Annotated in this window: 43 protein-coding genes (2 of these 43 cut by a window edge); 20 read left to right on the top strand and 23 right to left on the bottom strand. The window is 57.8% G+C overall.

Translation table 11 applies throughout. The features are described 5' to 3' along the window. A protein-coding gene (gene prfB / locus ACZYUB_RS06915) for a peptide chain release factor 2 (RefSeq protein WP_463946639.1) occupies positions 1-841 on the bottom strand; the annotation gives its coding sequence in 2 pieces (ribosomal slippage) (positions 1-765 and positions 767-841; 1098 coding nt in all) (it extends 258 nt beyond the left edge of the window). A gap of 424 nt (positions 842-1265) precedes the next feature. Here prfB and ACZYUB_RS06920 point away from each other — a divergent pair. The 3 genes from ACZYUB_RS06920 to ACZYUB_RS06930 all read left to right on the top strand — a co-directional run bounded on the left by ACZYUB_RS06920 (position 1266) and on the right by ACZYUB_RS06930 (position 6181). Next, entirely contained in the window at positions 1266-3131 is a 1866-nt protein-coding gene (locus tag ACZYUB_RS06920; protein ID WP_463946641.1) for a methyl-accepting chemotaxis protein, read from the top strand. Between the two features lie 190 nt (positions 3132-3321). Beyond that, positions 3322-5187, top strand: coding sequence for a methyl-accepting chemotaxis protein (locus ACZYUB_RS06925; RefSeq protein ID WP_463946642.1), 1866 nt, complete (start codon positions 3322-3324; stop codon positions 5185-5187). Positions 5188-5326: 139 nt separating this feature from the next. Then, positions 5327-6181 carry a substrate-binding periplasmic protein gene (locus tag ACZYUB_RS06930; RefSeq protein WP_463946643.1) on the top strand — a complete coding sequence of 285 codons (855 nt, stop codon included), beginning with the start codon at positions 5327-5329 and terminating at the stop codon, positions 6179-6181. On the opposite strand, the gene recJ is transcribed toward ACZYUB_RS06930, so the two are convergent. Next, on the bottom strand, positions 6182-7909 hold the full coding sequence (gene recJ, locus ACZYUB_RS06935; protein WP_463946645.1) for a single-stranded-DNA-specific exonuclease RecJ: 1728 nt from the start codon (positions 7907-7909) through the stop codon (positions 6182-6184). A gap of 113 nt (positions 7910-8022) precedes the next feature. Further along, positions 8023-8928 carry a LysR substrate-binding domain-containing protein gene (locus ACZYUB_RS06940; protein WP_463946647.1) on the bottom strand — a complete coding sequence of 302 codons (906 nt, stop codon included), beginning with the start codon at positions 8926-8928 and terminating at the stop codon, positions 8023-8025. A 109-nt stretch (positions 8929-9037) separates the two neighbouring features. On the opposite strand from ACZYUB_RS06940, the gene ACZYUB_RS06945 reads away from it, so the two are divergent. Continuing rightward, entirely contained in the window at positions 9038-10165 is a 1128-nt protein-coding gene (locus ACZYUB_RS06945) for an S-(hydroxymethyl)glutathione dehydrogenase/class III alcohol dehydrogenase (protein ID WP_463946648.1), read from the top strand. A gap of 47 nt (positions 10166-10212) precedes the next feature. Further along, positions 10213-11055 carry an S-formylglutathione hydrolase gene (gene fghA, locus ACZYUB_RS06950; RefSeq protein ID WP_463946650.1) on the top strand — a complete coding sequence of 281 codons (843 nt, stop codon included), beginning with the start codon at positions 10213-10215 and terminating at the stop codon, positions 11053-11055. A 115-nt stretch (positions 11056-11170) separates the two neighbouring features. Here fghA and ACZYUB_RS06955 read toward each other — a convergent pair whose 3' ends face one another. Continuing rightward, positions 11171-11797 carry a TetR/AcrR family transcriptional regulator gene (locus tag ACZYUB_RS06955; RefSeq protein ID WP_463946651.1) on the bottom strand — a complete coding sequence of 209 codons (627 nt, stop codon included), beginning with the start codon at positions 11795-11797 and terminating at the stop codon, positions 11171-11173. 103 nt (positions 11798-11900) lie between these two features. Here ACZYUB_RS06955 and ACZYUB_RS06960 point away from each other — a divergent pair, with 103 nt between their 5' ends. The 5 genes from ACZYUB_RS06960 to prmA all read left to right on the top strand — a co-directional run bounded on the left by ACZYUB_RS06960 (position 11901) and on the right by prmA (position 18726). Next, a complete protein-coding gene (locus ACZYUB_RS06960) occupies positions 11901-13397 on the top strand; it encodes an efflux transporter outer membrane subunit (protein WP_463946653.1) in 1497 nt (498 codons plus the stop codon). 17 nt (positions 13398-13414) lie between these two features. Further along, a complete protein-coding gene (locus tag ACZYUB_RS06965) occupies positions 13415-14626 on the top strand; it encodes an EmrA/EmrK family multidrug efflux transporter periplasmic adaptor subunit (RefSeq protein WP_463946655.1) in 1212 nt (403 codons plus the stop codon). Between the two features lie 11 nt (positions 14627-14637). Then, on the top strand, positions 14638-16197 hold the full coding sequence (locus ACZYUB_RS06970; RefSeq protein WP_463946656.1) for a DHA2 family efflux MFS transporter permease subunit: 1560 nt from the start codon (positions 14638-14640) through the stop codon (positions 16195-16197). 184 nt (positions 16198-16381) lie between these two features. Continuing rightward, the gene (locus ACZYUB_RS06975) at positions 16382-17767 is read left to right on the top strand and encodes a PTS transporter subunit EIIC (RefSeq protein WP_463946658.1); all 1386 of its coding nucleotides are present in this window, start codon (positions 16382-16384) and stop codon (positions 17765-17767) included. Between the two features lie 83 nt (positions 17768-17850). Beyond that, complete coding sequence (gene prmA / locus ACZYUB_RS06980) at positions 17851-18726, top strand: 50S ribosomal protein L11 methyltransferase (protein WP_463946660.1); 876 nt, start codon at positions 17851-17853, stop codon at positions 18724-18726. Positions 18727-18789: 63 nt separating this feature from the next. Here the strand turns inward: prmA and ACZYUB_RS06985 are convergent, their stop codons facing one another. Genes ACZYUB_RS06985 through ACZYUB_RS07000 form a run of 4 tightly spaced genes read right to left on the bottom strand, consistent with a single transcriptional unit; the run spans position 18790 to position 23449 of the window. Continuing rightward, the gene (locus ACZYUB_RS06985) at positions 18790-19944 is read right to left on the bottom strand and encodes an ABC transporter permease (protein ID WP_463946661.1); all 1155 of its coding nucleotides are present in this window, start codon (positions 19942-19944) and stop codon (positions 18790-18792) included. Then, entirely contained in the window at positions 19937-21070 is a 1134-nt protein-coding gene (locus tag ACZYUB_RS06990; protein ID WP_463946663.1) for an ABC transporter permease, read from the bottom strand. The genes ACZYUB_RS06985 and ACZYUB_RS06990 overlap by 8 nt, the downstream gene beginning before the upstream one ends. Beyond that, positions 21063-22049: an HlyD family secretion protein gene (locus ACZYUB_RS06995; protein WP_463946665.1), complete on the bottom strand. Its 987-nt coding sequence runs from the start codon at positions 22047-22049 to the stop codon at positions 21063-21065. The genes ACZYUB_RS06990 and ACZYUB_RS06995 overlap by 8 nt, the downstream gene beginning before the upstream one ends. Then, positions 22046-23449, bottom strand: coding sequence for a TolC family protein (locus tag ACZYUB_RS07000; RefSeq protein WP_463946667.1), 1404 nt, complete (start codon positions 23447-23449; stop codon positions 22046-22048). The genes ACZYUB_RS06995 and ACZYUB_RS07000 overlap by 4 nt, the downstream gene beginning before the upstream one ends. A gap of 381 nt (positions 23450-23830) precedes the next feature. On the opposite strand from ACZYUB_RS07000, the gene dusB reads away from it, so the two are divergent. Beyond that, positions 23831-24823: a tRNA dihydrouridine synthase DusB gene (gene dusB / locus ACZYUB_RS07005; protein ID WP_463946669.1), complete on the top strand. Its 993-nt coding sequence runs from the start codon at positions 23831-23833 to the stop codon at positions 24821-24823. Further along, complete coding sequence (gene fis / locus ACZYUB_RS07010) at positions 24816-25115, top strand: DNA-binding transcriptional regulator Fis (RefSeq protein ID WP_460884072.1); 300 nt, start codon at positions 24816-24818, stop codon at positions 25113-25115. Before dusB ends, fis begins: the two co-directional genes overlap by 8 nt. A 104-nt stretch (positions 25116-25219) precedes the next feature. Here fis and ACZYUB_RS07015 read toward each other — a convergent pair whose 3' ends face one another. From ACZYUB_RS07015 to ACZYUB_RS07030, 4 genes are all read right to left on the bottom strand, one after another. Further along, positions 25220-26317, bottom strand: a complete 1098-nt coding sequence (locus ACZYUB_RS07015) for a LacI family DNA-binding transcriptional regulator (protein ID WP_463946671.1) — start codon at positions 26315-26317, stop codon at positions 25220-25222. 74 nt (positions 26318-26391) lie between these two features. Continuing rightward, positions 26392-27270 (bottom strand): MalM family protein, encoded by an 879-nt coding sequence (locus tag ACZYUB_RS07020; RefSeq protein WP_463946673.1) that lies wholly within the window; start codon positions 27268-27270, stop codon positions 26392-26394. A 96-nt stretch (positions 27271-27366) separates the two neighbouring features. Then, positions 27367-28656, bottom strand: a complete 1290-nt coding sequence (locus ACZYUB_RS07025; RefSeq protein WP_463946675.1) for a carbohydrate porin — start codon at positions 28654-28656, stop codon at positions 27367-27369. A gap of 60 nt (positions 28657-28716) precedes the next feature. Next, positions 28717-29952 carry a putative glycoside hydrolase gene (locus ACZYUB_RS07030; protein ID WP_463946677.1) on the bottom strand — a complete coding sequence of 412 codons (1236 nt, stop codon included), beginning with the start codon at positions 29950-29952 and terminating at the stop codon, positions 28717-28719. Between the two features lie 710 nt (positions 29953-30662). Between ACZYUB_RS07030 and ACZYUB_RS07035 the strand changes: the two genes are divergently transcribed. The 3 genes from ACZYUB_RS07035 (at position 30663) to ACZYUB_RS07045 (ending at position 33693) form a co-directional block, all read left to right on the top strand. Next, positions 30663-31910 carry an ABC transporter substrate-binding protein gene (locus tag ACZYUB_RS07035; protein ID WP_463946679.1) on the top strand — a complete coding sequence of 416 codons (1248 nt, stop codon included), beginning with the start codon at positions 30663-30665 and terminating at the stop codon, positions 31908-31910. 98 nt (positions 31911-32008) lie between these two features. Further along, positions 32009-32860, top strand: a complete 852-nt coding sequence (locus ACZYUB_RS07040) for a carbohydrate ABC transporter permease (RefSeq protein WP_463946681.1) — start codon at positions 32009-32011, stop codon at positions 32858-32860. A gap of 5 nt (positions 32861-32865) precedes the next feature. Beyond that, entirely contained in the window at positions 32866-33693 is an 828-nt protein-coding gene (locus tag ACZYUB_RS07045) for a carbohydrate ABC transporter permease (RefSeq protein WP_463946683.1), read from the top strand. Positions 33694-33985: 292 nt separating this feature from the next. On the opposite strand, the gene ACZYUB_RS07050 is transcribed toward ACZYUB_RS07045, so the two are convergent. From ACZYUB_RS07050 to ACZYUB_RS07075, 6 genes are all read right to left on the bottom strand, one after another. Beyond that, complete coding sequence (locus tag ACZYUB_RS07050; RefSeq protein WP_463946685.1) at positions 33986-34681, bottom strand: family 16 glycosylhydrolase; 696 nt, start codon at positions 34679-34681, stop codon at positions 33986-33988. A 235-nt stretch (positions 34682-34916) separates the two neighbouring features. After that, positions 34917-35228, bottom strand: coding sequence for a PTS lactose/cellobiose transporter subunit IIA (locus tag ACZYUB_RS07055; protein ID WP_463946687.1), 312 nt, complete (start codon positions 35226-35228; stop codon positions 34917-34919). A gap of 10 nt (positions 35229-35238) precedes the next feature. Further along, positions 35239-36618, bottom strand: coding sequence for a glycoside hydrolase family 1 protein (locus ACZYUB_RS07060; protein ID WP_463946689.1), 1380 nt, complete (start codon positions 36616-36618; stop codon positions 35239-35241). A gap of 58 nt (positions 36619-36676) precedes the next feature. Further along, positions 36677-38011 carry a PTS sugar transporter subunit IIC gene (locus tag ACZYUB_RS07065; protein WP_463946691.1) on the bottom strand — a complete coding sequence of 445 codons (1335 nt, stop codon included), beginning with the start codon at positions 38009-38011 and terminating at the stop codon, positions 36677-36679. Between the two features lie 28 nt (positions 38012-38039). Continuing rightward, positions 38040-38345, bottom strand: a complete 306-nt coding sequence (locus ACZYUB_RS07070; protein ID WP_463946692.1) for a PTS sugar transporter subunit IIB — start codon at positions 38343-38345, stop codon at positions 38040-38042. A 476-nt stretch (positions 38346-38821) separates the two neighbouring features. Further along, a complete protein-coding gene (locus ACZYUB_RS07075; protein ID WP_463946694.1) occupies positions 38822-41572 on the bottom strand; it encodes a glycoside hydrolase family 3 protein in 2751 nt (916 codons plus the stop codon). Between the two features lie 650 nt (positions 41573-42222). On the opposite strand from ACZYUB_RS07075, the gene ACZYUB_RS07080 reads away from it, so the two are divergent. The 3 genes from ACZYUB_RS07080 (at position 42223) to ACZYUB_RS07090 (ending at position 48952) form a co-directional block, all read left to right on the top strand. Next, the gene (locus ACZYUB_RS07080; protein ID WP_463946695.1) at positions 42223-44574 is read left to right on the top strand and encodes a glycoside hydrolase family 9 protein; all 2352 of its coding nucleotides are present in this window, start codon (positions 42223-42225) and stop codon (positions 44572-44574) included. 72 nt (positions 44575-44646) lie between these two features. After that, positions 44647-45744, top strand: coding sequence for an endo-1,4-beta-xylanase (locus ACZYUB_RS07085; RefSeq protein WP_463946697.1), 1098 nt, complete (start codon positions 44647-44649; stop codon positions 45742-45744). 331 nt (positions 45745-46075) lie between these two features. Next, the gene (locus ACZYUB_RS07090; RefSeq protein WP_463946699.1) at positions 46076-48952 is read left to right on the top strand and encodes a hypothetical protein; all 2877 of its coding nucleotides are present in this window, start codon (positions 46076-46078) and stop codon (positions 48950-48952) included. A 71-nt stretch (positions 48953-49023) separates the two neighbouring features. On the opposite strand, the gene tkt is transcribed toward ACZYUB_RS07090, so the two are convergent. From tkt to ACZYUB_RS07115, 5 genes are all read right to left on the bottom strand, one after another. Beyond that, the gene (tkt, locus tag ACZYUB_RS07095; RefSeq protein ID WP_463946701.1) at positions 49024-51024 is read right to left on the bottom strand and encodes a transketolase; all 2001 of its coding nucleotides are present in this window, start codon (positions 51022-51024) and stop codon (positions 49024-49026) included. A gap of 43 nt (positions 51025-51067) precedes the next feature. Then, positions 51068-52021, bottom strand: coding sequence for a transaldolase (tal, locus tag ACZYUB_RS07100; RefSeq protein WP_463946702.1), 954 nt, complete (start codon positions 52019-52021; stop codon positions 51068-51070). Between the two features lie 281 nt (positions 52022-52302). Continuing rightward, positions 52303-53799, bottom strand: coding sequence for an L-arabinose isomerase (gene araA / locus ACZYUB_RS07105; RefSeq protein ID WP_463946703.1), 1497 nt, complete (start codon positions 53797-53799; stop codon positions 52303-52305). Between the two features lie 45 nt (positions 53800-53844). After that, entirely contained in the window at positions 53845-54546 is a 702-nt protein-coding gene (locus ACZYUB_RS07110) for an L-ribulose-5-phosphate 4-epimerase (RefSeq protein ID WP_463946704.1), read from the bottom strand. After that, positions 54543-56219, bottom strand: a complete 1677-nt coding sequence (locus ACZYUB_RS07115; protein ID WP_463946705.1) for a ribulokinase — start codon at positions 56217-56219, stop codon at positions 54543-54545. The genes ACZYUB_RS07110 and ACZYUB_RS07115 overlap by 4 nt, the downstream gene beginning before the upstream one ends. 369 nt (positions 56220-56588) lie before the next feature. Between ACZYUB_RS07115 and ACZYUB_RS07120 the strand changes: the two genes are divergently transcribed. Together ACZYUB_RS07120 and araG are read left to right on the top strand one after the other, a co-directional pair. Then, positions 56589-57572 (top strand): arabinose ABC transporter substrate-binding protein, encoded by a 984-nt coding sequence (locus ACZYUB_RS07120; RefSeq protein ID WP_463946706.1) that lies wholly within the window; start codon positions 56589-56591, stop codon positions 57570-57572. A gap of 57 nt (positions 57573-57629) precedes the next feature. Beyond that, positions 57630-57671 carry the beginning of an L-arabinose ABC transporter ATP-binding protein AraG gene (gene araG, locus ACZYUB_RS07125; RefSeq protein WP_463946707.1) on the top strand. 1458 nt of this gene lie beyond the right edge of the window, so 42 of the gene's 1500 nt are visible here — the first part of the coding sequence; its start codon is at positions 57630-57632; the stop codon falls past the right edge of the window.

The raw sequence follows: 57671 nt of genomic DNA on the forward strand, positions 1-57671 counted from the left end.
CTGGGAACGGTCGTTCTGGCACTGAGTCACGGTATTGGTCGGAATGTGGGTAATCCGCACCGCAGACTCAGTCCGGTTGACGTGCTGACCACCGGCACCGGAGGCGCGGTAAACGTCGATACGCAGATCCGCCGGGTTGATTTCGATCTCGATGTCTTCATCGATTTCCGGATAGACAAACGCCGAACAAAACGAGGTGTGACGACGACCACCGGAATCGAAGGGGCTCTTGCGCACCAGGCGATGAACGCCGGTTTCGGTACGCAACCAGCCGAAGGCATATTCGCCGGTGAACTTGATGGTGGCAGATTTGATACCGGCCACGTCGCCATCAGTGCATTCGATGAGCTCAGGCTTGAAGCCTCGGGCCTCACCCCAACGCAGGTACATACGCAGCACCATGCTGGCCCAATCCTGGGCTTCGGTGCCACCGGAGCCAGACTGGATATCCATGTAACAGTCGGAAGGGTCGTGCTGACCGGAGAACATGCGGCGGAATTCCAGATCCACCAGCTTCTTCTCCAGCGACTCGGCCTCGGCCTCGGCCTCGTGGAAGGTCTCTTCGTCTTCACCTTCGACAGCCAGAGAAACCAGCATCTCCACATCCTCGGCGCCCTGGGTCAGGGCATCGATGGTGGCGACAATTGCTTCCAGGGAGGAGCGCTCTTTCCCCAGGGCCTGAGCCCGTTCCGGCTCATTCCAGACATCCGGCTGTTCCAGCTCGGCGCTTACTTCTTCCAGACGCTCTTTCTTGGCGTCGTAGTCAAAGGTACCCCCTCAGAAGCTCGGTCCGTTCAGACAGCTCCTTGAGTTTGTTCAGTACCGGATTCACTTCAAACATGAAGGATTCTCTCATCAATAAGCAGGCCGGGAAGAGATTACCCGGTCTTGGTGTGACAGAAGTCATCGCCGCAACAGGCCCGATCTAGCACCTGGATACGGGAAGGACTGCAGAAAAGCGCAGTATTTTACCCAATTGAGTGGGGAATAGACAGCAAGGCGGTGGCTTTTTTCCCCGCTCGATTCTGACGTTTTTTTGTACCTATACGAGGCTATAAACAGGTGGTTGCCACCGGAGTGATGATTTATGATCGCTATCACACTTCTCTGGGCCCGCCCCCCACGAGTACCGGTGCAAATTAATGATGTAGCCGATACAGATTTAGCGTCAGCCTGTCGCTGTGACTCGTTGGCACTAGGGATAGAGCGATGCTTGGGGACCCCCACAGCAACAGCGGCATATAACGATACCAAAGAGGAAACAAATGAGGGTGAATTCACTCAAGCACAAGATCCTGATTGCGGTCAGCCTGGCGTTAGCGTGCGCTATTCTGGCGTTATCGACCGTGGTCTATCGCGATTCCCGGCAGCAATTGCTCACCGACAGTTTTGCTCAGCTGGACAGTCTGGGCCATGAAGGGGCACGCTCCATTGGCAGTTGGGTTAGTCTCAAACGCCAGGCTATTGACGCCCTCGCCCAGCATCCGGTGCGGGAATCAGAGCGTGAACTCTCATTGCTCAAGAACGCCGGTGGCTTCCTGACGGCTTATCTGGGTGACAAAAATGGCGGTATGCGCGATGAAAATCCGCAGTCCGATTACAGTGGTTACGATCCGCGCACCCGCCCCTGGTACCAGCAAGCGGCCGGCGCTAGCGATACCATAGTCACTCCGCCCTATATCGACCACAACACCAAGAAGCTGGTCATTACCCTGGCCCGCGCCGTGGAGGAAGGCGTGGTTGGTGCTGACCTCACCATCGATTCCGTACTGACAACCGTCAATTCGCTGAAACTTCCAGCCGATGGCATCGCCATTCTGGCCGATCGGGACGGCACTATTCTAGCTTATTCGCAGCAGGACAAGATCCTCAAACCCTTGACTTCTGTGCATCCGGCATTGACCGCTGACTATCTGAACCAGCTCAAACAAAGTAATGAATTCGTCACGCTGGGGTGGAACGACAAGGAGCATTTGCTGTGGGCCATTGATGTGCCGGATACCAGTTGGGAACTGGTGTTCCTGCTGGACAAGCAGATCATTCTTGCCCCCCTGACCGACTACCTGTGGAAACAGTTACTGATCGCTGCGCTGGTCCTGATCGTCAGTCTGCTGGCCATCAACAGTCTGCTCAGCATACTGCTGCGCCCTCTGGGTGTCGTCTCCAGTGCACTGGGCCGCATTGCCACTGGCAATGGTGATTTGACCCAGCGCATTCACATTCAATCCAACGATGAAGTGGGCCGCCTGGCGGCGAACTTCAACCAATTTGTCAGCAGCCAGCATGAACTGATCGGTCATATCCGTCAGGAAGCCGAATCCCTGGGTGATGCCGCCAGCCATGGTCTCAAGCGCAGCAGTAACACGGTGCAAGAGCTGAGCCGCCAGCAGCAGGAAATCGCCATGGTCGCCACCGCCGTCACCGAGATGGCCTCTGCAACCGTCGAGATAGCCCACAACGCCGAGAACACGGCTGCGGCCGCCCAGCAATCCACCGCCAGTTGTACCGATGGCCAGAACTTGGTCAACCAGACGCGCGGCTCCATTACCAGTCTGGCGAATGAAGTCGGTGAGGCCACCACGGTTATTGTCGAGCTCAGTCGCCACGCCAACGAAATCTCCAGCGTGCTGGCCACGATTCAGGGGATTGCCGAGCAGACCAACTTGCTAGCCCTCAACGCGGCTATCGAAGCGGCACGAGCCGGTGAGCAAGGTCGCGGCTTTGCCGTGGTCGCCGATGAGGTGCGCGTGCTGTCTCGTCGCACTCAGGCCTCCACCACCGAGATCCAGAGCACTATCGATACCTTGCAGCGGACCACGCAACAAGCCGTCGCCTTGATGGAAAAGAGCCAGGGACTTGCCACCCACAGCGTGCAAGATGCCGAAGCGGCCTCCCGGGCGCTGGACGAAATCACCAAGGCAGTGAGCCTGATCTCGGATATGTCGACCCAGATTGCGACCGCCGCGGAGGAACAGACCAAGGTCACCGAAGAGATCACCACCAACGTCACCGCGATTAAAGAAGTGGGAGACGAACTGGCTGAAGGGGCTCGTGAAGAGCAACAGGAATCACGTCGCCTACAAGAACAGGCCGCCGATCTGAATGAGAAAGTTGCCCGGTTTGTATTGTAACTAAATCAAATGCGGGGCTCGTGACGCCATCATGGTTCGCGGGCCCCCAGTTTCTACTCGTTCCCTCGCCCCCACACGCCAGTCACTTTTATCGAACCATTAAAATGTTGCCGGATAAGATCCACGTTCTGGTAGGCCACAGACGACTGGACTATACCTAGTTTAGTTCCCACCCCGTGACGAGAAGCCCATGAAAATCAAATCACTGAAACATAAAATTCTGTTACCCGTCATAGGTACCGTGATTCTTATCGTACTACTGCTCAGCGGCCAGAGTTTCATCAGCCTGCGCGATACCGCTTTTGCCGATAGTTATGCCCAAGTACAAGGGATTGGCCTCAAGAGTGCCGAAAACATCCAGATCCAGCTGGCATCACGTCAAGCGGCCATCAAAGGCATGGCCAACCAGATCACCGGCGATATAACCCAGGCATTACGCCAGGGCAAAATATCCGGTCAGTTCGATATGGTCTATTACGGTGAAAGCAACGGCACCATGCATGATTCCGAACCTGGCATCGACCGTAGCCAGTATGATCCCAGAGTTCGCCCCTGGTACATAGAAGCTAGCAAGGCCAACACCTTGATCGTCACCAAGCCCTTTATCGGCGCCAGTGGTAAACAGATGCAGGTGACGGTTGCCATCCCGGCGGCCAATGGGGTGATCGGCGGCAACATGTTGACCAAAGACATCCTGGCCGACATCAACCGCATCAAACTGCCGGCCGAAGGGTATGCCCTGTTGTTGCATCGCGACGGTTCTGTGATTGCGTATTCGGATGCCGACAAGATCCTCAAACCGGCCACCGAGATCGATCCACAGCTAACGCCGACCCTGATTAGCCAAATCAAACAAGCGGGTACCTTGCTGCCCCTGATGCTCAATCAACAAGACAAACTGCTCTGGGCCACCGAAATCCCGGATACCGATTGGGATTTACTCTTTGTTCTGGATCAGGCAGCACTGAATGCACCGTTATGGCAGCAACTCTGGCAACAGCTCGGCATTGCGCTACTGGCATTGGTCATCGGAGTCATTGCCATCAGTAGTCTGGTGACTTACCTGTTCCGCCCCTTGGCCGTAGTTTCCCGCGCCCTGGAGCGGATCGCGGATGGCAATGGGGATTTAACCCAACGCATCGATATCAGAACCGAAGATGAAGTGGGCCAGCTAGCGCATAACTTCAACAAGTTCGTCGGTAGCCTGCATACCCTGATTGGCCATATCCGCTACGAAGCAAATGAGTTGGGTGATATTGCCCAAAGAGCGCTGAGTGGCAGTATCGCGACCGTCCAAGAGCTGGGCCGTCAGCAACAAGAGATTGCCATGGTTGCCACGGCCGTCACCGAAATGGCCTCCGCCACCCAGGAAATTGCTGGCAACGCGGAAAATACTGCGGCTGCGGCTCAAGAGTCCAGCCATAGCAGTGTGGAGGGCCGCAATCTGGTGAACAAGACCCAGGGCTCGATCACCAGCCTGGCCAACGAAGTCGGTGAGGCCACCGCCGTCATCGCCGAACTGAGTCGCCATGCCAACGAGATATCTGGTGTCCTGACGACCATTCAGGGGATTGCCGAACAGACCAACCTGCTGGCACTCAATGCCGCCATCGAGGCTGCACGAGCCGGGGAACAGGGACGCGGTTTTGCCGTGGTAGCCGATGAGGTTCGGGTATTGTCTCGTCGCACGCAAGCCTCGACCACCGAGATCCAGAGCACCATCGACACCTTGCAGCGGACCACCCAGCAGGCCGTGGCACTGATGGAGAAGAGTCAGGATCTGGCCAAGCTCAGTGTGCAAGATGCAGAGGCGGCTTCCCATGCCCTCAATGAGATCACCCGAGCCGTCAGCCTCATCTCCGATATGTCCATTCAGATTGCCACCGCAGCCGAGGAGCAAACCAAAGTCACCGAAGAAATCACCAGCAATGTCACGGCGATCAAGGAGGTCGGAGACGAATTGGCCAAGGGCGCCGATGGACGCAAGCAATCTGCACAGAACTTGCAGACCCAGGCCAGTAGTTTAAATGAGAAAGTGGCGCGCTTCATTCTCTGAGCCGAGGATAACATCCTACCCGAGCAGGGCTCCTTGTGAGCCCTTTTTCGTGCTGACTCACAAATTCAAGCTTCCTGTAACAAACTCCCAGTCACTCTTTCGTATACTGAAACCACTTTCAGATTAACAGTGCCGCATCATGTCTTTGTCATCGCGTGACATGTCTTACCTGCCCCATGTATTGCATCGGCAATGGCGCCGCTATGGTTTTGTTCTGCCGGGCGGCTACCTGTTACGACTACTGCACACTGTGCTGTCCAGCCTGTTGCTCCTATCCGGGACTGTATTCGCTCAGGAGCTCCCTCCCGAGCCCCCCATGACATCGCCGTTACGAGTGGGCGTGCTGCATATTCCACCGCTAGCGGAGGTGCGCTCCCCCACTAATACCTCAGGTCCCTTGATCCACTATATGCACCGCCTACTGCAGTCAGCCGGACTGGCCTACCGCATGGAAGGATTTCCAGCGCGCCGCCTGTACCGCAACTTGGCGGCGGGAGAGAGTCAGTTCTGGGTCGGAGTCAAGAATGTGCCGGAATATGAGGGGAAGGTGCTGTATAGCGAACAGCCCGTCTATAGCCTGCATTTGCGGCTCTATCGTTTGCCTGGCACTCCAGAAATACGTCAACTGTCCGCTCTGCAAACCCAGCGATTGATTGTGATCCGTGGCTACAGTTATGGCGGCTTGCTCGAACCGCTCAAGCAACGCCCGATGGGATTGCAGTGGAAAGATGCCAATACCAATTACAAAGCACTGGAGATGTTGCAGTTGCGGCGCGGCGACTACCTGCTCAGTTATGCCGAACCGATCGAGCAATTGCTACAGCAGCGTCCGCAGAAACTCGAACATGAGGTACTTCAGGAACTCCCCATGTATCTGGTGCTCAGCCGCGCGACCCCCCATGCGGAAAGCCTGATGGCCCGCCTCAATCAGGTTGCGTCGGACATGCGGCTCAGTGGCGAAACCCGAAAAATATTCGCCCCGCTGGAGAACTGATCACAGGGGACGCAACAGGCTGACCAGTAACTGCACACTACGGTTACCACGCCATTCATTGATATCCAGGCGATAACCCAATTCGACCCATTGCACTGAGCCATCAGGCCAGGTCGCCAGATCGACGTTAAAAGCAATGGCATCCAGTTCAGGGCCACCACCTTCTGGCTGAACCTGCATTTTCAGATGCTTTCCGGCCAGCAAACGCTGGGAGATCAGCCGGAAACGGCCATCAAAGCCAGGCTCGGGGAATGCCTGGCCCCAAGGGCCGGCCTGCCGCAACTGCTCGGCCAGCGCCAATGAAAACTCATCCGCCGCCAATTCGCCATCCGAAAGCCAGGTCCCGGTCAGCTGCTCAGGAGTCAGCCACTCCGCAACCAGAGCCGAAAAGTGGGTTTCGAACTCCTCAAGCTTGCTCTTGGGCAGTGTCAAACCCGCCGCCATGGCATGGCCACCAAACTTGCTGATCAGGCCCGGATGCTGGCTATCCAGCCGCTCCAGCGCATCGCGCAGATGCAAGCCGGGGATCGAACGTCCCGACCCCTTGAGCTCCTGTTCGCTGGATTCGGCAAAGGCGAGCACCGGGCGGTAAAACTTCTCCTTGATGCGGGAAGCCACCAGCCCCACCACGCCCTGATGCCAATCCTGCCGGTACAACACCAGCCCGGCCGGGAGCTCACCCTTGGCAGCCAAGAGGGACTCCAGCCCAGCCAGCGCCTCACTTTGCATGCCTTGCTCGATCTCTTTGCGCTCCTGGTTCAAGCCGTCCATCTGGCTGGCAATCTGCCGCGCCAGCGTCAGGTCATTGCACAGCAGACAGGCGATGCCGAGAGACATATCATCCAGCCGCCCCACGGCATTCAGGCGCGGGCCGAGGAAAAATCCCAGATCGCTGGCGGTCAGCTGATGCAGCTCCCGCTTGGCCACTTCGCATAAAGCCCGGATCCCCGGACGACACTTGCCAGCCCGGATGCGCTGTAGCCCCTGATGAACCAGCGCCCGGTTATTGGCATCCAGCGCCACCACATCCGCCACTGTACCCAAGGCCACTAAATCGAGAAAATCGGCAATATTCGGTGGGGTGATACCAGCCTGCTCGAACCAGCCCCGTTGCAGCAGATGGGTGCGCAAGGCCGCCATCAGATAAAAGGCGACGCCGACACCGGCCAGATTTCCAGAGCCAAATCCGCAGTCCACCTGGTTAGGATTGATGATGGCATCGGCGGCTGGCAGCTCGGGGCCGGGTAAATGGTGGTCGGTGACCAGCACCGCCATTCCGGCGGCCTTGGCTGCGGCTACGCCACTCAGACTGGAAATACCGTTATCCACCGTGATCAGCAGATCGGTACCCCGGGCGGCCGCCAGAGTCACAATTTCCGGCGATAAACCATAGCCATAGTCGAAGCGATTGGGCACCAAAAAATCCACCTGCCGACACCCCATGGCCCGCAGCGCCAACACAGACAAGGCCGAGCTGGTAGCACCATCGGCGTCAAAATCGCCGACGATCAGCACCCGCTGCTGCTGACGCAGTGCGGTTTCCAGCAACGCCAGCGCCTGCGCCATCCCTTTGAGCCCCATGGGCGGTAACAAGGCTTGGGTACTCTTATCCAGCTCGGCGGAAGAACGCACACCCCGGCTGGCATAGATCTGCCGTAGCCGTGGGGAGAGTTCGGCTGGGAGATGGGAATCATCCATGAGAGGGCGGCGCTGGATCGTGATATTCATCGGCATTGGCTCATCAGGCTGGGGCGGGCAGACCTTAGCTCGAAGAGGACGAGATGGCAACCGGCGGCCATCGGCACGGAGATGCAGCAATGCCGATAAGCGCAGTTCAACCTTTAGGGAATGGGCCGGGTCAAGACAGTCGGGGATGCGCTGCCCAACTGCTCGGCTAGGTAATCCACCAGCAGACGTACCTTGGGCGAGAGATGGCGATTCTGGGGATAGAGAGCCCAGATGCCCTCCGCAGGAGCCCGACATTCCGGGAATAACTCCAGCAGCTCACCATTAGCCAGATGGGGATAGACGTAGTAATCCGGGAGCTGAATAATGCCAATCCCTTTGAGAGCCGCATCCAGCAGGGCATGCCCGCTATTGCAGTGCAACTGCCCCTGAACTCGCAGGGTATGGGGCTGCCCCTGAAGAGTGAAGTGCCATTCATCACTGTTTCCGACCAGACAGCTGTGCTGAGCCAACTCCGGCAAACTCAGCGGAACGCCATTCCGGGCGGCATAAGCCGGTGACGCACAGACGTAGGGGATGCGTTCGGCCAACTTGCGTGCGATCAGGGTCGAATCCTTGAGATGCCCCAGACGGATCGCCAGATCAAAGCCGTCATGGACCAGATCCAGCAGTTGATTGGTCAGCGTCAGAGTGACCTCCAGCTGGGGATAGCGCAGCATGAAATCATTCACCAATGGTGCGATGCGGCTTTCGCCATAGGAGACAGGAGCCGTGATCCGCAATGTCCCCTGGGGTTCAGCCTGGTGTCGCCCCACTGCCAGCTCGGCTTCATACAGGTTATCCAGCAATTGGCGGCAATGACGATAATAGATATCCCCCAGTTCGGTCAGTCGCACCTGACGGGTGGTGCGCAGTAGCAACTTGGCCTGCAAGCGATCCTCCAGCTGCGCCACCTGACGGCTCACTTGAGCCACGGAAACCCCCAGCTTGCGTGCCGCCGCCGTAAAGCCGCCTTGCTCGGCGACACTGACAAATTCACAGACCCCTTCCCAACCGAACATTATTACCTATGTGTAAAAGTGATTTGATATATCCCCTTATTATCACAATAACGAGGGGAAACTACACTCAAGCTCTGCCGTCATTGCGCACATCACGAGGAGAATTCTCATGGCAACCATTCAGAGCATCACCTGTAAAGCCGCCATCGCCTGGGGCCCGGGTCAACCATTGACGATCGAAGAGGTGCAGGTGATGCCTCCCCAGGCCGGTGAGGTGCGGGTGCGCCTTGTCGCCACGGGCGTCTGCCATACCGATGCCTTCACCCTCTCCGGTGAAGATCCGGAAGGGGTTTTCCCCTGCATCCTTGGCCATGAAGGCGGTGGTATCGTCGAGTCGGTGGGCGCCGGTGTCACCAGCGTCAAGGTCGGCGATCATGTGATCCCCCTTTACACCCCCGAGTGCGGCGAGTGCAAATTCTGCAAGTCTGGCAAGACCAATCTGTGTCAGAAGATCCGTGCCACCCAGGGCAAGGGATTGATGCCGGACGGCACCACCCGCTTCTCCAAAGATGGTCAGCCCATCTATCACTACATGGGCACCTCGACGTTCAGTGAATACACGGTACTGCCCGAGATTTCGGTCGCCAAGGTGGACCCGACCGCCCCGCTGGAAGAGGTCTGCCTGCTCGGGTGCGGCGTCACCACCGGCATTGGTGCGGTCATGAATACTGCCAAGGTCAAAGCCGGTGAGAGCGTGGCCATCTTCGGCCTCGGCGGCATCGGTTTGTCGGCCATCATAGGTGCCCGCCTGGCAAAGGCCGGACGCATCATTGCCATCGATATCAACGAGAGCAAGTTCGAGTTGGCCAGAAAACTGGGCGCTACCGATTGCATCAACCCCAATGATTATGACAAACCCATCCAGGAGGTCATCGTCGAGCTGACCGATGGCGGCGTGGATTTCTCGTTCGAGTGCATCGGCAACGTCAAGGTGATGCGCGCCGCACTCGAGTGCTGCCACAAGGGTTGGGGGGAATCGGTGATCATCGGTGTCGCCGGTGCCGGACAAGAGATCAGCACCCGCCCCTTCCAGTTAGTTACCGGCCGAGTCTGGCGCGGCAGCGCCTTCGGCGGGGTTCGGGGACGTAGCGAATTGCCCAGCTATGTGCAGCGCTACCTGAAGGGGGAATTCCGGCTCGATGACTTCATCACCCACACCCTGCCCCTAGAGCAGATCAACGAGGCGTTCGAGCTGATGCATGCGGGCAAGAGCATCCGCACCGTCATTCATTATTGAACATATCGAGGCCCCAACCGGGGCCTCTGCCCGAACAGGAGCCGTTTATGACGCTGGAAATCGTGAGCCGCAACAAAAGCTTCGGCGGCTGGCACACCCAATATAGCCATCACTCCCGGGTACTGGCCTGTCCGATGCGCTTTGCCATTTATCTACCACCTCAGGCCGTAGAGGGTAACCCGGTACCCGTGCTCTACTGGCTCTCGGGCCTGACCTGCAGCGACGAGAACTTCATGCAAAAAGCTGGAGCCCAGCGCATAGCCGCCGAGCTTGGGATTGCTATCGTCGCGCCGGATACCAGCCCGCGCGGCGAAGGCGTGGCGGATGATCCGGCCTACGATTTAGGCATGGGAGCTGGTTTCTATCTCAACGCTACCCAGAGTCCGTGGCACGCCCATTACCAGATGCACGACTATGTCACCGACGAGTTGCCTGCGCTCATCGAAGCCCATTTCCCGGTCTCGACACACCGGGCCATCAGCGGGCACTCCATGGGCGGACACGGGGCTCTCGTCGCCGCACTGCGCCAGCCGGAGCGCTACCGGTCGGTCTCGGCCTTTAGCCCAATTAGCCATCCCAGCCACTGCCCATGGGGGCAAAAGGCCTTCACCGCCTATCTGGGAGATGACCCCACGGCCTGGCGGGCCTGGGATAGCTGTGAGCTTCTCAGCTGCTATGAGGGACAGCCGCTACCAACCCGGGTGGATGTCGGGTCGGACGACGCTTTCCTCACCACCCAGTTGGGAATCGAGGATTTAGTCGCAGCAGCCCAGGCCCGGAGCTGGCCACTGGAGCTACATCAGCATCCCGGGTATGACCACAGCTACTATTTCGTCGCCAGCTTTATCGAGGATCATCTGCGCTTTCATGCCCGCTATCTGCTGGCCTGATGCTCACTGGTTAAGGGGTTAAAGAGGATCTCGTCGTACCGCAAAAGACTAGGGCTGACCGTAAAGGGTCAGCCCTATTTCGTTGTCTGGGTAAACCGACGCGACAGCCAAAGGCTCAGGGCTGAACGCGGTAAGCCCGCAAAAACACCCGTATACCGCGCTGCACCGTCGCCTGGATCTGGGCAGGCGTCACACTCGTCATCACCCCTAACAGCAGTTTTTCCATCACCTCGGCCTCCAGCAGAGCACGCAGGTGTTCAGCCATCACCCAGGGATCTTCCGGCACCAACACCCCGAGCGCAATTTGTCGCGCCATATAGTCACTCATCTGTGCCGTGCCGCGCTGGGGGCCCCGGGTGTAGAAGTTACGGCCAGTATCGGTGCGATCAGAGGCCGCCTGGGCCAGGCGTCGAGTGGCTAGAAGCTCGGGACGGGAGATCGCGGCCAGATAGGCTTCCCCAAAACTCAGCAACTGGGTTTCGATATCGCACTCTTGTGCCAACTGATCGAAGATCTGCTTGATATGGGCTTCGGCCAGACAGTGCAGATGCTCGGCCGAGGAGTGCATCACCGCCGCAAACAGCTCCTCCTTGGAGGGGAAGTAGTTATACAGGGTGGCCTTCGAGCCCCCCACACGCGCCGCAATCATCGACATGGAGGCATGGTCATAACCCACTTCCTGAAACACCTCGCGGGCAATATCGACGATCGCCTGACGCCGGGTTTCGGTTTTGATACGCATGCTCCACTCCTTTTTTAAACTGGTGCGTACAGTTTTGATTGACGCGGCTCTGGTGTCAAGGATATAACTGTACCGTACAGTTCAGTTATAAGATGGTAAGCCGGTGAAAACACCTCAACACCCCCCACTTTCAGGTCTCGCATGTGCAGACCCAGTACAGGCGTATCCCTTTCGGGCAACGGCCTCCCGCTACGTTCTACTGCTCGGTTGCGCGCTGTTGAGTGCCTGCGCCCCCTTGCCCGATCCGGCGGAAGCGCCCGAGCTGAAAACCGTCGCACATTATGCCAGTCCGCAGCGGTTGCAGGAGGCAGCGGCCCACACTGGAACCTGGCCTGCCGATCCCTGGTGGCTGGATTATGCCGATCCCCAGCTCAGCCAGTTGATCAAGGAAGCCCTGCAGGATGCGCCGGATCTGGCGGCTGCTCAGGCGCGCTTGCAACTCGCCCGAGCCACGGCCCGGCAAGCCGGCGCCCCCCTGCTGCCGGAACTGAGCGTCCAAGGTTCAGCCGGATGGCAGAAGGTCAGTTACAACAATGGCACCCCTGCCGAATTCACCCCGCAAAACTGGAATGACGTCGGCCGTGTCGGCCTTGATTTCAGTTACGAGCTGGATTTTTGGGGCAAGAACCGCGCGCAACTGGAAGCAGCGCTCTCCGAGCAACGCGCTGCCAGTGCCGACGCCGCTCAGGCCCGCCTGTTGCTGACCACCAATCTGGCGGCCAGTTATGCCGAACTGGCCAGACTGCACGCCAATCTCGACAGCGCCAAGTCCGCCGTCGAAATCCGGCGCCAAACCGCCGATCTGTTTGCCCAGCGACAAGCCAATGGCCTGGAAACACGGGGCAGCTTGCGTCAGGTCGAGGCCCGCCTGGCCAGTGCCCAAGCCGAGCAGATCGCCATCGAAGAGTCGATTGCCCTGCAGCAAAACCAGCTGGCAGCCCTGATGGGAGCCGGACCGGATCGCGGACTGCGCATCCAGCGCCCCGGTATCCAGCTCACCGCGCAACCGGCCATCCCGCAACGCCTGGCCTTTGATCTGCTGGGACGACGCCCTGATGTGGTCGCTGCACGCTGGCGTGTCGAGGCCGCCAGTGGCCGAGTCCAGGTCGCCAAGGCGCAGTTCTATCCGAACGTCAATCTGAGTGCTTTTGTCGGCTATCAGTCCCTGGGGTTGGACAATCTGACCCGCTCCGGTTCGGATATCGGCAATGTCGGCCCGGCCATTTCACTGCCACTGTTTAATGGTGGCCGGCTGGCAGGCCAGTATCAGGGAGCCGAGGCAACCTATGCCCAGGCCGTCGCCAGCTACAACGCCACTGTGACGGAGGCCTTTCACCAGACGGCCGACACACTCGTCAGCCTGGGAGCCCTGCAGCAGCGTCTGCAACGATCCCAGGAGGCGGTACAAGCCGCCAGCGATGCTCACCAGATCGCCCGCAATCGCTATCAGGGGGGCCTGGCTACCTATCTGGACGTACTCAGTGCGGAGGATGGACTGCTCAGCAGCCAACGCGAGCTGGCCAATCTGCAAACCCGTCTCTTCTCGTTACATGTTGCCCTGGTCCGTGCCTTGGGCGGCGGTTATCAGACTCAGGCCTGATGGCCAAGGAATTCCCCATGACCCAACACACACACACTACCGACTCTCTGGCTCTGGTCGACACCTCCATCGACAATGTCGTCCAGCCCGACTTCAAGCCACAGCGCACCCGCAAACTGGCATTCGGCATCTTTGCCCTGGTCTTGCTGCTGGTAGCGCTCGGAGCAACCGCGTACTGGTTCCTGATTGCCAGCCGCTACGTCAGCACCGATAACGCCTACACTGCGGTCGAGCTGGCCGCCGTCAGTCCGGCCGTGGACGGCATAGTCCAGACCATCACGGTCGTGGATACCCAGTCCGTCAAAGCCGGTGACATCCTGGTGATCCTGGATGATACCGATGCCCGTCTGGCACTGGCACAGGCCGAAGCTGAGCTGGGACAGGCCGAGCGCCGGGTCCGCGGTTATTATGCCAATGGCGAAGGATTGGCGGCCCAAGTCTCGTCCCGGGAAGCGGTACAGCGCCAGGTGGCGGCCCAACTGGCGGTCGCTCGGGCCGATCTGGAACGTGCCACTCTGGATTATCAACGTCGGCAAGCACTGGCAAACTCCGGCTCTGTCTCCGGCGAGGAGCTGAGTAATGCCCGTACCCTGCTGGCCACCGCCAAGGCTAATCTGGCGGCGGCAGAAGCCGCCCAGGCACAGAGCAAGGCCGATCGCCTCTCTGTCGTCGGCAGCAAGAAAGCCAATGCTGCCCAGACCGAACACACAACGGTCGACAACCATCCGGAAGTGGCGCTGGCCCGCGCCAAACGCGACCGGGCACGCATCGATCTGCAACGCACCATCATTCGCGCCCCCAGCGATGGGGTGATTGCCCGCCGCCAGGTACAACTGGGCCAGCGGGTCCAGGTCGGCGCCCCCCTGATGTCCATAGTGCCGCAACACGAGATGCATGTGGATGCCAACTTCAAAGAGGGTGAGCTCAAGCAGGTTCAACTGGGGCAAACGGTCGAAGTCATCGCCGATCGCTACGGGCATGACGTGGTCTACCACGGCGTAGTGAGCGGTCTGGCCGGCGGCACAGGTTCAGCCTTTGCCATGATCCCGGCGCAGAACGCCACTGGCAACTGGATCAAGGTGGTCCAGCGCCTGCCGGTGCGGATCACCCTCAATCCTTATGAACTGGCCGAACAACCGTTGCAGGTCGGGTTATCGATGCAAGTGACGATCGATACCCAGTCCAAGTCCGGTCGTGACCCTGTCACCGCCATGAACCCGACACGCTAAGGCCTGCCACCATGGAACAGACCTCTCGCCCTCATGCCCCGACGGCGCCCGGTGGAGAAAATGCCCCTCTAACCGGGGGCATGCTGGTTGCCGCCGCACTGGTGCTGGCATCGGCCAACTTTATTGCGGTGCTGGATACCACCATCGCCAACGTCTCGGTGCCGAATATTGCTGGCGGGCTGGGTGCCACCTCCAGCCAGGGCACCTATGTCATCACCTCCTACGCGGTGGCGGAAGCCATCACAGTGCCACTCACCGGCTGGCTGGCCGGTCGCTTCGGTGCGGTCAGGGTGTTTGTGTCGGCGATGATACTGTTCGGCCTGTTCTCGGCGCTGTGTGGACTCGCCAGCTCGTTAAACATGCTGGTGTTATTCCGTATTTTCCAAGGCTTGGCCGGTGGTCCCTTGATGCCACTCTCCCAAACCCTGTTACTGCGGATCTTCCCGAAAGAGAAGGCCGGAGCCGCCATCGGGCTATGGAGTATGACTACGCTGATCGCCCCCATCCTCGGTCCGATCCTGGGTGGCGTGCTCTGTGACAACTGGAGCTGGCCGCTGATCTTCTACATCAATGTGCCGGTTGCCTTGATCTGCGGTTATCTGGGCTGGCAGTTGCTACGACGCTATGAATCCAGCCTGCGGCGGGTGCGTATCGATGTCGTGGGCCTGGTGTTGCTCATCACCTGGGTCGGTGCCTTGCAGCTGATGCTGGATGAGGGCAAGAATTATGACTGGTTCGCGTCGACCCATATCCAGGTGCTGGCGGCCATCGCGGCCATCGGCTTTATCGCCTTCCTGATCTGGGAGTTGACCGAGGCGCATCCCATAGTCGCCTTGCGGGTGTTTCGTCACCGCGGTTATGCCGCCAGTGTACTGACCATCTCGCTGGCCTTCGGTGCCTTCTTCGGTGCCACAGTCCTGACCCCGTTGTGGTTGCAGAATTATATGGGCTATACCGCCACCTCCGCCGGTTATGTCTCGGCCATGATGGGCATACTGGCGGTTCTGGTCGCCCCACTGGCCGCCGGACTTTCGACCCGAGTGGACCCCAGACCGTTAGTCTTTTTCGGCGTCATCTGGCTGGGCACCATCACCCTGATCCGGACCTATGCCAATGTGGAGATGACCTTTTGGGATATCGCCTGGCCCCTGCTGCTGCAAGGGATCGGCATGCCGTTCTTCTTCGTGCCGCTGACCGGGCTGGCGCTTTCCAGTGTCAACCCCGAGGAGATGGAGTCGGCAGCGGGATTGATGAACTTCATGCGCACCCTCTCCGGTGCTTTCGCCACCTCGGTGGTGACCACCAGTTGGGAAGATCAGACCCGCTATATCCATGCCGAGCTCGCAGGACTCACCGACAGACTGGGCGATAGTCTGGCAATCCTGCAGCAGCAAGGCTTCTCTCTGGAGCAAGCCCGCAACCTGCTGGATCAGCAGCTGCAAGGGCAAAGCGTCATGCTGGCTACCAACCAGATCTTCCTGTTCACCGGGATTGCCTTCTTCATCGCAGCCTTTGCCATCTGGCTGGCCCCCAAGCCAGCGCGCATCGTCGATGCCGCAGGAGTCCATTAATCACCTTTCATGTGTTGTGCTCTCGTCTCGAGCTAGCCACACGGTTTACCGGCCTCTGGGCCGGTTTTTTTGTACCAAACGAAACCACATTGTTTTATTCCACTACCACTTTTGGGGATACAGCGGGTAGAATGTGCGCCGCATCACACTTATTTCGCCTTCAGATCCTCCAAGGAGAGCCCATTTGCACCGACATCATGGTCTGGCAGGATTCCTGCTCTTGCCTGTTGCCCTTATGCCATTGGCCTCCCTACTCTGCTATGCCGGTCAGAGCCAGACCCTGTTGGGCGCCCTGCTACTGACGGCAGGACAAACCCTGTTTTCCATCCTGCCGCTGATCATTGCCATGCAACTGGCCAATGCCCTGCAGCGGGGAGAGAGCGGTCAACAGCCGCTCAATGCGGCGGTCGGGTATCTCATCCTCTCGTCCACCCTGCAGACCCTGGCGCCCGAATTGCGACACGCCGAGATGGGGTGCGCTCTGGTGGCCGGCCTGAGTTCAGCCTTGTTCTATCCGCGACTCTCGCGCCTGCGCCTACCGCCCTTGCTGCACTCCTTCAAGGGGGCAGCGATTGTGCTGATCCTCAACAGCCTGATCGCACTGGCGCTGGCGTTTCCGCTGGCCGGACTCTACGGCTGGCTGGAGCCGGAGCTGCTACGCCTGGGTGCCCGTTGGCTGGGCAATCCGGAGCAAGGCTTTGCCCTGGGCTTCATCTATCAGTTGCTGACGCCATTTGGTCTGAACGAGGTGTTTCATCCCCTGATGCAGGCCAACCACGGGGAAGCACTCAGTCAACCCCAGCTCAGCTTCCTATCGGCGCACTATGCAGTCCAAATCTTCGGCTTGCCCGGACTGGCACTGGCTCTGCTGCGCTATGCGCCTCATGAGCAACGCCGCCCCTTCGTCGGCCTCTGCCTGTTGCTGACCCTGAGCGGCTGGCTCACCGGCTTCACCGCACCACTGATATTGGCGCTACTGTTCCTCTCGCCGCCGCTGTTTGTCATCCACGCCCTGCTGGCAGGCTTTATCATGGCGTTTTGCCAGGTGATCGAGATCCGTTTTGCCATCCCGAAATTAACCGGCGATCTGAGCGTGCTATGGAGTCCGGAACTACAACGGGATCCGCTGCAGTTCTACACGTTGGGTGGCCTTACCCTGGCGTTATATGGCTTTGGCTCCCACCTGTGTCTCAAGCTGTTTCATATCAAACCTCTGCTCTGGATGGGCGCCAAAGCCCCCTGTGAAGAGCGAAATCACCACGCCAACTCGGATCTGAGCCTGCTGGCGGTCGGTTATCTCAAGGCCTTGGGCGGGATCGGCAACCTCATCAGCATGAGTTCAACCCTCACCTACCTGACCGTCGAGGTAGAAAGCCCGGCGCTGGTCGATGATGCCGCCCTGCAAAAGCTGGGTGTCATCACCCGCTTCGAGCTCGACAGCCACAAACTGCAACTGCTGATCGGCCCGATTGCCGTGCAGTTAGATGAAAAAATCCAGCTGCTCGCCGCCCGCCAGTCCCTGGACTTGCAACCCCGCGAGCTGCAGATAGCCCCCTATATCGTGCGTTAGGCCCCGAGTTTCGTGTGCTGAGCGCCAGCGACCGCGCTGTGCTACAATCCGCGCGTTTACCCTTACCGAGACAGTGATTCGCCATGCCGTGGATTCAGATCAGGCTCTACGCCACCGCTAAAAACGCCAACAAACTCAGCAACATGCTGATGGGACTGGGTGCCCAGGCCGTGACTTACATGGATGCTCAGGACAATCCGGTTTACGAACCGCTGCCCGGAGAAACCAAGCTGTGGGGGGAAACCCAGGTCACAGGGCTGTTTGATGCCGAAACCGATCCGGCTCCTATCCTGGCCTTCTTCCAGCGCCATTTCGGCAAGCAGATGCCCTACAAGGTGGAGCAACTGGAAGACAAGGACTGGGTCCGCGAGTGGATGGATCACTTCCATCCGATGCAGTTTGGTGAGCGATTGTGGATCTGCCCGAGCTGGCGCGATGTGCCGGATCCGGACGCCGTCAACGTCATGCTGGACCCGGGATTGGCCTTCGGCACCGGTACTCACCCCACCACGGCACTGTGTCTGCAATGGCTGGATGGCGTCGATCTGGCTGGCAAAACGGTGGTCGACTTCGGTTGCGGCTCCGGCATTCTGGCCATTGCTGCCCTGAAACTGGGTGCCGCCCGGGTCATAGGTATCGATATCGACCCCCAAGCGATCCAGGCCAGCCGTGATAACGCCGAGCGCAATGGTGTCGCCGACCAGCTGGAGCTGTTCCTGCCCGAGGATCAACCCACCGGGCTGCAAGCCGATCTGCTGGTCGCCAACATTCTGGCCGGCCCACTGCGCGAGTTGGCGCCGCTGATGAACGAACTGGTGCGCCCCGGTGGCTTGCTGGCGCTCTCCGGCGTGCTGGAAACCCAGGCGGTAGAACTCGAGCAGATCTATGGTCAGTGGTTTGACATGGATCCGACCGCGGTACGCGAAGAGTGGTGTCGCCTGTCAGGCATCAAACGCTGATCCCGGACCCGTCCAACAGCTCCATGCTATCAAGGCCAGTCACTGCGACTGGCCTTGATGCTTTTAGCCGCCCGTGGACCGCGACAGCTCCAGACTGCGCAAGCGCCACCATGCCAGCAGCCCATACCCCAGAGCCTGCAGCCACATCTGCCCCCAAAGGCCAGACACCGCCGACCAGTCACCACCCATACCATTCAGACGCAAGCTGCCAAGGATCCCCGGGGTGGCCGGAAACAGAGTCATGACCCCCTTGATGGGCCAGGGCAACATCTCCTGCGGCCAGATAAAGCCGACGGCAAACAGCAATGGCAAGGAAGAGAGCACAATGATCGGCGTCGCCATCTCCCGCCGGGTCAGGTAGCTGCCAAAGAGGATGCCCAGCTGGGTCAGCGCCAGGAAAAACGGCAACAAGAAACCGAGCAGGAGCAGTGGGTCTGCCAGCCGGTTGAGGCCATACCAGGCAAAACAGGGGCCAAAATAGAACAGCGTGAAGCCCAGATAGAGCGCCATAAATAGCAGGGTTCGCGCCAGCAGACGCGGCCAGGCCTTGCCGGAGCATCCGGGGCCGACTTGCCGCAGCTGATACTCCGAAGCCCCGCGCAGCCCCAGACCGATGAGCAGGGTCTGATGCAGGATAAACAGGAACACCGCCGGTACCACATATTGCTGATAACCCAAGGTGCGGTTAAACACCGGCTCGGCCTGGAGGGCGAACGGCCGCCAGTGTGCCTTGGCGGCAGGAGTGGCCTGGCCCTGAGCCAGCAGACGCGAAATGCGGATCTGCGCCCCCAGGGTTGCGGCGGCTGAACTCAACCCTTCCGCAATCGCCCCGTAGATCAGGTAGTAGGCACCATCTCCGGCAAAGCCCAGGGTCACGGTGCGGCCCAGACGCACATCGCGGTAAAAATGCGGCGGGATGAGCAGCAGCCCCTTGGCCTCACCGTGACGGATGCTCGATTCGGCCTCGGCCAGTGTGGCGGCGCGCCCCACCAGTTGCAACTGGGGTGTGGCATCGGCCATAAACGCCAGACGACGCGATAGCGTACTGCCATCTTCATCCACCAACAGCACGGGTAACTCTCGCGCCACCTGATGGGCATAGGGCAACGGATAGAGAAAGGCATAGAACAGGATGCCACCAAACAGCGTCAGCAGCAGAGCCCGATCGGCCAGCAGCGCCCGCCACTCCTGGCAAAATACCCTCCAGAGCTCAGTCATGACGGGCTCTCCCCAGCAACCAGACCACCAGTGGCCACACCAGCATGAACATCAGCAATGCGGCCACAGGCGTCCAGGCCGCACGCCCCAGCAAACCCAGGCTGGCCTGGCCAATCTGCAACTCGGCATAATGGGAAGCCGGCAGTAGCGCCCGCCAGCATTGGGCCAGCCCATTCATATCCGCAGTCGGAAAGGTTACCCCTAAAAAAGCAAATGCCGGTGCCGAATAGCCGGCCGCCAGACTCATGGCCCGGGCGCCATCCCGGGTTAGTCCGTAGAGCAGAGCCCCCATCCCCAGACAGGCCAGTACCGTCAGCCCCTGAGCGAGGAATATCAGCGCCCAGCTTCCGACCATGGGCCAACCGAACCACCCGAACAACAACCACACCAACACCAGTCCCCACCCCCAATAGATGAGCAGCAGTGGCGACAACAGACGCACCAACAGACGCAGCGGGGCTGTCTGCAGCGCCCATCGCATGCGCCGCTGCCGCAGACGCCGGGTGAGATGACTGATGGTTGCCATCAGGATCAGGATCTGCCACAGCGCCGGTGCAATCCCGGCGAGCAGGAACTGGGCATAGTTGCCGCTGAGGTTATACAGCGATGTGAGCTGATAGACGAACGGCACCGCCTCGCCGCGGGCGGCCAGCGGCACCGGCTGGGAACTCAAACCCTGCAGCACGCCCAACTGGGCAGCCGATGTACCCAGAGCCTGGTTGAAGCCACTACTGAGCAATCGCCCGACCAGCAACGTCTGGCCGCTATAAAACAGGTTCACCACCGGTTGTCGGCCCTGCCGCACCTGCTTTTCCAACTCGCGGGGCAGCAGCACCAGTCCATAGATGGCGCCGTTGCGTAACGCCTGAGCGCCGTCCGCCAGCGAGCTATATTCCGCCGCCACCTGCATGCTGGCACTGCGATCCAGCGTACGCACCAAGCCGCGCGACAGGGCGGAGTGATCCAGATCCACCAGCCCTACCGGTAAGTCGCGCACCAGACCGCCGTTAAACAGCACCGCGACCCAGACCAGCAGCAAGAGCGGGATCCAGCTGCTCAGCGCCCGCAACCAGGGATCGCCCCAGAGCCGTCGCCATTCCAGAATCCAGCGCCGCCCCTCAGGCATCGGGCAATTCCACCAGCACACTCATGCCGACCCGCAACTGCGGTATCGGCTCGACCGGACGCGCCTCGACCTCGAAGCTACGCATATCGAAGCCCTGCTGACTGTCGGTGGCACGCCAGGTGGCAAAATCCCCCAACACGGCCACATGGCTGACCCGAAACGGGAACGGCTTATCCCCCAGTGCGGGAATACGGGCAACAAACTCCTGTCCCGGCTGAAAGCGGTCGAGCAGATCTTCACGGACATGAAACAGCGCCCAGGCATCCTGCATATCGGTCAGGGTGACCACCGGAAAGCCCTGGGGCGCCAGCTCACCCGGTTGCAGCAGCACTTGCGTCACCTCGCCCGAGGCCGGGCTCAAGACCTGCAGCTCCGCGGTGTAAGCCTGCACCTCGGCCACCGCCCCCGCCGCCATCTTGGCCTTCTCCCGCGCCGCCAGCTTCTGTTCGGCCCGCGCACCCTCCAGTGCCATCTGGTACTGCTGCCAGGCGGCATTCTGGGTTAGCTGGGCGCTTTGCCAACGGGTCTGCGCCTCATCCCGCTTCTGCAACGCCACGACCCCATCGCGATACAGGTTGTCGATACGCTGGAAGGTTTTCTGGTACAGAAGCGCCGCACTCTTGGCCTTCAGCCACTGATCCTTGGCCGCCGCGATCTGCTGCGCGCGCGCTCCCTGTTCAGCCTCCTGGGACAAAGCACCGGCTGCCGCCTCCCCCGCCTGGGCTTGTTGCAACTTGGCCTCCAGTTCGGGACTGACAATGGTGAACGCCAGAGCACCCTTGTTCAGGGATTGTCCCTTTTTCACCGCCACCGTCTCGATACGCCCCGGCACCTTGGAGGCGACGCTGTAACTCTGCGCCTCGATCTGGCCTTGCAGCCGCACCGGAGCCGGGCGATAGGCCCACCAAAATGCCAACGCCAGAGCCGCCACCAGGGCTCCCGGCACCACCCAGACCAGTCCCGCGCCTCTCCGGCTCATGCTGCCACCTCAATCTTGTCCTGTGGTTGATAATGGGAAAAGTCGCCCTGCTCCCCGCTCAAGGCGAGCAGCCGGGCCAGACAAATCACGTACTGATAGGCCGCCACCTGGCGCTGGGTCTGCACCCCGGCCAATTTGCTCTGGGCATCCTCCACATCCAGCGACGTGCCGAGCCCCTGACGAAATGCCTGTTCGCGCAGCCGGACATTCTCCTGCGCCAATCGCTCGGTCACATCCAGCGCCTGATACTGCTCGCGGGCCAGATCCGCCTCGCGCCAGCTCTTCTCCACCAGCAAGGTCAAATCCAAACGCAACTGGGCCAGCAATTGCTTGACCTGAACCTGAGTGGTGGTTGCCGCCTGCACCGTATCCGAGAGGCCATCCCGCGAGACCAGCGGCACCTTGACCCCCACCCCCAGCAACCAGTCCGGCGCCATCTTGGCCGCGAGCGTGTCCTGTTCATACAGGGAGTAGTTGCCAAACAAAAACAGCTCCGGCAGCCGCTTGCCCTGCTCCAGGGTCAACAGACCATCCGCCTGCTGCTGCTTGGCCGCCAGCAAGGCCAAACCGGGATGATGGGCCAGCGTCTGCTGCACAAACTGCTCGGCGGGGGGTAACTGCCGATGGACAAACAACGGCTGCGCGGGCTCCAGGGCGCCGGATTGCTGCAACAGACTGCCCAGTGCCAGCTCGGCAATTTCGGTCTGTCGTCGGGCCGCCAAGGTTTCCACCCGGGCTTTGGCCAGCGCCGATTCTGCCGATAAGCGCTCCACCGCGGCAATTTGCCCCTGCTGCTCCAGCTTGCGGGCATGCTGAAGATGATTATCCAGCGCCTGCTCCAGTTGCTGCCGGGTTTTGAGCACATGGCGCGCCAGCACCAGGCCAAAATAGCGTTCGGTCAGCGTCTCGAACGCCGCCTGCTGTTTGAGGGCAAACTGCTGGTTGGCCTCCTCGATTTGCGCGCCGCGGATCGACTGGGCGGCATCGATGCGGCCACCGGCGTAGAGCGGCCACAAGGCTTGAACCGAGCTGGTGACCAGATCCTGTTCGGTGAAGGGCGTGACAAACGCCGACGCGCCGCCCAATCCCTGGATCAGTTGCTGCACCACGGGACTGTTCAATAAGGGATTCTGTTTATTGCTGGCGATGGGGTTGAGATCCATCAGATCGAGTTCGACCGGTTTTTCCAGTCGCGTATAGCTGCCTTTCAGATCGATTTGTGGCAGATAGAGTGCCTGGGCGGCCGCTGCCAAATGCTCGGCGCGGTTGATCCCCGTGCGCTCGGCGGCCAAGCCGGCATTGTTCGCCAACAGCTGTTGCCAGGCCTGATCAAATACCAGCGGGGCTGCTTGCACCCCGCCAACACACAGCGCCAGCCACATCCATATCGTCTTGGTCATATCCATATAGCCTTGGTCATATTCATATAGTCTTGCTGGGCCATATCCATTTCAAGCCATCCGGCCGATGAGTAGAGTCTTCGCTCGAGCCTGTTGGATCATAACCAAACGGCCGGAGCGGTGACAGATGCAAGCCGGTAAGCTGATGCCTGTATCACAGGCTATTTTTCCCGATTTTCCAGCGGGAGGCCTCTTTCGACCCCCTCCTGATGTTTCGACCCCACCCTGAAAAGCGTGAGCTAGCTAACATTTGAATTTGCAAGTACCCAAGGCAAAACAAATGGAGAAAAAAAACAACAACGCTCAATTTCTAACCTTTTCACTCCACCAAAAAATGCGTAATATACGCCGCCCTGAGCCGATGGTTGATAGTGTCGTTTCATGCAAATTGGTCCCTACAAACTGGATACTCCACTGATCCTCGCGCCGATGGCCGGCGTGACCGATCGTCCGTTTCGGCAGCTTTGTCTGCGAATGGGCGCCGGCATGGCCGTCTCGGAGATGATGCTGGCGAATCCGGAAACCTGGGATACGGAAAAGTCAAAGAAACGGAGATACCACGCCGATGAGGCGGGATTTCGTTCGGTACAGATACTCGGTTGTGATCCCGAATTGATGGCGCAAGCGGCCCGACTGAATGTCGCCGCCGATGCGCAGATTATTGACATCAATATGGGATGCCCGGCCAAGAAGGTGAACAAGAAGCTGGCTGGCTCCGCCCTGCTGCAAGATCCCGCCCTGGTGCGCGATATCCTGCAAGCCGTGGTGGCGGCGGTCGAGGTTCCGGTCACCCTCAAGATCCGTACCGGTTGGGATCCCGAGCATAGAAACGGTGTGGAGATCGCGCAGCTGGCCGAACAGGCTGGCATACAGGCGCTGACAGTGCATGGACGGACCCGCGCCTGTTTATTCAAGGGCGAAGCCGAGTACGACACTATCAAGGCAATCAAGCAGGCGGTTTCAATCCCGGTCATCGCCAATGGCGATATCGACAGCGTGCACAAGGCCCGTCAGGTTCTGGCCTACACGGGTGCCGATGCCATCATGATCGGACGCGCCGCTCAGGGACAGCCGTGGATTTTTAGACAAATCCGCCAATATCTGGAACAGAACCAGGCTCCCACCGCCCCCTCACTCGAGGAGGTGCGCGCCTTGGTGCTTGAGCATATCAGCGCCCTGCATCACTTCTATGGTGACTATCAGGGCGTGCGTTATGCCCGCAAGCATGTGGCCTGGTATCTGGAAAAGTTATTGGAAAGCCAGGATTTTCGCAGAGGTTTCAATGCGTTGGAGACTGCATCCGCACAACTTGACGCATTGAAGTATTTTTTTGACACGCAACAGCATAACGAAGAGCAGACAGCATATGTTTGAACAAAACCTGACTTCTGACGCACTGGTTACTACCACAACCCATGCACACACCCATGAGCCAACTCAGCGCCCGCTGCGCGAGTCTGTGCAGCAAGCCCTGCGCAACTATCTGGCCCAGCTCAATGGTCAAGAAGTCACCGAACTCTATGAGATGGTGCTGAGCGAAGTAGAAGCGCCCATGCTGGACATCATCATGCAATACACTCGCGGCAACCAGACCCGCGCTTCCATCATGATGGGTATCAACCGCGGTACCCTGCGCAAGAAGCTGAAAAAATACGGCATGAACTAAAGAAATTTAGTTAACGCATTGAAAATAAAGGCGCTTATCCGCAAGGAGAAGCGCCTTTTTTATTGAAGCTAACTGTTAGTCAGCCAATTACAGTCACCAGACCGTCAAATATTATTCGCGTTATACGGCATTGTGGTATCCCGCACCACAATGCTGAGCTCGGGTAGTTCGGCCGGGACTATTTCGGTATTCTCAATCAAACCCAACAGGGTATTCACCAAAGTAATGCCGGTTTCATAGATGGGTTGCCGAACCGTGGTCAGCGGTGGATTGGAATAGATAGAAAAAGGCAGATCATCGAAACCAATCAGCGAGACATCTTCCGGCACCCGTAACCCGCATTGTTTGAGGCCTAGAATAGCGCCATAACAGGTCTGGTCATTGGCACAGAATATGGCCGAAAACTTCTTGCCGCTGGCCACTAATTGTTTCACCGCATTCAAACCACCGGCTTCGGCAAAATCACCCTGCACCACCAATTCCGGATCGTATTCAATACCGGAACTCACCAACGCCTGGCGATAACCATGATGCCGTTCAATGGCATCGCTCTGATCCGGTAAACCGATAATATGCGCAATCTGGCGATGGCCAAGATCCAATAGATAGCGCGTGGCCATATAACCACCCAGCCGATTATTGATACTGAATGAGCGCACACGCTCGGTATTAATATTATGGCCGGTGGCCACAATAGGAACCTGCTGCGAGAACTCGAGCAACGTCTGCTGATTCACATGCCCGGTCAGAATAATGATCCCGTCCACGCGACGGGCGATCAACAGTCGCAGCCGTTCGACTTCCTCTTCGGCATTCCAATGGCCGCTGGCAATCAGCGGCGCATATTCCAGCCCTTGCAGGGCGTTTTCGACGCCGCGCAACATCTCGTTGGAAAAGGGGCTATCCACATACTGGGTCAAGACCCCCAGAGTCATCGACTGACCAGTCTTCAGGTACTGCGCCATCAGGTTGGGACGGAAATTTAACTCCCGAATCGCCTCCTCGACCGCCAGACGCTTATCCTCTGCCACCTTGGCCGAACCATTCAGGATCCGGGACACGGTACTGGCAGAGACACCGGCTATGCGGGCAATATCATAGACAGTGGCTTTTTTTTCCTGAGCTGGCTTGGACATATCCCCCCCGTATGGACCATCAACATGACTAGCCGTAGCCAGCAACTTCAACGAAATCTTCTTCATAAATCAGTCCGTTAAAATACACGGTTCCCTTGATGGCAACAAGCAAGGATACCGGGTCCATACCGTGGATATAGTTAGGGTTGCGCAGCAAAAAACACCCCTCGCGCCTGGGTGAAACCGGCTTTTTCGGCGGCATTCACCCAGCCGATGGCCTGTTCATAATCTTTGTTGGCGACAGCGGTGCGGATCCGCTGGTAGTACTCCAGCTCGCTCAACGGCTTGGCCTGGGCGGCGGCAATGGCCGGCTCGATATTCGATTCGGCAGGGGCCGCAAGCACGGAGGCTTGAGTCTCGAGCGCCAGGTACAGACGTCCGGTTGCGGCATGAGGAACTTCCGCATGCCGTAGGCGAGCCACATCGCTGGCGCGATCGTGCTCCATGGCCCGCTGCAATGCCTCGGCATCCAGCTTGGTACTGGCTTGCATATCCTCGCTGGTGGTAAACAGCAGCATATAGGCGGCCCGCGAGCTGCCCGTGGATGCCGGAATGATGAATTCTCCGGCCAGGTTTTGCCCCGTCAACAAGGAGCCGCCCCCGTACGTGAAGTGAGAACTCGGGATCAGCTGAAGCTGGGTATAGTTTTCATCCAGGATCATGACGCTGGGCAGAAAGATGGTGAAATCGATCGGTACCGTTAGTTTGACCCGGGTCGCCTGCGTCGTGGTGGGTAATGCATAGGCAGCGACATAACTTTTCCCGCTGGCAAATGAAAACACCTGGTTGCTGGAGCCAATCTGGACCCAGCTCTTATCTTGATTCAACGGCTGATACATCAGCTCGGACAACGTTGCGATCGCCGTTTTTTGCGCCAATAGCTGTCTATCCGCCTGGGCCTGTTGCTGGAATGTAGTGCCGGTTGCCGGAGCCCGCAGCGCAGGATCCATATCGATACTGGAACAGCCGGTGGCCAGTAAACCGACCAGCCACAACCAACTCTGTTTACCTTGTGTCATACCTGTCTCCTCAGAACCTGTGTCCTCAGAAAATACGGGCCCCTGAGGGGCCCGAGAATCAAGAATAATAACTGTAGCTGGGTTGCCCAACCGGCATTACCACCACATATCCGCTTGCAGCCCGACCAGGAAGTCTTCGCGGCTATCTTGCCAAGCCACTTCGTAGTTGCGATCCACATAGGTGGCCAGCAGGCGAATTTCAGGTGAAGGACCCACGCCGGTATTCACGGTGAAGGTGGGCACCACGCTCAGTTTGCTGGAGTGGCTCCCCTGGTCAACACCCGCGACGATCAGGTTGTTTTTGACATAGCCCAGTTCGGTTTGCACCGAGAAGAACTCATTTACCGGGAACACGGGACGCAGGGATGCCGCATACCAGGAGTCATGACCACCCAGTTCATAATCGTTGTACTGATAGGACAGGGTTGGCAGCAAATGCAGGCTGGCGCCATACCAACCACCCCAGGCAAACAGCCGGTAGGACTGATCGCCGTCCATCACCTTGGACTGATACGGCTTATAGCCATCGGCCTTGTCTTGCAGTGTCTTCTGATACAAGGAGCCCTTGCGATACATGGCGGTATTGGTCAGGTTCGCCCCCAGCAAATCACCGGAGCCCAAACCGCGACCCGCTTGCGCAATAAACTTGGAGAAACCGCCCGGCATGAAGAAGAAGTCATCACGAGAATAGATGGTGGTTCCTTCAATCCCCTTGGTCGCATATTGCTTGCTGTCGCCGGTGAACTCGTTATTCGGCATCTGCTTGAGCGCGACTTCGAAATCCCAGGCGCCATATAAAGCACTGGAGTGGAGGGTATGCATGGTGGCGGCACTACCATCCGGACGATCCGAATGGTCGGTGTCATTGCTGTTGATATAAGCAAAATCCCACTTGCCATCAGCCATTTCTACATCTTTAAAACCAGCACCGGTACCGGAATAATCGGTATAAAAATAATCGGTGGTCCAAATATAGTTTTCACGATCGTAATAGCGCAGACCACCCCACATGGTACCGGTCGGAGTAATACCGCCTAATTCCACATAGGTCTCGGAAACCCCCGATTCCCGCGGGGCGGCTCGGGTTTGCAGGCCATCACCATCCGATTCCACCTTGAAGTGAATATTCACGGATTTGCCGCTGCCCAGGTCCCATAACTTATTGAGCCCACCTTCCCAGCTATTATCCACTTCGGCACCCAGACGGCCCATGGTTTTATCCATTTCATCCGCATAACCAGCCTTGGAGAAATTATCCTTGGCATCAAACAGGGATCCAGCACGAATATAACCGTGGAACCCGATGGTTTCAGAGGCTTGAGAGATCGCGGGCAATGCAAAGCCACAGCAAGCGCCTACCAATAAGGCTGCATATTTCAATTTCATTTTATACTCCACGAGATATCAATATTATTTTCGGCCCTAGGCAATGGGCCGAGTTTCAGCTTAAAGAGCGATTTTTTGGCAAGGCGAATTAGCATCAAAGTCGGCAGGAACTGCTGATTTTAAAGCCACGTTGGTGAAGGCGAATTTCAGTCCTGCCATCGAATCCCAGGCACCCGACATATACAGGGCTTTTTGCACCGAGTTGGTATTGGCAGCCGGGATCAAGGAAGCAACCGGTAAGGTGCAGCGATACCAGCTGTCATCGGCCGGAACCTTGCTGCTGTCCATGGTGAAAAAGGTGCCGTAATCCGGGCCCGCAGTACCATCCATACGGACCTGGATATTCGGCGCAGCACCATAGCTGGTCACTTTCACATCCAGCGTCATGGCACCCGCCTGATAGGCAGAGAGGTCGCTGTTCGCGCTATCGGTGCCCAAAAACACACCGCCATTGCCCGGAAAATCCGCAGTGACCACCTGATCGGCATCCGTCACCGTACCGCCAAAGCTATTGACCGGATAACTGGCGCTGTCATCCGTCGCCAGGCTCTTATCACCGGAGTAATAGAGAGCGGCATCACCGGCGGCGAGTGCTGGCGCCTGATTAACACCTGAGCCGGTATCGCCACCCGTGCCCGCGGCTTCACAGGTTACCGGATCGACAACCGGAGTCTCGGTGGTGGTGAGCTTGTACTTCACATTGGTAATTTCGTAATCAAAGGCTTCTTTGGTCGCCAGATGGAACGGCGTACCGACGGAAGCCAGATTGATGGCCGTTGCGCCAGGGAATGGCTTCATGCAGTTGATGGGCAGGGTCAGGGTTTCCCAGTTACCACCACCTTGCACCGCGCTGGCAATCGGCAGACTGCTGCGGTTGGGGTACTCGTTGTCGATGGAGGCATTCAACTCGTTCGGCACCGCGCTCTTGGCGCGCAGCTGGAATTCGATGAAACCCGAGGCATATTGACTCAAGTTCAACGGGGTAGCGGATTTGAGCATGAAAGTCCCATCGCCATCGCCCGCGACCTGGACATCCGCGGTGTCATCGGTGCCGGCGTTGTTGATGAGAACGGCGCTGATGCTGGTCATCGCAACCGGCGTGGCCGTCACAGCCTGTACGTTCCAGCCATCCTTCTCGGATTGAATGTTCGGGGTGGTGGCAGTCGCACCAACTCCGAACAGCAGCAAGGAGCTATCACCACCGCCGTTATCTGGCGGTGTCACGCCGCCACCAGCCGGAATATCCTCTGCACCGCCACAGCCACCCAGCAGGGTCGCGGCGATCAGAGACGCCAAAAGTCCTTTCTTTGTTGCATTCATATTGACCACTCCAATCAATGGGAAAATTGTCTCACCGTGGTGGGCTGCCGCATCTCAAACCGCCATCTTGAAATCGATGCCACTAGAAAACGATGATATGGCGATTCTCTTGAAATCGATTTCCAAAGCAATCAATATCCATTGAAATGATCGTAATTCGTGCTAACAATCACAAAACAATTGCCAGCTCCCGATGATTTTCTCTCCAGTTTCATTTTCATGCATCAAAATGAGATCTCGCGCAAAAGCAGAACGAAATAGGCTTAATCCTTAATATTCATACACTTATTTTATACTTGTGAAATTGGACCCGCTCGGGACAGCACTGCCGTTTCTGAAGCGGGTGCCCGCAATGTCAGAGGGCCAGGGCTAGCCAAACGCAGCCCAGATCAGCCCGCGAGACACCCGAGGAATCGACAGCCCCACAAGACATTCATGGCATCGATTTCATTTATTCATGGTCATCATAGAGCCGATAGCGTGAGCGGTACGGGCATGGGGAGCTCCCGGATAGAGCTTCCCAGTGGATAGATGCAAGGCGCATCCAGGTTCGAAAAAAGAGCGGCGCGTGAAGGTCGGTTTGGTGAATCAAGCTTGTCTATTGATAGATATGATTTATAAGATGACCACCAAATAGGATTACGAAACCGCTTTCAAGGTTTGCTTTATCACGTCAGGGGGCTCGCTTGAGATTTATACCGGCATGTTGTGGGCTACTGGGCATCACATTGGCATATCTGCTTTCCAGCTGGGCACAGGCTACGACGCTGACAATCGCCTCCTACCCGAACTTTGATGCCGCCATCCGGGCCGCCATACCCCGCTATGAGAAGCTGCATCCCGATATCACCATTCGCCTGGTTGCGCTGTCGTTTTACGATCACCACCATGCCATGACGACCGCGCTGGCCACCGGTGCCGGCCTGCCCGACATCATGGGTCTGGAGCAGGGTTTTATTGGCCGTTTTGCCCATTCCGGCGGTCTCGACGTGCTCAGCGCCCCGCCCTACAACGCCCACCAGTACCAGTCGTTACTGGTGCCCTACACCATGGTCCAAGCGCGGAATGAGCAGGGGGAATTGATGGCCATGCCCGCGGACATCGGTCCCGGCACCCTGTTTTACCGCCAGGATCTGTTGGCGCAGGCCGGTGTCACCCTCGATGAGATGACAACATCCTGGGAGAACTTCATTGCGTCAGGAATGCGCCTCAAACAGAAGGGCATCTATCTGGTCGCCAATGCCAGCGACCTGAAAGACATCTATATCCGTATCGGACTCCAACCTGGCGAAGGGCTCTATTTCAATCAGGCGGGTGAGAGTCTGGTGCGCAGCGAGCGGTTTGTCCGGGCTTTTACCCTGGCCAAGCAGGCTCGGGAGCAGGGGCTGGATGCACGGCTGCAGATCTGGAGTAATGAGTGGGCCGAGTCGATCCGCCGTGGACAGATTGCCACCCAGATGATGGGGGCCTGGTTTGCCGGGCATCTGGCCAGCTGGATAGCGCCTGAAAGCAAAGGGCTGTGGCGCGCCAGCCAATTGCCGGCACATGCCTATGCCAGTTGGGGCGGCTCTTTCTACGCCATTCCCAAAGCCGCCGCCCATAAGCCTGAAGCCTGGGACTTTATTCGCTTCATGACGCTGGATCCGGTCATGCAGCTGGAAGCCTTTGAAAAACTCGATGCGTTTCCCGCGCTGCTCAGTGCCCAGCACACCCCGCATATGGCAGAACCCATCGACTACCTAGGCCAGCAACAGGCCCGGTTGCTCTGGAAAGATGCCGCCGACAAGATGCCGAGTATTATTCCGCATCAGCATGATGCCATGGCCGCCGAGATCATCCGTAAACAGATGGATCTGGTACTCGAAGAAAATAAAGATATTCAGGAGGCGCTGAAAGATGCCGAGCGCCAAATCAAGCGCAAGGCGAGACATTGATGCAGAGCGCGTGGAAAAAATATTCGGTAATCCTCAACAAAAAATGGATACCTTATCTGTATCTATCGCCATTCTTTATTATTTTTGTGGTATTCGGATTGTACCCGATATTATTCTCGGCCTGGATTTCACTGCATAGTTGGGACTTGAATGCATCGCTATGGGATATGGAGTGGCAGGGGCTTGCCAACTATGAATACATATTGACTGATGAGTGGTTTTATCGCGCTCTTTATACCACTCTATGGCTTGCCATCGTCGCCGGCGTGCCCCAGCACCTCATCGCGCTGCCGCTGGCCACCCTGCTGTTTCGCTTATCAAATCGCACGCGGCACTTTTTATTTTGCTTCTATTTTCTGCCCTTCATCACCTCGTCGGTGGCTATTTCCTTGGTGTTTGGCTCTCTATTTTCCCGTGACTTTGGTGTATTAAATCAGGTTATTTCTGGGTTACATGATTGGGTCATCTTTGATATCCATCCCTTGGGCTGGTTATTTCCAGAACAGGCTATCGATTGGCAAGACTCGAGTCATATCCGCTGGAGTATTGCCATGGTGGTATTCTGGCGTTATGTCGGCTGGAATACCTTGCTGTATCTTTCGGCGATGAAAACCATCCCTGAAGAGCTATTTGATGCCGCTTATCTGGAAGGAGCCGGATTTTGGCAACAGCTACGCCATGTCACGTTGCCGATGCTCAGACCCATGATACTGTTGGCTTTGACGCTGAGTTTAATAGGTAATATGCAGTTATTCGAAGAGCCGTTTATTCTGACGGCCGGAACCGGAGGATCCGGTCAGGCTGGTCAAACCATGGCCATGTATTTATATGCCACGGCGTTTGCGGAAGGGGATTTTGCCACCGCATCGGCCGTCGCCTGGTTGTTATTTATCATGCTGTTGGCACTCTGCAGTTTAGGACGCCTCATTAACCAGAGAAATAATGGATGAACAGGATGCATCATCGCTCATCACCTCACTGGTTGCTCCCTTGTCTGATTGGCGTGGGAGCCATCCTGATGGTGTTGCCGTTCTGGTTTATGCTGGTATTTGCCACCCATGATGAAGCCCATATATTTGCCGTTCCGCCACCGCTGTGGTTTGGCGATCAACTGGGTGAAAATATATCCCAGCTATTAAACAGACTGCCCTATTTTTGGCATAACCTGTCGAATAGCTTCTATATCGCCATCATGACCACCGGATTGAATCTATTATTTTGTTCCTTGGCGGGTTGCGCCTTTGCTCTGTATCAATTCAAAGGTAAGAAGTGGCTATTTAATCTGGTGCTTGGCACCATGCTATTGCCCGGTTTTTTAAATATGATCCCCAATGCCTTGATAATTGCCATGTTCGGCTGGATCAATGAGCCCAAGGCGCTCTATATTCCCGCTGCCTGTGGTGCTTTCGGGGTATTTTTAATGCGCCAATATATCGAGCAAGCAGTACCTTATGAAGTGATTGAGGCGGCACGCCTCGATGGTTGCAGCGAATGGGGCTTATATCGGTATATGGTATTGCCACTCATCAAACCTGCGCTCTTCACGCTGGCACTGCTGACCTTTATTGCCTCCTGGAATAATTTTATGGCCCCGCTGGTCGTATTACGCGATATGGAGAGCTATACCCTGCCCCTGGCTTTACGCGCGCTGCAAGGGGTGGGGGTTGTGCCCTGGGGGGCGGTTTGCGCCGGGGCCGCGATTGCCGTTATGCCGCTGATTATCTTGCTTATTTTTACCTCCCATCAGCTGATCGATCGCCTGAGTCAGGGGTATTCAAAATAAGTGTTTATGCCAAGATTCCACCCTGCCGAGCCAATATGGATCAATATTCAGAGACATAAGAGAGATTCAACTCTCTAAAGCAGGGCTGGTTATTCAATAGCGCGAGAATGAGGCGGCGGAGATCACCTGAAAGCCGACCGTAGGCATCAGGGATGATGCCTTCGAGCCTCCATGGACGGATTCACGGCGTGTCGGCGTTAGGTTGCTCCGGCGCCGCATTGTCACCAACACCAAACGGATAAAACGTCAAATCGAGGGGCTCTCAGAGCCCCTCGCGTATATCACGGGATTATTATTCCCACGTCTGAACGGATATATATTTATACTTGGCGTAGGCCTGCTGACCATTATAAGAGCTAGGTGGGAACTGCGGGTTGGCGCTGATCCAGTTATTCACAAACAATTGCATCCAACCAGTCACCGGACGACTTTCCCGGCGAACCGTGACCCATTTATTCTCGGTGCGGCTAAATACCTGCCAGGTCACACCAGATTCATCTATGTTGAAGGCATAACGCTCCATATTCCAGATCGCCATGCCATATTTACCCAGGTCAATGTCGAGCGGATATTGTTTGCCCTGGATCCAGACATTGGTATGCAGCAGATTAGTGCCGCCCATTAATTCAATATCCACTTCATAGTGGCTGCTGGTGCTGGCTTCTCCGACATAAGTAAAGAAGGAGCTAATAGTTCCCGGAACGGCACCGGCTTGCATCTGCACTTCATAACGGCCGCGGCGGGTATAATTGTAGCTGCGCATCTCCGCACAGCTCTTATTGCCACTGACTGATTTGGCATTTAAAACAGCCATGTTCGATTCGGTCCAGACATTCGCCGCACGCCAGGTGCAATCAAATTCCGAGCCGCCATTGCGCCAACCATCAGAGACTTGCCAGTCCTGATTATTCCACCAAAATGCCGATGCCTGAGTTGCATATAAACCACTTGCCAGCAATACCGCAGTCATAATTCCAAATTTACCCATGGTATCCACACTCCTCTGTGTTTAATGGATGACAACCAAGTTCGGAATAAGGATATCGAGAATTTGAAATGAAAAACAAAACTGAAATCGCGTCATGATTATTTCATATTATTGAAACTATCAGCAGCATCACTGAAATTAATGACAAACATAATAATTAAGGATTATATTGCGGCCATAAAAAAGCCACCGACAGGTCGGTGGCAAAGTGGACTTCCAATTCAACAAACAACAACTATTTTGCCTGACGGCGGTAAATCTCGACTAACTCGGTAGCCAACTCACGGCACAGAATGGAGGTCATCAAATGATCCTGGGCATGCACCATCACCAGCGTCATCTTGGTTTTACCTTCCCCCTCATCGGCCTCAATCAGCTTGGTCTGTACCGAATGGGCGGCCTTACCGGCCTCAGTGGCTTGTGCCAATAGCGCATCGGCTTCGGTAAATAAACCGGCACGCGCTTGACGCAAGGCTTCAAAACAAAGGCTACGTGATTGTCCGGCGTTGACGATAATACCCATCACTGCTTCTTCAAGATCCAACATCTCTTTCTCCTTAAAATCCGTTATTCCGTGAAACCTCGGCAAACCACTCGCCGCTTTTCTTGACGGTGCGCTGCTGAGTTTCTAAATCCAGACTGATGAAGCCATATCGATTTTTATAGGCGTTCATCCAGGACCAGTTATCAATAAAGGTCCACAAATGATACCCACGGCAATGACACCCTTCGGCAATGGCAGCATGGATCCATTGCAGGTGGCCGCGGATAAAATCGATGCGGTAATCATCCTTCACTTGGCCATCGTCACCAATGAAGCGGTGCTCGCCTTCCACGCCCATACCGTTTTCCGAGATATAGCTCGGAATATTTCCATAGTGGTCACGCAGATTGGTCAGAATGTCGTAGATACCGCGCTCGTAGATCTCCCAACCGCGATAAGGATTCATCTTGCGGCCCGGCATCTCGTAATTTTCGAAGAACCAATCCGGTAAGAATGGAGTCCCGGGCTGGATCGCGGTCATCCGCGCTTTGACTCGTCGCGGTTGGTAGTAGTTGATGCCAAGCAGATCGATCTTGCCAGCGGCGATCAGCTCCTTGTCCCCTATCTGGGTCACCGGCATCTGGTCATATTCCTGCAGGATGTCGATCAGCTCCTGGGGATAGCAGCCCTTGACGGCCGGATCGAGGAATGCCCGGTTGAAGAACAGATCGGCAATAAACGAAGCCTTCAGATCCGCCGGATGCGAGGAGCGCGGATAGGAGGGGGTCAGATTCAGTACGATACCGATCTGGCCCGGCAGATTGAGCGCACGGTAGCGAACGACCGCCAGGCTATGGGCCAGCATCATGTGGAAGGCCACTTGCGCGGCGCGGCGGAAATCCATCAGATTCGGGTAGTGGAAGTCATACAGATACCCGCCTTCTACCACCACCACCGGCTCATTGAAGGTCATCCAGCAGGCAACCCGGTCGCCAAACAGCTGGAAGCAGATGTCGGCGTACTGGGCATAGGCCTCGACCGTGGCGCGGTTTTCCCAGCCACCCTGCTCCTGCCAATACATCGGCATATCAAAGTGGAACAGTCCGATAAACGGCTTGATTCCCTGGGCCAGCAACTCATCAATCACCTGGTTATAGAAGGTGACGGCCTCGGGATTGACGGTTTTGCCATCCGGCATCAGCCGGGCCCAGGAAATCGAGGTGCGGAAACTGTTGTGACCAATCGTCTTCATCAGCGCGATATCGTCCTTATAGCGCCCATAAAACGTCGAGGTATCCGCCGGACCAATCTGGTTGTGAAAACGGTGCGGTTCGGTGGCAAACCAGTGATCCCAAATGGTTGGAGCCTTACCGCCTTCAGCCGCCGCGCCCTCTGATTGCGCCGCTGAAGAGGCACTGCCCCACCAAAACCCTTCGGGGAATTTAAATTGCATGACCTTTTCCTCTTGCTATTCGGGCAGCGGATATCGCCCTATCCGCTGCCCGGGGTGATTAAGCCTGACTCGGCTCTGGACTCATGACGTCGGACTCTTCGCTCTTGGCGTTCTCCGCATCTTGCTGCAGCAGGGTGCGCTCATAGGCCCGGACGAAGGGGTAGTACATCAGTGCCGAGATGGCCATACAGATGAAGCACATGATGACCGGACTCAGTGCCCAGTTGGTGGCCCAGGAGGCCCCGATAGGCGCTGGTGTGGTCCAGGCGGTCAGCATGACCACTTTTTCCACCAGACCCAGATCCACCGCAAACCAGGCCAGAATGGCGTTGACGACCGGCACCAGGATAAACGGCAGGAAGAACACCGGATTCATGATGATGGGGGCACCAAACAGGATCGGCTCGTTGATATTGAAGAAACCGGGAACTACGCCCATACGGCCAATGGTACGCAGGTGCACGGCACGGCTACGCATCAGCAAGAAGGCCAGCGGCAGGGTCGAACCGACGCCACCGATAAACAGGAAGTGATCCCAGAATCCCGGCAGGAAGGTGTGGGGAATCGCCTGTCCTGCAGCCAGGGCCGCCTGGTTGGTGGCCAGATTGGCCATCCAGAACGGATTCATGATACCGGTGACGATCATGGTGCCGTGGATACCGGCAAACCAGAGGATTTGGCACACCAGTACCGCCAGGATCACCGCCGGCAGACTGTCGGAGGCGGCGACCAGCGGCTTGAGCATGGCCATGATGGCTTCCGGCAAAATCATGCCCGTGGTGTGCTGCAGCAGCAGGTTGAACGGATGCAGGGTCAGGATGATCACCAGCACCGGGATCAACACCTCGAAGGAGCGGGCCACACCGCTTGGCACCTGATCCGGCAGGCGGATGGTGATGTTGTTACGCTTGAGCCAGGCATAGACTTCGGTGGAGTAGATGGCACAGATCAAGGCGGTAAAGATCCCCTGCCCCGAGAAGTACTGGGTGGAGATGACACCATCTTTATATTGCGCCGCCACCAGCATAAACGACATCAAGGAGAGCAGGCCGGTGGTGATCGGATCCAGCGAATATTGCTTGGCCAGACTCGATGCGACGCCAACCGCGATAAACAGCGTCATCAAGCCCATGCTCATGTTGAAGGGCAACATGAGTTCGGCGCGATAGGTGTTTGAAAAATCAAGCCAGGCCCGGGCAAAACCCCAGGTAGTTTCATTCGAAATCGGCGGGAAGATGAACACCAGCATGAAGCTGCCGACGATCATGAACGGCAGTGCGGCAATAAAACCATCGCGGATAGCCAGCACATACCGCTGCTGCCCGAGCTTTCCGGCTAATGGGCCGATGCGTTGCTCAATCAGCCTGACCAGCATGCTATAGAGAGTACTCATAGTTGTTTGTCCTTCCTTGTCGGAGTGATTAACCAATCAGGGACAAGGCGAAATCCAGCACCTTGTCTCCCCGTTGCATGCCGTAATCCATCATGTCGATCGGCTGCACCTTGACGCCATGAGCAGACGCTTTGGCCTGCAGTTCGGGTTGCATGTATTTGATCTGCGGCCCCAATAACACCACCTGATACTTGGGCATCTGGTCATCGAACTCCGACGCGCCGAAGGCCTTGATCTCGGCGGCCAGACCGCGCTTCTCGGCTTCGATTACCATTTTTTTCACCAGCATGCTGGTCGACATACCGGCAGAGCAGCACAACATAATTTTCTTCATGATTCGTCCTCTGGATTAACGTTGCACGCACTATAGATCGACCGAAAAAGATGAGAAATCGATTTCACGTTTTGGGATTACCAATTGTGATTCCGATCACTTCGACACCAAACCTCGATCGGAAACCATCGAGACAAACAACCATATCTATCTGTAATAAAAGGAATTTAATCGCAGTTAGCAATATGGGTGCGTATGGAGCCCTCTATTTGCCTCGTCATAAAAACAATCAGGCATCGATTTCACAATAAATAATGCGAAGCCGAGTGACGTTTTCCGCACGTCAACCCGCGGCGAGAGTCACCACAACCGATATCCGCCAGGAAACGAGTAAGCGCACCAGCGCATGACGATAAAACCAAGGAGCCGTCACAACCGCCGGAACGACGCCTAACTGCATCGGCCCAGTGACTGGTTCGACATCAAAAAAAACAAGACGCCCGCAGGCGTCTTGATGGTTACGTCGATATGTGTGTTTAGGGTTTTAGCTGACCCTGACAGTCGAGTTGCTTGAGATCCTTGTCCGGTTGCAGCAAGGAGGCGGGCACCCAACGCACGGTGGCCACATCGATGCGCGCCTGGCCATTGGTCCCCAGAATGAAGGGGGTGTTGGTCTTGGCAAAATCCATCCCGTCCTTCAGACAGCTCAGCGGCAGGCTGATGGTCAGCCACTGTCCCACCGGCAATTTCCGCAGGGTCGAGGTCACGTCAATCGACTTGCCACACGGCCAACCACACTGCAGACCCAGGGTCATATCGCTTTGCGGCGGCTGTTGCACCCGCAGCGTCACCTGCAACTCACTGTTTGCCTTCAGGTAGCTGCGACGATCCGCCCCCTTGACCTGGGTGGTCTGCAGTTGCAGGGTCGCTCCCGAGTCCACGCCCGGCTTGTTTTCACCCAGGAAGGTCACGGCGCGCGCATCTTGCTGACGCAGATAGTCAATCGGTTGCACCTTGATGAACTTCATCTCGGTCACGCTGTTGCCCGAGACCTCGGTGCCAGTCCAGTTGCTGGCATCGCCCATCCGCAGCCGATGCTCCTCACTGGCTTTGGGACCAAACAACTCCAGTACCTTGCCGGCAGCCGTCAGCTTGGCCGGATCGGTTTCGTTGCAACCAAACTTGCGGTTATCCAGCGGCAGCTGGTTCAGATTGCTGATGCGGGCCGCCACCGGGGACGGCTGCTGGTAGCTCAGACCATAGCCATAGGGGAACAGAGGTGCGGTTGCGCCTCGGGGATCCTGCTCAAACGCCGGTCGTTTCCAGCCCGGGATATTGATCGGAGTGCGATTGATGGCGGTGGCACACTTCTGGAACGGCCAGGAGAACGAGAGACGGCCCTGGAAGTCATAACCCGGCTTGTCATTGGCATCTTTAAACAGCACATCGGTGATGCCCTCGCCTTCCGTGCCTGGCAACCAGGCGGCGACAAACGCCGAGGAGAGATTGATCTCTTCGTTGACATACAGGGGACGTCCGGAGAACAGTACTGTCACCACGGGAATACCGGCCGCCTTGAGTTGCTTCAAGGTTTGCAGATCCGTCTGATAACTGCTTTTCAACTCGGAGTAGGCCAGCGTTTTATTATCCGGGATATCGCCAAACCATTCGGCGTAAGGGTCTTCCCCCATCACCAGGATGGCGACATCCGGTTTGCTCGCCTGCAGATCCGCAGCCTGGCTGCTGACCAACACATGCTCCGCGCCAACCGTCGCACGGACGGCATCCAGCAGGCTTTGTGCGCCGGGGAAATCAGCACGCTGGTTTTCCGTGCCTTGCCAGGTCAGACTCCAGCCGCCCGCCTGTTTGCCCAGATCGTCGGCGGCACTGCCCACCACCAGCACCTTGCTGCTGCGGCTTAACGGCAGGATCTTGTCGTCATTTTTCAGCAACACCAGTGACTTGCGCACCGCTTCGCGCGCCAGCGCCTTGTGTTCGGCAGCCCCCAGCTCAGCCTGTTTGCCCGCCAGCTCACGGGCGGAGGGTTGCGGTTTTTGCCACAAGCCGGCCCGCATCTTGACCCGCAGGATCCGCGTCACGGCGTCATCAATCCGGCTCATCGGGATCTGCTGGTTGGCCACGCCATCCAGCAAGCTCTGGCGGAAAGCCTGCCAATCCTTACGCGCCGTGACCATGAAGATATCGACCCCGGCCAGCACGGCCGGCAGGCAGGCGCCCATGGTGCAGCCGGCAATTTCGCTATGGCCGTTCCAGTCGGATACGATCAGGCCATCGAAACCCATCTTGCCCTTGAGCACATCGGTCAGCAGATACTGGCTGCCATGCAGCTTGCCGTTGTATTCAACCTCATCATCCGGCAACAGGTCCCGATTCAAGGGGTTATGCCAGCTATTGAAGGAGGCCATCACCACCTGTGCGCCAGCATCCAGCCCCGAGAAGTAGCCCACCGCATGGAGATTGCGCAGCGCCTCTTCGGAATAGAAGTTCTGCCCGCGATCCACGCCATCCTTGGTGCCACCATCCCCGACGAAGTGTTTGACGTTGGAGATGACATGGCGTTGCCCACGCAGATCGGCGGCCGAGCCCTGCAGGCCACGCACCATCTCGCCGGCATAGTGGTAGACGATGGCGGGATCTTCGGAGTAGCCCTCATAAGTCCGTCCCCAACGATCATCCCGTGGCACGGCGACGGTCGGGGCAAAGGTCCAATCCAGTCCGGTTGCGGCCACTTCCCGCGCCGTGACCTGGCCGATGCGGAAGATCAGTTCCGGATCGCGAGCCGCACCCAGACCTATGTTGTGAGGAAACAGGGTTGCCGAAAACACATTGTTGTGGCCATGCACGGCATCGGTCGCCCACATGAAGGGAATGCGGAAACCACGCCCCTTGAAACCCGCCTCGGCCGCCAGCCAGTACTGATCCGCTTGCAGCGCCCAATCTTGAGCCGAGGCATGCTTGTTGTTATTCGGCCAGCCGCCCCCGCCATTGAGTACGGAGCCAATCTTGTATTTGCGGATCTCCTCGGGCGTCACCTCGCGAAAATCCGGCTGGATCATCTGGCCAACCTTCTCTTCCAGCGTCATCCGGGCGAGCAAAGCCCGGATCTCTTGCTCCATGGTTTTATCTTGGGCAATCGCGCTGCGGATCTGTGGCCACTGCCCAAAATGAGGAACATCCGTCACCCCGTCCGCCGACGCGGCGCCCGCTAGAGCACAACCCACCAACAGACAGGTCACCGACCTGGCCAGACCATTTCTTCTCTTCATTCGTCACGAACTCCTGATGTCCACACTCATAACACCACCACTTAACCACCTTGGTCGCATCAGAGAACAGAACAGCCAAAACATGAAATCGATTGCAACATGATAGTTATGGTAGACAGAACTACCCATTCGATTCCAGCGGTTCCGTTACAGCTTTGATGAAATATCGAGCGATGATCTGAGAATGGTGAGCCGGATCACAAAGCTAAAACCAACCAAAGAAATCGGTTTCTTGAGCAAGAAAAAGCCATATACTGGCCAAATCATCCTGATTTACCCGTCAAGGTGATCTGAATCCCGTATTTATCTGTGTTAAACACTGGGTTTCATGCTGGTTAGTTCCTTCGTTTCGACCCGGGCCTGTCCCGGGTTTTTTTTATGCTGAAAAAAATGAAATCGATATCTTATGGTCGCTATAGAGTCTCTGATGATTGGTCTTGTGGCGAAAATTTGCCAACGCCTTCACAATTCATCGACTCGGATTTGATTTAACCGGCTGGGTGTTGTTACTTGCATCGTGAAATCGATTTCCAGCCTCCAGTGAAGCATGGTTGCGAATGGCCCATAATCAGGCCAGGAGACAATACCGATCGGGCAGAGTGCAGAAATCGACTCGACATTTTTCCGTCTGCTATCTAAAGAGGTAACACATGAAAACATCTCGACTCAGCACCCTGGCGCTGGTCTTGTCGTGCACCATCGGATTGCATGGCTGCGCACCCAAAGGCGCCAGCACAGGGGCAGCTTCCGGCACCGCAACCGCAGGCCCGAGTACCGAATTATTGAACAATGGCAGCTTTAGCCAGGGCGTTGATGGCTGGTGGACCGCGGGTGCCACCCTGGCGGTCGACAACCAGATGGGATGCGCCACCTTTACCGAATCGGGTGCCAATCCGTGGGATGTGATCCTGGGACAATCCGGCATTGCGCTGGTCGAGGGCGAAACCTATGCCTTGCATTTCAAGGCGATGGCCAAAAACAACGTGCATGTGAAGGCGCTGGTCCAGCATGACGGTGCGCCCTATACCAACTACATGGTGCAGGACATCGAGCTCGGCAACAGCGCCAAACCGTTCGATATCAAGTTCACCCCATCGGCGACCGATGAAAAAACCCAACTCCAATTCCAGATGGGAACCCAGACACCGACCACCGTCTGCGTCGGTGATGTGTCGCTGGTAGGTCCGAGCCTGCACAAAAAATCTGACTTTGCGGCCGTGCGCGTCAACCAGGTCGGTTATCTGAGCAAGGCGCAAAAGCGCGCCACCATCGCCACCGATGCCAAGGAGCCCCAGGCCTGGAAACTGCTGAATGCCCAGGGCGAAGTCCTCGCCGAAGGCAAGACTCAGCCGTTTGGCTTGAATGCCGCCTCCGGTGAGCAGGTGCAAATTGCCGACTTCAGCCAGGTTACAACGCCAGCCAGCGGTTTGGTGCTCGAGGTGGCGGGCGAGAAGAGTCATCCCTTCAGCATTGGCGATGACATCTATCACCGCATGAAATATGACGCCCTCTCCTTCTTCTATCAGCAACGTAGCGGTATCGACATCGAGGCCAAATACGTGCAGCGCCCGGATCTAGCGCGTCCTGCCGGTCACAAGCCGGAGAAGGTCACCTGCTTCAACAAACAGGATGCCAAGGGTAATCAATGGCCAGGCTGTGACTTCTCCCTGGATGTCACCGGCGGTTGGTACGATGCCGGCGATCAGGGCAAGTATGTGGTGAATGGCGGTATCTCCGTCTGGACCCTGATGAACCTGTACGAGCGCGAACAGTTGGCCAAGAGCGGCGACAAGAGTGCCTTTGCCGATGGCAAGGTGAAGATCCCGGAACAAGGCAATGGTCACAATGATCTGCTGGATGAGGCGCGCTGGATGATGGATTTCTTCCTCTCCATGCAGGTGCCGGACGGGAAGAAGACCTCTGTGCCGGTCGGCGATCAATCCAAACAACTGGATAAGCTGCAGCTGACCGAGATCGATGCCTCCGGCATGGTGTTCCACAAGGTAGCGGATGCAGCCTGGACCGGCATGCCACTGCCACCGCATAAGGATCCGCAGCCCCGTTATCTGAGCCAACCCAGTACCGCCGCTACCCTGAACCTGGCCGCCACCGCCGCGCAATCCGCGCGCGTCTGGAAAACCCAGGATCCGGCCTATGCCGAGCGTTGCCTGAAGGCTGCCGAAAAAGCCTGGAAGGCCGCTAACCGCCATCCGGATGTCTTTGCCTACGACAACTTCGTCGGCTCAGGCCCCTATGACGATACCAATCTGAGTGACGAGTTTTACTGGGCTGCGGCCGAGCTGTTCACCACCACCGGCAAGAAAGAGTACAAACAAGCGCTGCAAGATTCGCCTTTGTATCTGGATGCCCCCAAGGGTGACAAAAACGCGACCGGTGATCTCTACTGGCAAGGCGTCAGCAGTGCCGGGACCATCACCCTGGCCCTGGTCCCGAACCAGCTCGGCCAACAAGAGGTGGATAAGGCGCGTGCTGCTATCGTAGCCGCCGCCGATGGTTATCAGCAGGGCGTGGAGAAGGAAGGCTATCGGATCCCGTATCAGGCGACCGAGTACCCATGGGGCTCCAACTCCAACCTGATGAACCGCAGTATCTTCCTCGGCCTGGCCCATGACTTCACCGGCGAACGCAAGTACCTGCAAGCCATGTCCGATGCCATGGATTATGTGCTGGGACGTAACCCGCTGGATCAATCCTATGTCTCGGGCTACGGCACTCGTGCCCTGAAGAATCCGCACCACAGATTCTGGGCGCACCCGGTCGATCCGGCTTCTCCGCAGGTACCACCAGGAGTACTCTCCGGTGGCCCGAACTCCATCAACTTCAGTGATCCGGTCGCCTCTACCATGAAGGGCAAGTGCATCGGCCAGACCTGCTGGAAAGATGAAATCGGCGCCTGGACCCTGAACGAAGTGACCGTCAACTGGAACGCCCCTTTCCTCTGGACCGCCAGCGTGCTGGATGAAGGTGGTTTGACCCATTAATGTGTGAAGAGGTCCCGCTCCTGAAGCGGGACCTCTATCGATTGCTCCTTACGTTCTGCCAACAGGTTTCCCATGCCAAGACTGATTACCCATCTCAGCCTCATCGCCGCCATCGGCCTCGCCGCGTGCGGCGGGAGTCAAAGCACCAATACCACACCCGAAACGCCAACCCAGCCCTCAGGCCCCATGCTGCGGGAGCAAACCAGCCTGCCGATTGGCGTGGCGTTGGGGGTCGGCAATTTCGAGCCCGCATCCAGCATCCGCTACAGTCCGCAGGCCAGTCAGCTGCGTCACCTGGCCGCCAGCGAGTTCAGCTCGGTAGTCGCAGAAAACGTCATGAAGCCGGAATATATTCATCCGCAAGAGCAGCAATATTACTGGAACGATGGCGATTATCTGGTCAAGTTTGCCCAGCAAAATAACATGCGCATTCATGGTCATACCCTGGTCTGGCATAACGCCCTGCCTGGCTGGATGAGCAACTACAGTGGCAACTGGGAGAGCATGCTGGCGGATCACATCACCACCATCGTCAGTCACTACAGCAGTTCGATCAGCAGTTGGGATGTGGTCAATGAGGCCTTCCTGGATGATGGCTCGCTACGTTCCAGCATCTGGTCAACCCATATCCCCGACTATCTGGCCAAGGCCTATACCCTGGCTCGTGCCGCCGACCCGGATGCGGAGCTCTATTACAACGACTACAACATCGAAGCCATGCCGAAGAAGCTCGATGCCGTGCTAAAAATGGTCACCGATTTCCGCACCCGCAATATTCCCATCGATGGTATCGGCTTCCAGATGCATATCGACCGCTACTGGCCCAGTACCAGCGAAATCCGCCAGGCGTTCAGTCGTTGCGTGGCCATGGGCCTGAAGGTGCGCATCTCCGAACTCGACATTCGCATGAACCCCAGCAATACCGCCACGGCGCTGACGCCCGAATTGGCCGAAGCACAACGCCAGCGTTATCGCGAGGTGATCACCGCCTACCTGAGTACGGTACCCGCCGAGTTGCGCGGTGGCATCACCGTCTGGGGGTTGACCGATGCCCTCAGCTGGACGCCCTGGTATTACAACATCCCCGACTGGCCACTGCTGTTTGATGCCAATTTCCAGCGCAAACCGGCCTGGACCGGCATGAGTGAAGCCTTGCAGGCAACGCCCTAGCCCTCTATTTCCGCCGCAATACCTCGCTGGCCCCATTGACAAAAGGCGCTTCTCCGCCAAGAGACGCGCCTTTTTATTTGTTTCCTTGCCAACTGACGATTGCTCCCCAAAAAACAACGTCATCGAATAGCCCATAAGCCAATTACTACCCGGACGTAAAGGAATGTGCCGTTCAAAAATTGACCGAAATCATCATGCAGTTACATTTCTTTTACAATTCCAGCCCCCATCTCCCACACTCTCAAGGCGTTCACGGCGCAACTCGTTCAGGAGCAGTCCGAGTCGCTACCAGGAAACAGCGATAACAAATGGATCGGATAAGGAGCACGGTATGAAGCACCCATATTTACTGAGCATGATCGCGATGGCGGTAAGCGCCGCACTCGCCGGCTGTGGTGGCAGTGATAACAACGAGCCAGCCAATACAACGCTGCAAGCAACTGCAATTGATGGCTACCTGCGCAACGCGCTGGTCTGGCTGGATGTCAACGGCAACAACTTGCTAGATAGCGAAGAGCCGAATGCTCGTTCCGGCGAAGGTGGCAAGGTCACGTTAGATGTCAGCGGTATAGAAAACCCGGGAAGTTATCGCCTTCTAGTGCAAGCCATTGCCGGTGAGACCGTGGACGAAACCCGAGGGGCTATCGCCCAAAGCTTTACCCTTTCTGCGCCACCGGGCGTGGCCGAAGTAACCCCCTTGAGCACGCTGGTCGATCAGAAGATGCAGCAGGAACCAACCCTCGATCGGGATGCCGCCGCCGCTGCCATCGCCGCAGATCTGGGCCTGCAACCGGAACAGGTGCTGGGTGATTTCATTGCCAGCAATGACATCGAGGTTCAAGTCTATGCCATCAACTTGGCGGATCAGCTACCCGAGTCACTCCCCGAGGATCCTGCTGAACTGCTGGATGACAGCAAGGCGCTCGGTCAGGCACTCGATGAGTATCTGCAGCAGAACCCTGTCGATGAAGATACCGATCCCGATAGCATCAACGTGGTCGTCGATGACCAAGGTCATGTCACCCCGATAGTCGATCAGGATCGGGATGACGTAGCAGATAGCGAGGATGCCTTCCCGAACGATGCCAGCGAGAGCAAAGACAGCGATGGGGATAAGGTCGGCGATAACAGCGATGCCTTCCCGAATGACGCCACCGAAACCAAAGACAGTGATGGCGACGAGGTCGGCGACAACAGTGATGCCTTCCCGAATGACGCCACCGAAAGCGAAGACACAGATGGAGACAAGGTCGGCGATAACAGCGATGCCTTCCCGAATGACGCCACCGAAACCAAAGACAGTGATGGCGACAAGGTCGGCGACAACAGTGATGCCTTCCCGAATGACGCCACCGAGAGCGAAGACACAGATGGAGACAAGGTCGGCGATAACAGCGATGCCTTCCCGGACGATGCCACCGAAACCAAAGACACCGATGGTGACCTGGTCGGCGACAACAGTGATGAATTGCCACTGGATCCGCTACGTCGCGAAGCGGATGTGGTGACCCACGAGGAGAAGGTTTACACCTACATGGAAGACCACACCAAGGAAGCGCTCACGCTGAAACTAGTCAGCACCACCACGGTCAGCCGCTACCTGGATGGGCACAAGGAGACCATAGAGACAGGAACCAACTACTACTGGGATAGTCAAGCAGGAGCCGTTGAACTGCTAAACAGTAAGCCATTGATTTATAATGAATACACTAATCATAAAGTCAAACAGGCCGACGGCAGTTTCGAGCGCAAGGTCTGGTGGCACAAGGATTTGAACAAAGATGGTCAATTCCAATTTGCCGCAGACCTGCTCCAGATCGGCAGTGAAAGTGACGCAGGTGCCGATTACTGGGCCTATTTCGATGAAGACTCCCCCAAGAGCGAAGGCTGGTCTGAAAATCCCCTGCGCTACCACGATGGGCTCGATCTGAAGACCCAGTTGGCCGCAGGTAATGTATCTACGGTTGATATCGTTCAGCACTTTACCGAAGAGACAATCGACAGCACTCAAGTGAAGACATTCCACCAGTTCTCTGCGCCCAAGGACGCGACATCCGAGCCCTATCCTGCGCCCGATGACTGGTTTGATCTGGCCGACAAGACGTCGAACCCAGCCTATGTCGGCAACCCGGACGATGCCTATAGCGAAGAGGATCCCTATATTGAGATCGACACCTACCAGACCCGGGATGATGGCTGTACCTCTCATACCGAAGATCAGGACTGGCAAGCGGACGGTACCATCAATACCACAACAGGCCTAGTAAACTGCCCCGATGGCTCGGAAGAGAAAAGCTATGCCAAACCTGTCTGGGCCAATCCACAAGATGACCAGTTCGAGGAGTACGCCGACTACAACTGGTACAAGAGCGACATGTCCAGCTACTGGTACGAATTCAGTACCAAGACGGAGACAGAAGATGGTCAGCTGGTCACTACCACAGTCGGAGCCCGCTACCTGCTGGATCCAGCAACCAATTCTCGACTCGAAGATGACACCCATCCGGATGGATACAAGTTCAATGACTACACCAGTGTCCGAACCGTTCTCAGCCCAACCGTAGAAATGGAACACGCCAGTTGGCACCACTATCATCTGGATGACCATCCAGCGACTACCACAGATGAAGCCTCCTTCACGGTTACCAGCGATGACTTGGGCCAGGATGTCAAAATCTTCTTCAAGGAGATCAATGACCTCTGGGTTGGCCATCGCTTTGCCGAGTGGGGTAGCCAGAACGTCACCGATCTGCCAGGCAAGATTGCCGCCCTGCGTCAGCAAGGGGTCACCGTGGATCAGATCAATAGCAGCAACCTGCCGGGGCTCAGCGACTACGACGGACAACTGCTGACATCCTCATTCCGCTACAACGCCGATGGCACACCCCGTACCTGGTACTGGGTCACCAGCTTGCCCGCCGTGACGGGGGATGGATCCTGGAAAAAGATCCCGATCCAACTGGTCAATGGCGGGCTCGATGGGGCGGGACTGAGCAACTGGATCATCAACGATGCCGGTGGCAACCTGTTCATGCTGCAACCCAAGGTCGCCGAGCCCTGGGGCTGGTATAACGCCTATCAAATCTGGAACCTGGGAGTATCCAAGACCAACGGACAAACCATCAATCCCAGCGGCCGCTTCGACACCTGGGCCGGCTCTTTCTTCCTCAACTCGGCGCAAGCCGACGCCGAACTGGCTCTGCACTGAGAGTCCCTCGGCAACAACAAGCGGCGCCTCGGCGCCGCTTGTCATTTACCACCCCGAATAGACTCCAGATATCACGCCAGCATTAGCCGCGCTTGCTGCAGCACCTGCTCCGGCGTGAAGCCAAACAGCGAGAACAGCTGATCGGCAGGGGCGGATTCGCCAAAGCGGGTCATACCGATGACGGCACCGTCCAGCCCGGTGTAGCGCTGCCAGTAACCGGCGATGCTCGCCTCGATGGCCAACCGGGCGCGTACCCCCTTCGGCAATACCGACTCCTGATAATCCGCCGGTTGCCTGTCGAAGCGCTCGGTGCAGGGCATGGCCACCACGCGCACGGCCCGTCCCTCAGACTGCAGGGTTTGGGCAGCACCGACCGCCAGCGCCATTTCCGAGCCGGTGGCCAGCAAAATCAGCTCCGGCGTACCGGGGCAGGCGAGCAGGATATAGCCGCCCCGTTCAATGTCGCGCACCTGCTCCGCACTTCTGGGCTGTTGGGCCAGCGCCTGGCGGGAGAAGATGAGGGCACTGGGGCCATCCGCCCGCTCGATGGCCGCCTTCCAGGCCACCGCACTCTCCACCTGATCGCAGGGGCGCCAGGTCTCCATGTTCGGCGTCAGCCGCAGACTGGCCAGTTGCTCCACCGGTTGGTGGGTCGGGCCATCCTCGCCCAAGCCTATGCTGTCATGGGTGTAGACGAAGATGGTGCGTTGCTTCATCAGCGCCGCCATCCGCACCGCGTTGCGGGCGTACTCCATAAACATCAGGAAGGTACCGCCATAGGGGATGAAGCCGCCATGCAGGGTGATGCCGTTCATGATGGCCGACATGCCGAATTCGCGCACCCCGTAGTGCAAATAGTTGCCCTGCGGCGTGTTGCCGTCCACATCCAGGGCGTGAACGTGGCGGGTCAGATTCGAGGGCGCCAGATCCGCCGAGCCACCCAGTAATTCCGGGAGGATGCGCGCATATTCGTTGAGCGCCTTCTGGCTGGCCTGACGGCTGGCGATATCGGCCGGGTTGGCCTGCAGGTTGGCGATATAGTCATGGGCCTTGGCCGACCAGTCAGCCGGCAGAGTCCCACGGCAACGGCGCAGCAGCTCGGCGGCCTCGGCCGGGAATTCGGCCTGATAGGCGGCAAACTTAGCATCCCACTGCGCTTGGCGCTCGGCGCCTTGAGCCTTGGCATCCCACGCCTGATAGATCTCGGCCGGGATCTCGAACGGCGCATGGGGCCAGTTCAGCTGTTCACGCACCTTGGCGACCTCGTCCTTACCCAGCGGCGCACCGTGGCAGTCATGGGAGCCGGACTTGCCGGGCGAACCATAACCTATGATGGTCTTGCAGCAGATCAGGGTCGGGCGCAGCGGATCGGCTTTGGCCTCAAGGATCGCCGCATCCACAGCCGCACTGTCGTGACCGTTGACGCTGTCGATGACCTGCCAACCATACGCCCGGAAGCGAGCCGGGGTATCGTCGGTAAACCAGCCTTCGACATGGCCGTCGATGGAGATGCCATTGTCATCCCAGAAAGCGATGAGCTTGCCCAGCCCCAGGGTCCCAGCCAGGGAGCAGACCTCGTGGGAGATCCCCTCCATCAGGCAACCATCGCCCATGAAGACATAGGTGTGGTGATCGATGATGGGGTGACCGGGGCGGTTGAACTGGGCCGCCAGGATCTTCTCAGCCAACGCCATGCCGACACCATTAGCAATGCCCTGCCCGAGCGGCCCCGTGGTGGTTTCGACACCGGGGGCATACCCCAACTCGGGATGGCCCGGCGTCCTGGAGTGCAGCTGGCGGAACTGTTTGAGCTCAGCCAGCGGCAGGTCGTAGCCGGTCAGATGCAGCAAGGCGTAGAGCAGCATGGAGCCGTGACCGTTGGAGAGCACGAAGCGGTCGCGGTTGATCCAGGCCGGATCCGCCGGGTTGTGCCGCAGATGATGACGCCATAACACCTCGGCCATGTCGGCCATCCCCATAGGGGCGCCGGGGTGGCCGGAGTTGGCTTGTTGCACCGCATCGACACTCAACATGCGCACGGCATTGGCTAACGTTTTTGCTTCCACACCCATCTCAAAGACTCCCTTGATGAATAGACAGAATTCGGGAACAACCTCAGGCCAGCCGGGTGGCCAGCAACTGCTCGAGCTTCACCAGATCGATGGCAAAGTTGCGGATCCCCTCGGCCAGCTTCTCGGTGGCCATGGCGTCCTCATTGTGTTGCCAGCGGAACTCGGCCTCGCCCATGGGCATGGGTTTGCTCTGCAGCCCCCCCTCATCCACCAGCTGCCGCACCAGAACACCGGACTGCGCCTCCAGCTTTTGCAGCAGATCCGGACTGATGGTCAGACGATCACAACCGGCCAGCGCCAGCACCTCCTCGACACTGCGAAAACTTGCCCCCATCACCACGGTCGGATAACCGTGCTGCTTGTAGTAGTGGTAGATGGCCCGCACCGAGAGCACCCCCGGATCGGTTTCGGCGTCATAGCTCTGGCCGGTCTTGGCCTTGTACCAGTCGAGGATCCGGCCGACAAACGGCGAGATCAGGAACACCCCGGCCTCAGCGCAGGCACGGGCCTGGGCAAAGCTGAACAGCAGGGTAAGGTTGCAGTTGATCCCCTCGCGCTCGAGCTGTTCGGCGGCACGGATCCCCTCCCAGGTGGCGGCAATCTTGATCAGCACCCGGCTGCGCGGTACCCCCTGCGCCTCATACAAGGCAATCAGCTTGCGGGCCTTGCCGATGGTTGCTTCGGTATCGAAGGAGAGACGGGCATCCACCTCGGTGGAGATGCGCCCCGGGATGCACTGCAACACCTCGCAGCCGATGGCGACGATCAGCCGATCGGCAGCCTCGATGACCTGCTCGGCGAGCACCGGGCTCTGGTCGCGAGCCGCCGCCACGACTTGCTCGAGCAGCGGCGCATACTCGGCGCAGGCGACGGCCTTGAGGATCAACGAGGGATTGGTGGTGGCGTCTTCCGGGGCATACGCCTTGATGGCCGGTAATTCACCGGTATCGGCGACAACCGTGGTCACGGCGCGCAGTTGAGTGAGCAAACTGGACATGAGAACTCCTGGCCGCACTCCATTTCTGGGCGGCAAATAGGGAAAATCGGCACCTTGGGCGCAATTCGCGTTTGATGCTGCTTGGTCTGTAATCCGAGAGCTGGAGAGCCGGAAGTAGCGACGAACACAGACACGCCGTGAATACATCCATGTAGGCTCGATGGCGGCATCCATGCCGCCAACGGTCTGCTGTTCGCCCGCGACTTCCTCCCCTCCTGTATCACCAACCGGCGATAAAACAGCGCCCAAATAAGGCCCCCGTCATAGGACGGGGATCAGGATTAACGGAGCTTGTAGTAGATCTCGTTCCACTGGATCTCTTTTTTCAGCTCCGCAATGCGGGTGTTTTCGTCGATTAGCAGGAACTCGATCCCCGCCATCTCGGCGTAGATGCGCAGGTACTCGGCATCCAGCGCCTGAGTGAACACCGAGTGGTGGGCGGCACCGGCCAGGATCCAGGCTTCGGCGCCCACTTCCAGATTCGGCTTGGGCTCCCACAGGGCACAGGCCACCGGCAGTTTCGGCAGGGCGGCGGGCAGGTCCACCACATCCAGATTGTTGACCACCAGGCGGAAGCGGTTGCCCATGTCGATGAGGCTGGCGTTGACCCCCTTGCCAGCGGGGGCGGAGAACAGCAGGCGCGCAGGTGCGGCCTTCTTGCCGATGCCCAGATGCTGCACATCCAGCACGGGTTTCTTGGCGGCGATGGATGGGCAGACTTCCAGCATGTGGGCGCCGAGCACCAGGTTGTTGCCCTCGGCCAGATGGTAGGTGTAATCCTCCATGAAGGAGGTGCCGCCTGGCAGCCCCTGCCCCATCACCTTGAGGGTGCGCAACAGGGCCGCGGTCTTCCAATCCCCCTCGGCACCGAAACCATAACCCTGTTGCATCAGGCGCTGGCAAGCCAGACCCGGCAACTGGTGCAGGCCATAGAGATCTTCAAAGGTGGTGGTGAAGGCGCCGAACTTGCCTTGTTCGAGGAAGCGCTTCATCCCCAGCTCCTGACGAGCCGCTTCGTACAAAGATTCCCGATGGGCGCCACCTTCCTGCACCGCCGCGCTCAGGGTATAGAGGCTTTCGTACTCCTCGAGCAGGGCATTGATCTCGCCCGCCGAGACGGCATTGATGACGCCGACCAGATCGCCCACCGGATGGTAGTTGACCTGATAACCGAACTGGATCTGCGCCTCGACCTTGTCGCCTTCGGTCACCGCCACGTTGCGCATGTTGTCGCCGAAACGCGCCACCTTCATCTGCTTGCTGTCATACACGGCGGCGGCGATGCGCATCCAGCGGGCGATCTTGGCGTGTACCCCCTGATCTTCCCAATAGCCGACCACCACGGTGCGCGGCAGGCGCAGACGAGCGCCCATGAAGCCGAACTCGCGGCCACCGTGGGCGGTCTGGTTCAGGTTCATGAAATCCATGTCGATCTCGCCCCAGGGCAGATCGCGGTTGAACTGGGTGTGGAATTGCAGCAGCGGCTTGCCCAGCTGGGTCAGGGCCGGGATCCACATCTTGGCTGGGGAGAAGGTGTGCATCCACACCATGACCCCGACGCAGGCGCTGCTGTGGTTGGCATCACGGGCAATCGCCGAGATCTCATCGAGCGTGGTGCCGGTCGGTTTGAGCACTATCTTCAGCGGCAGACCGGCCTTCTCGTTCAGCTGCTGAGTCATCAGCTGGGCATGATCGGCCACCTGTTTCAGGGTTTCCGGGCCATACAGATGTTGGCTACCCACGACAAACCAGACTTCTAACTGCTTTAAAAATTCCATGATTCATTCCTCATCGATGAAGCGGTTGATGGACCAGCCGACGCGTTAGTGGGCGCCGGATTGGCCGTAATAGGCGTTTTTTCCATGTTTGCGCTGGTAGTGTTTTTCCAGCATGTAATCGGGCAAGGCGGCTGCCTGCGGATTGAGCTGATGGGTGATCCAGGCCATGCGCGCCACCTCCTCCAGCACCACGGCGTTGTGCACCGCGGCGTGGGCATCGGCCCCCCAGCTGAAGGGACCATGATTGGCCACCAGGATCCCCGGCATGGTCAGGGGGGGCGTCTCCCCCAGCGTCTCGACAATGAGATCCCCGGTCAGCCGCTCGTAGTCGTCCCGCACTTCGACCTCAGAAAGTAGGCGGCTGCAGGGCACATCGCCGTGGAAATAATCGGCCTGGGTAGTGCCCTGGATCGGGATCGCCCGCCGCGCCTGAGCCCAGGCGGTGGCATGGGTGGAGTGGGTATGCACCACCCCGCCGAGCTCGGGATATTGGCGGTACAGCACCAGATGGGTGGCGGTATCCGAGGAGGGGCGCAACTGCCCCGCCACCCGGTTACCCGCCAGATCCAGCACCACCAGATCGTCCACCGTCATCTGCTCGTAGCTGACGCCGCTGGGCTTGATGACCACCAGTCCCTGCTCCCGGTCGATGCCGCTGACGTTGCCCCAGGTGAAGGTCACCAGGTTGTAACGGGGCAGGTCGAGATTGGCCTCGAGCACTTGCTGTTTGAGCTGTTGCAGATTCATGCGTTGCGCCCCTCGTTGTAGAGCGGCTCGGCGACCGCCCCCCATTTCAGGAAGCGCTGGTAGAGGCTCTCGTAGGCGGCGACCTTGTCGGCTTGCGGCTGGTGCGTGCGCTCCACCGGGCTTGCCATATTCGCCTGGGCGGCAGCAATGGAGGGATAGATATCGGCGGCCACGGCGGCAAAGATGGCGGCCCCCAGGGCGCAGCACTGATCCGAAGCCACCACCTGGATGGGGCGATTCATCACATCGGCGCACACCTGCATGACGACGGGGGATTTGCGGGCGATACCGCCCAGCGCCATCACCTGCTCGACCGGCACCTGCTGACTGGTCATGCACTCCATGATGCTACGGGCGCCAAAGGCGGTCGACGCGATCAGGGCACCGAACAGATCAGGCGCATCGCAGCCTAAGTTCAACCCCGAGATGGTGCCCTTCAGGCGCTGGTTGGCATTGGGGGTGCGACGACCGTTGAACCAGTCCAGCACCACCGGCAGGTGTTCCAGATCCACCTGCTTGTCCCAGGATTGAGTCAGGGCCCCCAGCATCTGCTGCTTGTGATGCTCGACCGCGGTCTTCAGCTCGGGATAACTCTTGGTCAGCTGATCCAGCGGCCAGCTCAGCAGTCGCTGATACCAGGCATAGATGTCGCCGAATGCCGACTGCCCGGCTTCCAAACCGATGAGGCCGGGCACCACGCTGCCGTCCACCTGACCACAGATCCCGGCAATGGCCCTTTGCCCTATGGTGTCGTGATCGGCGATCAGGATGTCACAGGTGGAGGTGCCGATGACCTTGACCAGGGTGTTGAGGCTGGCTCCCGCCCCCACGGCGCCCATGTGGCAGTCGAAGGCGCCACCGGCAATCATCACATCCGAGGGCACCCCCAAGCGCTCCGCCCATTCGGCGGTGATGCGCCCGACTGGAATGTCGGCGGTCCAGGTCTCGGTAAACAGCGGGTAATCCAGATCCTGGGTCAACAGCGGATCCAGGGCATCGAGAAAATCGGCGGCCGGTAATCCACCCCACTGCGGATGCCACAACGACTTGTGACCAGCGGAGCAGCGACCGCGCTTGAGTTGGGCGGGAGCCTGGGTACCACTGAGCAGCGCTGGCACCCAATCACACAGCTCGACCCAGTTGCAGGCCGCTTCGCGCACCGCGCGGTCGGCACGGGAGACGTGCAGGATCTTGGCCCAGAACCACTCGGATGAGTAGATGCCGCCGATGTAGCGGCTGTAATCGGTGAACTGGCCGCTGTGACACAGTTCGGTGATGGCCTCGGCCTCGGCGATGGCGGTGTGATCCTTCCACAGCACAAACATGGCGTTCGGGTTCTTGGCGAACTCGTCGCGCAGCGCCAGCACATTGCCCTGTTCATCGACAGGTGCCGGAGTCGAGCCCGTGGTGTCAACGCCGATGCCGCGGATCGCCAGGCGCTGGGCGGGTGCCAACAGGCTGACCACCTGCCGCACCGCCTGCTCCATGGATTCGATGTAGTCCAGAGGATGATGCCGGAACTGGTTGCGGATCGGATCGCAAAACTTGCCATCCCGCCAGCGGGGGTAATAGACCACGTGGGTCGCCAATTCGGCGCCATCCTGGCAACGGACGGCGAGAGCCCGCACCGAATCACTGCCGAAATCGAGCCCGATGACGATGTGCTCAGCCATGGTGTTCTCCTGGGAAAATTAAAAAGAAAAGGAATAACCGTGGCGGAAACCATAGGAGATGTGGGAACAGGCCCGTTAGGCATCGACTGCTGAAAATATGGATATATCGGCTGTCTGATTCATTTGTGGAAGGCGATTCAAATTTCGACACATGACAAAATCGCTAAAAATATAGACAAAATCGCTACAATTTCCCGGCGTGATCCAAGTCGCTAAATCCCACCAAGAAAGCGGTTACAAATAATCCCGTTCAATCAGCGAAGTCGATAACCACCTGTTTTATCTTGATGTTTTTCGGGTTGACGCCAACGCACTCAATTGACACATCAGGTACTCAAATTTAATGACGCACGATCAGGGGACATTGCCATGAATAAAATGGTTAAAAATCTAGTCACTGCCGCTTTGGCACTTGGTATAGCTAATTCTGCTTTTGCCGCAGAGCAACTGAAATTGGGATATCTGGTCAAACAGCCGGAAGAGCCCTGGTTCCAGACCGAGTGGGCATTCGCCGATAAAGCCGGTAAAGACCTGAATTTCGAGGTCATCAAGATTGCAGTTCCCGATGGTGAAAAAACTCTGAACGCCATCGATAGCCTGGCCGCCAACGGCGCCAAAGGCTTCGTCATCTGTACCCCGGATCCGAAGCTCGGGCCCGCCATCATGGCCAAGGCCAAGAGCATGGATCTGAAAGTCATCACCGTCGATGACCAGTTCGTGAATGCCAAAGGCCAGCCGATGACCGATGTACCGCTGGTGATGATGGCCGCCACCAAGATTGGCGAACGTCAGGGTCAGGAGCTGTTCAAGGAGATGACCGCCCGGAAGTGGGATGCCAAAGCCACCGGCGTGCTGGCCATCACCGCCAACGAACTGGATACCGCCCGCCGCCGGGTTGAAGGCTCCATCAGCGCCCTGAAAGCCGCCGGCTTCCCGGAAGCCCAGATCTACAGCGTACCGACCAAGGCCAACGACATTCCCGGCGCTCTGGATGCCGCCAACTCCATGCTGGTGCAGCATCCGGATGTTAAAAACTGGCTGGTTGTCGGCATGAACGACAACACGGTACTGGGAGGCGTCCGCGCCACCGAAGGTCAGGGCTTCAAGGCCGAGAACGTCATCGGTATCGGTATCAACGGCGTCGATGCGGTGAACGAACTCTCCAAGTCCAAGGCCACTGGTTTCTTCGGCTCCCTGCTGCCGAGCCCGGATGTCCACGGCTACAAGAGCATCCAGATGTTGAATGACTGGGTGGTGAAGGGCACAGAACCCGAGAAATTCACCGAGGTAACCGATGTGGTGCTGATCACCCGCGACAACTTCAAGGTCGAGCTGCAGAAGAAAGGTCTCTAGTCGGAATCAACAGGTGCCGGCATGGGGGTGACCCCATGCCGGACATGGGGTAGAAAAATGAATCAGTCAGTCCCGTATCTGGAATTTTGTAGCATCAGC

Source organism: Pseudaeromonas sp. HNCC25DJ182, assembly GCF_055413365.1.

Coding starts and splice junctions, on each gene's coding strand:
- ACZYUB_RS06985 (WP_463946661.1), bottom strand. CDS start 19,944: ATGACTGAGCTCTGGAGGGTATTTTGCCAGGAGTGGCGGGCGCTGCTG.
- ACZYUB_RS07070 (WP_463946692.1), bottom strand. CDS start 38,345: ATGAAGAAAATTATGTTGTGCTGCTCTGCCGGTATGTCGACCAGCATG.
- ACZYUB_RS07115 (WP_463946705.1), bottom strand. CDS start 56,219: ATGGCTGAGCACATCGTCATCGGGCTCGATTTCGGCAGTGATTCGGTG.
- ACZYUB_RS06940 (WP_463946647.1), bottom strand. CDS start 8,928: ATGTTCGGTTGGGAAGGGGTCTGTGAATTTGTCAGTGTCGCCGAGCAA.
- ACZYUB_RS07085 (WP_463946697.1), top strand. CDS start 44,647: ATGCCAAGACTGATTACCCATCTCAGCCTCATCGCCGCCATCGGCCTC.
- dusB (WP_463946669.1), top strand. CDS start 23,831: ATGCAAATTGGTCCCTACAAACTGGATACTCCACTGATCCTCGCGCCG.
- ACZYUB_RS07045 (WP_463946683.1), top strand. CDS start 32,866: ATGCATCATCGCTCATCACCTCACTGGTTGCTCCCTTGTCTGATTGGC.
- ACZYUB_RS06945 (WP_463946648.1), top strand. CDS start 9,038: ATGGCAACCATTCAGAGCATCACCTGTAAAGCCGCCATCGCCTGGGGC.
- prmA (WP_463946660.1), top strand. CDS start 17,851: ATGCCGTGGATTCAGATCAGGCTCTACGCCACCGCTAAAAACGCCAAC.
- ACZYUB_RS06995 (WP_463946665.1), bottom strand. CDS start 22,049: ATGAGCCGGAGAGGCGCGGGACTGGTCTGGGTGGTGCCGGGAGCCCTG.
- ACZYUB_RS06955 (WP_463946651.1), bottom strand. CDS start 11,797: ATGCGTATCAAAACCGAAACCCGGCGTCAGGCGATCGTCGATATTGCC.
- ACZYUB_RS06965 (WP_463946655.1), top strand. CDS start 13,415: ATGACCCAACACACACACACTACCGACTCTCTGGCTCTGGTCGACACC.
- ACZYUB_RS07050 (WP_463946685.1), bottom strand. CDS start 34,681: ATGGGTAAATTTGGAATTATGACTGCGGTATTGCTGGCAAGTGGTTTA.
- ACZYUB_RS07055 (WP_463946687.1), bottom strand. CDS start 35,228: ATGTTGGATCTTGAAGAAGCAGTGATGGGTATTATCGTCAACGCCGGA.
- ACZYUB_RS06920 (WP_463946641.1), top strand. CDS start 1,266: ATGAGGGTGAATTCACTCAAGCACAAGATCCTGATTGCGGTCAGCCTG.
- ACZYUB_RS07075 (WP_463946694.1), bottom strand. CDS start 41,572: ATGAAGAGAAGAAATGGTCTGGCCAGGTCGGTGACCTGTCTGTTGGTG.
- fghA (WP_463946650.1), top strand. CDS start 10,213: ATGACGCTGGAAATCGTGAGCCGCAACAAAAGCTTCGGCGGCTGGCAC.
- ACZYUB_RS07020 (WP_463946673.1), bottom strand. CDS start 27,270: ATGACACAAGGTAAACAGAGTTGGTTGTGGCTGGTCGGTTTACTGGCC.
- ACZYUB_RS06990 (WP_463946663.1), bottom strand. CDS start 21,070: ATGCCTGAGGGGCGGCGCTGGATTCTGGAATGGCGACGGCTCTGGGGC.
- ACZYUB_RS06930 (WP_463946643.1), top strand. CDS start 5,327: ATGTCTTTGTCATCGCGTGACATGTCTTACCTGCCCCATGTATTGCAT.
- ACZYUB_RS06925 (WP_463946642.1), top strand. CDS start 3,322: ATGAAAATCAAATCACTGAAACATAAAATTCTGTTACCCGTCATAGGT.
- ACZYUB_RS07025 (WP_463946675.1), bottom strand. CDS start 28,656: ATGAAATTGAAATATGCAGCCTTATTGGTAGGCGCTTGCTGTGGCTTT.
- fis (WP_460884072.1), top strand. CDS start 24,816: ATGTTTGAACAAAACCTGACTTCTGACGCACTGGTTACTACCACAACC.
- ACZYUB_RS07015 (WP_463946671.1), bottom strand. CDS start 26,317: ATGAAGAAGATTTCGTTGAAGTTGCTGGCTACGGCTAGTCATGTTGAT.
- ACZYUB_RS07090 (WP_463946699.1), top strand. CDS start 46,076: ATGAAGCACCCATATTTACTGAGCATGATCGCGATGGCGGTAAGCGCC.
- ACZYUB_RS07110 (WP_463946704.1), bottom strand. CDS start 54,546: ATGAATCTGCAACAGCTCAAACAGCAAGTGCTCGAGGCCAATCTCGAC.
- recJ (WP_463946645.1), bottom strand. CDS start 7,909: ATGAATATCACGATCCAGCGCCGCCCTCTCATGGATGATTCCCATCTC.
- ACZYUB_RS07065 (WP_463946691.1), bottom strand. CDS start 38,011: ATGAGTACTCTCTATAGCATGCTGGTCAGGCTGATTGAGCAACGCATC.
- tkt (WP_463946701.1), bottom strand. CDS start 51,024: ATGGGTGTGGAAGCAAAAACGTTAGCCAATGCCGTGCGCATGTTGAGT.
- tal (WP_463946702.1), bottom strand. CDS start 52,021: ATGTCCAGTTTGCTCACTCAACTGCGCGCCGTGACCACGGTTGTCGCC.
- araA (WP_463946703.1), bottom strand. CDS start 53,799: ATGGAATTTTTAAAGCAGTTAGAAGTCTGGTTTGTCGTGGGTAGCCAA.
- ACZYUB_RS07120 (WP_463946706.1), top strand. CDS start 56,589: ATGAATAAAATGGTTAAAAATCTAGTCACTGCCGCTTTGGCACTTGGT.
- ACZYUB_RS06970 (WP_463946656.1), top strand. CDS start 14,638: ATGGAACAGACCTCTCGCCCTCATGCCCCGACGGCGCCCGGTGGAGAA.
- ACZYUB_RS07080 (WP_463946695.1), top strand. CDS start 42,223: ATGAAAACATCTCGACTCAGCACCCTGGCGCTGGTCTTGTCGTGCACC.
- ACZYUB_RS07000 (WP_463946667.1), bottom strand. CDS start 23,449: ATGACCAAGACGATATGGATGTGGCTGGCGCTGTGTGTTGGCGGGGTG.
- ACZYUB_RS07060 (WP_463946689.1), bottom strand. CDS start 36,618: ATGCAATTTAAATTCCCCGAAGGGTTTTGGTGGGGCAGTGCCTCTTCA.